At 72.4% G+C, this 48,150-nt stretch carries 42 protein-coding genes (1 of these 42 only partly in view); 31 read left to right on the forward strand and 11 right to left on the reverse strand.

What is annotated here, in order from left to right; all coding sequences use genetic code 11:
* A protein-coding gene (lon, locus tag ABZT18_RS12065) for an endopeptidase La (RefSeq protein ID WP_354994091.1) crosses the window boundary here: on the forward strand, positions 1 to 1,650 show its 3' portion. 681 nt of this gene lie to the left of the window's left edge; 1,650 of the gene's 2,331 nt are visible here — the last part of the coding sequence; the start codon falls outside the window, past its left edge; the stop codon is at positions 1,648 to 1,650.
* A gap of 132 nt (positions 1,651 to 1,782) precedes the next feature.
* On the forward strand, positions 1,783 to 2,187 hold the full coding sequence (locus ABZT18_RS12070; RefSeq protein WP_355251248.1) for a DoxX family protein: 405 nt from the start codon (positions 1,783 to 1,785) through the stop codon (positions 2,185 to 2,187).
* Positions 2,188 to 2,235: 48 nt separating this feature from the next.
* Here ABZT18_RS12070 and ABZT18_RS12075 read toward each other — a convergent pair whose 3' ends face one another.
* Positions 2,236 to 3,969 carry a DEAD/DEAH box helicase gene (locus tag ABZT18_RS12075; protein ID WP_355251251.1) on the reverse strand — a complete coding sequence of 578 codons (1,734 nt, stop codon included), beginning with the start codon at positions 3,967 to 3,969 and terminating at the stop codon, positions 2,236 to 2,238.
* Positions 3,970 to 4,154: 185 nt separating this feature from the next.
* Complete coding sequence (locus ABZT18_RS12080) at positions 4,155 to 5,027, reverse strand: hypothetical protein (RefSeq protein WP_355251254.1); 873 nt, start codon at positions 5,025 to 5,027, stop codon at positions 4,155 to 4,157.
* Between the two features lie 131 nt (positions 5,028 to 5,158).
* On the opposite strand from ABZT18_RS12080, the gene ABZT18_RS12085 reads away from it, so the two are divergent.
* Together ABZT18_RS12085 and ABZT18_RS12090 are read left to right on the forward strand one after the other, a co-directional pair.
* Complete coding sequence (locus ABZT18_RS12085) at positions 5,159 to 6,313, forward strand: histidine kinase (RefSeq protein WP_354994087.1); 1,155 nt, start codon at positions 5,159 to 5,161, stop codon at positions 6,311 to 6,313.
* A complete protein-coding gene (locus tag ABZT18_RS12090; protein ID WP_354994086.1) occupies positions 6,310 to 6,915 on the forward strand; it encodes a response regulator transcription factor in 606 nt (201 codons plus the stop codon). Before ABZT18_RS12085 ends, ABZT18_RS12090 begins: the two co-directional genes overlap by 4 nt.
* Before the next feature lie 56 nt (positions 6,916 to 6,971).
* Here the strand turns inward: ABZT18_RS12090 and ABZT18_RS12095 are convergent, their stop codons facing one another.
* Complete coding sequence (locus ABZT18_RS12095) at positions 6,972 to 7,928, reverse strand: SMP-30/gluconolactonase/LRE family protein (protein ID WP_355251257.1); 957 nt, start codon at positions 7,926 to 7,928, stop codon at positions 6,972 to 6,974.
* Between the two features lie 109 nt (positions 7,929 to 8,037).
* Between ABZT18_RS12095 and ABZT18_RS12100 the strand changes: the two genes are divergently transcribed.
* Together ABZT18_RS12100 and ABZT18_RS12105 are read left to right on the forward strand one after the other, a co-directional pair.
* Positions 8,038 to 8,493 carry an Lrp/AsnC family transcriptional regulator gene (locus ABZT18_RS12100; protein WP_354994084.1) on the forward strand — a complete coding sequence of 152 codons (456 nt, stop codon included), beginning with the start codon at positions 8,038 to 8,040 and terminating at the stop codon, positions 8,491 to 8,493.
* A 21-nt stretch (positions 8,494 to 8,514) separates the two neighbouring features.
* The gene (locus tag ABZT18_RS12105; protein ID WP_355251260.1) at positions 8,515 to 9,036 is read left to right on the forward strand and encodes a 2'-5' RNA ligase family protein; all 522 of its coding nucleotides are present in this window, start codon (positions 8,515 to 8,517) and stop codon (positions 9,034 to 9,036) included.
* A gap of 169 nt (positions 9,037 to 9,205) precedes the next feature.
* On the opposite strand, the gene ABZT18_RS12110 is transcribed toward ABZT18_RS12105, so the two are convergent.
* Together ABZT18_RS12110 and ABZT18_RS12115 are read right to left on the reverse strand one after the other, a co-directional pair.
* Positions 9,206 to 10,039 (reverse strand): hypothetical protein, encoded by an 834-nt coding sequence (locus ABZT18_RS12110; protein WP_355251263.1) that lies wholly within the window; start codon positions 10,037 to 10,039, stop codon positions 9,206 to 9,208.
* Positions 10,040 to 10,437: 398 nt separating this feature from the next.
* Positions 10,438 to 12,663: a family 43 glycosylhydrolase gene (locus tag ABZT18_RS12115; protein WP_355251266.1), complete on the reverse strand. Its 2,226-nt coding sequence runs from the start codon at positions 12,661 to 12,663 to the stop codon at positions 10,438 to 10,440.
* Between the two features lie 152 nt (positions 12,664 to 12,815).
* Here ABZT18_RS12115 and ABZT18_RS12120 point away from each other — a divergent pair, with 152 nt between their 5' ends.
* The 7 genes from ABZT18_RS12120 (at position 12,816) to ABZT18_RS12150 (ending at position 19,697) form a co-directional block, all read left to right on the forward strand.
* Positions 12,816 to 13,559 carry a winged helix-turn-helix domain-containing protein gene (locus ABZT18_RS12120; RefSeq protein ID WP_355251269.1) on the forward strand — a complete coding sequence of 248 codons (744 nt, stop codon included), beginning with the start codon at positions 12,816 to 12,818 and terminating at the stop codon, positions 13,557 to 13,559.
* Positions 13,560 to 13,807: 248 nt separating this feature from the next.
* Complete coding sequence (locus tag ABZT18_RS12125; RefSeq protein WP_355251272.1) at positions 13,808 to 14,755, forward strand: cytochrome P450; 948 nt, start codon at positions 13,808 to 13,810, stop codon at positions 14,753 to 14,755.
* Complete coding sequence (locus tag ABZT18_RS12130; protein ID WP_354994078.1) at positions 14,752 to 15,549, forward strand: isocitrate lyase/phosphoenolpyruvate mutase family protein; 798 nt, start codon at positions 14,752 to 14,754, stop codon at positions 15,547 to 15,549. Before ABZT18_RS12125 ends, ABZT18_RS12130 begins: the two co-directional genes overlap by 4 nt.
* Positions 15,550 to 15,705: 156 nt before the next feature.
* Positions 15,706 to 16,674, forward strand: a complete 969-nt coding sequence (locus ABZT18_RS12135) for a DUF5715 family protein (protein ID WP_354994077.1) — start codon at positions 15,706 to 15,708, stop codon at positions 16,672 to 16,674.
* A gap of 4 nt (positions 16,675 to 16,678) precedes the next feature.
* Positions 16,679 to 18,268: an asparagine synthase-related protein gene (locus ABZT18_RS12140; RefSeq protein ID WP_354994076.1), complete on the forward strand. Its 1,590-nt coding sequence runs from the start codon at positions 16,679 to 16,681 to the stop codon at positions 18,266 to 18,268.
* Between the two features lie 59 nt (positions 18,269 to 18,327).
* Positions 18,328 to 19,152, forward strand: coding sequence for a MerR family transcriptional regulator (locus tag ABZT18_RS12145; protein ID WP_354994075.1), 825 nt, complete (start codon positions 18,328 to 18,330; stop codon positions 19,150 to 19,152).
* Positions 19,153 to 19,220: 68 nt separating this feature from the next.
* Positions 19,221 to 19,697 carry a DUF1203 domain-containing protein gene (locus ABZT18_RS12150; protein ID WP_354994074.1) on the forward strand — a complete coding sequence of 159 codons (477 nt, stop codon included), beginning with the start codon at positions 19,221 to 19,223 and terminating at the stop codon, positions 19,695 to 19,697.
* A gap of 34 nt (positions 19,698 to 19,731) precedes the next feature.
* Here the strand turns inward: ABZT18_RS12150 and ABZT18_RS12155 are convergent, their stop codons facing one another.
* Both ABZT18_RS12155 and ABZT18_RS12160 read right to left on the reverse strand, forming a co-directional pair.
* A complete protein-coding gene (locus tag ABZT18_RS12155; protein WP_355251275.1) occupies positions 19,732 to 20,961 on the reverse strand; it encodes an SLC13 family permease in 1,230 nt (409 codons plus the stop codon).
* Between the two features lie 248 nt (positions 20,962 to 21,209).
* Entirely contained in the window at positions 21,210 to 22,655 is a 1,446-nt protein-coding gene (locus ABZT18_RS12160; protein ID WP_354994072.1) for a hypothetical protein, read from the reverse strand.
* Between the two features lie 138 nt (positions 22,656 to 22,793).
* Here ABZT18_RS12160 and ABZT18_RS12165 point away from each other — a divergent pair, with 138 nt between their 5' ends.
* The 4 genes from ABZT18_RS12165 to ABZT18_RS12180 all read left to right on the forward strand — a co-directional run bounded on the left by ABZT18_RS12165 (position 22,794) and on the right by ABZT18_RS12180 (position 28,016).
* Entirely contained in the window at positions 22,794 to 23,492 is a 699-nt protein-coding gene (locus tag ABZT18_RS12165) for a DUF305 domain-containing protein (RefSeq protein WP_354994071.1), read from the forward strand.
* Between the two features lie 26 nt (positions 23,493 to 23,518).
* Positions 23,519 to 24,733, forward strand: a complete 1,215-nt coding sequence (locus tag ABZT18_RS12170) for a histidine kinase (RefSeq protein WP_355251278.1) — start codon at positions 23,519 to 23,521, stop codon at positions 24,731 to 24,733.
* Positions 24,730 to 25,395, forward strand: a complete 666-nt coding sequence (locus tag ABZT18_RS12175) for a response regulator transcription factor (RefSeq protein WP_354994069.1) — start codon at positions 24,730 to 24,732, stop codon at positions 25,393 to 25,395. Before ABZT18_RS12170 ends, ABZT18_RS12175 begins: the two co-directional genes overlap by 4 nt.
* 146 nt (positions 25,396 to 25,541) lie before the next feature.
* Positions 25,542 to 28,016, forward strand: a complete 2,475-nt coding sequence (locus tag ABZT18_RS12180; RefSeq protein ID WP_355251281.1) for an FtsX-like permease family protein — start codon at positions 25,542 to 25,544, stop codon at positions 28,014 to 28,016.
* Between the two features lie 96 nt (positions 28,017 to 28,112).
* Here ABZT18_RS12180 and ABZT18_RS12185 read toward each other — a convergent pair whose 3' ends face one another.
* Together ABZT18_RS12185 and ABZT18_RS12190 are read right to left on the reverse strand one after the other, a co-directional pair.
* Complete coding sequence (locus tag ABZT18_RS12185; protein WP_354994067.1) at positions 28,113 to 29,375, reverse strand: nucleotide sugar dehydrogenase; 1,263 nt, start codon at positions 29,373 to 29,375, stop codon at positions 28,113 to 28,115.
* Positions 29,376 to 29,497: 122 nt separating this feature from the next.
* The gene (locus ABZT18_RS12190; protein WP_355251284.1) at positions 29,498 to 30,865 is read right to left on the reverse strand and encodes a serine/threonine-protein kinase; all 1,368 of its coding nucleotides are present in this window, start codon (positions 30,863 to 30,865) and stop codon (positions 29,498 to 29,500) included.
* Between the two features lie 540 nt (positions 30,866 to 31,405).
* Between ABZT18_RS12190 and ABZT18_RS12195 the strand changes: the two genes are divergently transcribed.
* From ABZT18_RS12195 to ABZT18_RS12240, 10 genes are all read left to right on the forward strand, one after another.
* Positions 31,406 to 32,035 (forward strand): RNA polymerase sigma factor, encoded by a 630-nt coding sequence (locus ABZT18_RS12195; RefSeq protein WP_354997872.1) that lies wholly within the window; start codon positions 31,406 to 31,408, stop codon positions 32,033 to 32,035.
* A gap of 16 nt (positions 32,036 to 32,051) precedes the next feature.
* Positions 32,052 to 32,837, forward strand: coding sequence for a hypothetical protein (locus tag ABZT18_RS12200; RefSeq protein ID WP_355251286.1), 786 nt, complete (start codon positions 32,052 to 32,054; stop codon positions 32,835 to 32,837).
* Positions 32,838 to 32,994: 157 nt separating this feature from the next.
* Entirely contained in the window at positions 32,995 to 34,230 is a 1,236-nt protein-coding gene (egtA, locus tag ABZT18_RS12205) for an ergothioneine biosynthesis glutamate--cysteine ligase EgtA (protein ID WP_355251289.1), read from the forward strand.
* Between the two features lie 199 nt (positions 34,231 to 34,429).
* The gene (egtB, locus tag ABZT18_RS12210) at positions 34,430 to 35,758 is read left to right on the forward strand and encodes an ergothioneine biosynthesis protein EgtB (RefSeq protein ID WP_355251304.1); all 1,329 of its coding nucleotides are present in this window, start codon (positions 34,430 to 34,432) and stop codon (positions 35,756 to 35,758) included.
* Positions 35,759 to 35,798: 40 nt separating this feature from the next.
* Complete coding sequence (gene egtC, locus ABZT18_RS12215) at positions 35,799 to 36,590, forward strand: ergothioneine biosynthesis protein EgtC (RefSeq protein ID WP_354997875.1); 792 nt, start codon at positions 35,799 to 35,801, stop codon at positions 36,588 to 36,590.
* 4 nt (positions 36,591 to 36,594) lie between these two features.
* Positions 36,595 to 37,560 carry an L-histidine N(alpha)-methyltransferase gene (egtD, locus tag ABZT18_RS12220; RefSeq protein WP_354997876.1) on the forward strand — a complete coding sequence of 322 codons (966 nt, stop codon included), beginning with the start codon at positions 36,595 to 36,597 and terminating at the stop codon, positions 37,558 to 37,560.
* A gap of 218 nt (positions 37,561 to 37,778) precedes the next feature.
* Positions 37,779 to 38,366, forward strand: coding sequence for a TMEM165/GDT1 family protein (locus ABZT18_RS12225; protein ID WP_354997877.1), 588 nt, complete (start codon positions 37,779 to 37,781; stop codon positions 38,364 to 38,366).
* 39 nt (positions 38,367 to 38,405) lie between these two features.
* Positions 38,406 to 38,768 (forward strand): DUF1622 domain-containing protein, encoded by a 363-nt coding sequence (locus tag ABZT18_RS12230; RefSeq protein ID WP_354997878.1) that lies wholly within the window; start codon positions 38,406 to 38,408, stop codon positions 38,766 to 38,768.
* A complete protein-coding gene (locus ABZT18_RS12235) occupies positions 38,768 to 39,097 on the forward strand; it encodes a hypothetical protein (protein WP_355251292.1) in 330 nt (109 codons plus the stop codon). Before ABZT18_RS12230 ends, ABZT18_RS12235 begins: the two co-directional genes overlap by 1 nt.
* Positions 39,094 to 39,291 (forward strand): hypothetical protein, encoded by a 198-nt coding sequence (locus ABZT18_RS12240; protein ID WP_354997880.1) that lies wholly within the window; start codon positions 39,094 to 39,096, stop codon positions 39,289 to 39,291. Before ABZT18_RS12235 ends, ABZT18_RS12240 begins: the two co-directional genes overlap by 4 nt.
* 66 nt (positions 39,292 to 39,357) lie before the next feature.
* Here ABZT18_RS12240 and nhaA read toward each other — a convergent pair whose 3' ends face one another.
* Positions 39,358 to 40,722 carry a Na+/H+ antiporter NhaA gene (gene nhaA, locus ABZT18_RS12245; protein ID WP_355251295.1) on the reverse strand — a complete coding sequence of 455 codons (1,365 nt, stop codon included), beginning with the start codon at positions 40,720 to 40,722 and terminating at the stop codon, positions 39,358 to 39,360.
* A 337-nt stretch (positions 40,723 to 41,059) separates the two neighbouring features.
* Between nhaA and ABZT18_RS12250 the strand changes: the two genes are divergently transcribed.
* Positions 41,060 to 42,523 (forward strand): polysaccharide biosynthesis tyrosine autokinase, encoded by a 1,464-nt coding sequence (locus ABZT18_RS12250; protein ID WP_354997882.1) that lies wholly within the window; start codon positions 41,060 to 41,062, stop codon positions 42,521 to 42,523.
* Here ABZT18_RS12250 and ABZT18_RS12255 read toward each other — a convergent pair.
* Entirely contained in the window at positions 42,504 to 43,058 is a 555-nt protein-coding gene (locus ABZT18_RS12255) for a low molecular weight phosphatase family protein (protein WP_355251298.1), read from the reverse strand. The genes ABZT18_RS12250 and ABZT18_RS12255 overlap by 20 nt on opposite strands.
* Positions 43,059 to 43,226: 168 nt before the next feature.
* On the opposite strand from ABZT18_RS12255, the gene ABZT18_RS12260 reads away from it, so the two are divergent.
* From ABZT18_RS12260 to ABZT18_RS12270, 3 genes are all read left to right on the forward strand, one after another.
* A complete protein-coding gene (locus tag ABZT18_RS12260; protein WP_354997884.1) occupies positions 43,227 to 44,474 on the forward strand; it encodes a glycosyltransferase family 4 protein in 1,248 nt (415 codons plus the stop codon).
* A 100-nt stretch (positions 44,475 to 44,574) separates the two neighbouring features.
* On the forward strand, positions 44,575 to 46,359 hold the full coding sequence (locus ABZT18_RS12265) for a DUF4012 domain-containing protein (RefSeq protein WP_354997885.1): 1,785 nt from the start codon (positions 44,575 to 44,577) through the stop codon (positions 46,357 to 46,359).
* A gap of 13 nt (positions 46,360 to 46,372) precedes the next feature.
* Positions 46,373 to 47,005, forward strand: coding sequence for a hypothetical protein (locus ABZT18_RS12270; protein ID WP_354997886.1), 633 nt, complete (start codon positions 46,373 to 46,375; stop codon positions 47,003 to 47,005).
* The last annotated feature ends 1,145 nt before the right edge of the window (positions 47,006 to 48,150 follow it).

Below are 48,150 nucleotides of genomic sequence, written 5' to 3' on the forward strand. Positions count from 1 at the left end.
GAGCCGGACGGCTCGGCCGACTACCGGACCCGGGTCGAGTCCGCCGAGCTGCCGGAGAAGGTCCGCGAGGCGGCCCTGCGCGAGGTCGGCAAGCTGGAGCGGGCCAGTGACGCCTCCCCGGAGGCGGGCTGGATCCGCACCTGGCTGGACACCGTGCTCGAGATGCCGTGGGGCACGCGTACCCAGGACAACACCGACCTGGCCGCGGCCCGGGCGGTGCTCGACGCCGACCACGCCGGCCTGGCCGACGTGAAGGATCGCATCCTGGAGTACCTGGCCGTGCGCAACCGGCGTGCCGAGCGCAACCTCGGCGTGGTCGGCGGTCGCGGTTCCGGCGCGGTCCTCGCCCTCGCCGGTCCTCCCGGAGTGGGCAAGACCAGCCTCGGCGAGTCCGTGGCTCGGGCGCTCGGGCGCAATTTCGTCCGGGTCTCGCTCGGCGGCGTCCGCGACGAGGCGGAGATCCGCGGTCACCGGCGCACCTACGTGGGCGCGCTGCCCGGCCGGATCGTCCGCGCGCTGCGCGAGGCCGGCTCGATGAACCCTGTCGTGCTCCTCGACGAGGTGGACAAGCTGGCCGCCGGCTACGCCGGCGACCCGGCCGCCGCCCTGCTGGAGGTGCTCGACCCGGCCCAGAACCACACCTTCCGGGATCACTACCTGGAGGTCGACCTCGACCTGTCCGACGTGCTCTTCCTGGCCACCGCCAACGTGGTGGAGTCCATCCCCAGCCCGCTGCTGGACCGGATGGAGCTGGTCACCCTGGACGGATACACCGAGGACGAGAAGGTCTCCATCGCCCGGGACCACCTGCTGCCCCGGCAGCGGGAGCGAGCTGGCCTCACCGCCGACGAGGTCAGCATCGCCGACGAGGCTCTCGCGCTGATCGCGGGGGAGTACACCCGGGAGGCCGGCGTCCGGCAGCTGGAGCGTGGCCTGGCCAAGATCCTGCGCAAGGTGGCGGTGGCGCTGGCGACCGACCCGTCGCCGGTACGCGTCGACACCAGCAACCTCACGGGCTACCTGGGGCGGCCGAAGTTCACCCCGGAATCGGCCGAGCGCACCGCGGTGCCCGGCGTGGCCACCGGCCTGGCGGTCACGGGCGCCGGTGGGGACGTTCTCTTCATCGAGGCGACCAGCATGGAGGGCGAGCCGGGGCTGACCCTGACCGGCCAGCTCGGTGACGTGATGAAGGAGTCGGCGCACATCGCGCTGTCGTACCTGCGCTCCAACGGGCGTCGACTCGGCATCGACCCGAACGCCCTGGCGGGACGGAGGATCCACCTGCACGTTCCGGCGGGCGCGGTGCCCAAGGACGGCCCGAGTGCCGGCATCACGATGGTGACGGCCCTGGCGTCGCTGGTCACTGGCCGCCCGGTCCGCCCCGAGTTCGGGATGACCGGCGAGGTGACGCTCTCCGGTCGGGTCCTGCCGATCGGTGGGGTGAAGCAGAAGCTGCTCGCCGCGCACCGGGCCGGCCTCACCGAGGTGATCATCCCGGCGCGCAACGAGCCCGACCTGGACGACCTGCCGACCGAGGTGCGCGAGGCGCTGACCGTGCACACCCTGGCCGACGTGGCCGACGTGCTCGCCCTGGCGCTGCGCCCGGCCGACGTCGAGGCGCTGGACCCTCCTGCGCTCGCCGCCGCCTGACGCTCCGACCAGAAGGACCCCCGCCGTCTTACCGACGGCGGGGGTCCTTCTGGTACGCGCAGAGGGGTCTACTGTCTCGCTTGAACTTTCAACTACCTCTCCGCCGCGAGGCGGCCCCCTGGAGGAACCCCCGTGAACGTGGTGCTCTGGATCATCCAGATCCTGCTCGCTGTCGTCTTTGCCGGCGCCGGCGTGGCCAAGCTGACCCAGCCCAAGGAGAAGCTGCGCGACATGATGCGGTGGGTGGACCCGGTCCCGCCGACCCAGGTCAAGGCGCTCGGCGCCGTCGAGCTGCTGGCCGCCATCGGGCTGGTGCTGCCCCCGCTCACCGGCATCGCCACCGTGCTCACCCCCCTCGCCGCCGTCGGCCTGGTCATCGTCATGATCGGCGGCATTCTGGTGCACCTGCGCGACATGAAGAAGCAGGACAGCGAGGAGCGGCGTCGGGCGGAAATCCAGGGCGCGATCACCTGTGCGGTGCTGCTCGTCCTCGCCGCCGTGGTGGCGTGGGGCCGCTTCGGCCCGTACTCCTTCTGATCCGCAGCGCCGGCGACCGTCCTACCCCGACGGTCGCCGGCGGCGTGCTCAGCGCTCGTCGCCCCCGCGGTCCCGGCGCACGGTGGCCTTGCGGCCCTTGATCGTGCTGGAGCGCAACCCGGAGATCACCTCGTCGGCCACCCCCTGCGGCACCTCCACCAGCGAGAACCGGTCGGCGATCTCGATCGAGCCGATGTCCCGGCCGCGGATTCCGGTCTCCCCGGTGATCGCGCCGACCAGATCCTGCGGGCGCACCCCGGCGCGCCGGCCCAGGCCGACGAAGACCTGGACGGTGTTGCCGCCGCCGGAACGCGGCCGGCCCCCGCCGCGGCGATCGCCGCCGCGGCCGCCATCCTCCGGTCGACCCTCGCGCGGGCCGCGCACCGGCACCTGCGGGATCTCCTCATCGTCGTCGGAGCCGGGCGAGGCCACCTCGTGCGCGAGCTTCACCGCGGCGAGGGCGACCTCCATCAGATCGAACTCGTCGGTCAGCGTCTCCACGATCACCCGGAACGGGTCGAGGTCGTCCTCCAGCAGGCTCTCCCGCAGCGCCGCCTGGGTCAGCTCCAACCGGCGGGTCCGCATGTCCGCCACCGTGGGGATCTTGTCTATCGTGATCCGCTGGCCGGTCACCCGCTCGATGGTCTTGAGCATCCGGTGCTCTCGCGGCTCGGCGAGGGTGATCGCCACGCCCTCGCGGCCGGCCCGGCCCACCCGGCCGATGCGGTGCACGTACGACTCCGGCGCCGACGGCACGTCGTAGTTGACCACGTGGGTGAGCTGCTCGATGTCCAGCCCGCGGGCCGCCACGTCGGTGGCCACCAGCAGGTCGGCGGTGCCCGCCCGCAGCCGGCCCATCACCCGGTCGCGCTGCTCCTGGCTCATGCCGCCGTGCAGCGCCTCGGAGCGGTAGCCCCGGCCGTTCATCGTCTCGGTCAGCCGGTCGACCTCCTCCCGGCTGCGGCAGAACACGATCGCGGCGGTGGGGGACTCCACGTCCAGCACCCGACCCAGCGCGGCCGGCTTGTGCGCCCGCGTCACGATGTAGGCGCTCTGCCGCACCCGGGGCGCCTCACCCGCGACCGTCTGCTCACGGCCGATCTCGATCCGGACCGGCTCGCGCAGGTGCTGCCGGGCCATCCCGTCGATCCGGGACGGCATGGTGGCCGAGAAGAGCACCGTCTGGCGCTGCGCGGGGGCGTGCTCCAGGATCGCCTCGATGTCCTCGGCGAAGCCCATGTCGAGCATCTCGTCGGCCTCGTCGAGCACCACCGTGGCCAGCCCGCCCAGGCGCAGAGTGCCCCGGGCGATGTGATCGAGGGCACGCCCGGGGGTGGCCACCACCACGTCGACGCCGCTGTCCAGTGCCCGCAGCTGCCGCCCGATCGGCTGCCCACCGTAGATCGGCAGCACCCGCGCGCCCAGGTCCTTGCCATAGCGGTGGAACGCCTCGGAGACCTGCACCGCCAGCTCCCGGGTCGGCACCAGCACCAGCGCCACCGGGTCGCCGCCCTGGCGGTGTGCCGTCATGAGGTTCAGCAGCGGCAGCGCGAACGCCGCCGTCTTGCCGGTGCCGGTGGCCGCCTGACCCAGCAGGTCCCGACCTTCCAGCAGCGGCGGGATCGCCTCCCGCTGGATGGGGGTCGGCTCCTCGTACCCGAGGGCGGCCAGCGCGCCCAGCAGCTCGGCGCGCAGCCCGAGCTCGGTGAAGGCGTTCACCTCGTCGGTGCCGGCGGGGGTGGCGTCGGTCGGTGCGTCGTGCTGTACAGGTGCGGAACTCATGTGCCAAGCCTTTCATCATGCCGGGACGACCGCTGCGCCGACCGGCACAAGAGTGTGCCGCGCCCCATGCCGCGCCGGTTCACGTTGTGCGCAACCGCAGCGAAAATGGTGCCTCCACGACGCCTGAGACACCACTTTCCCTGTTCTTACGGATCTTGCCAACCGGGCACGGCGGGTGGTCTGGGTCAGGCGTCGGTGGTCAGGATTGCCAGGATCATGATTCCCGCGAGTGCCGCGTCGAGCACGCCGCACCACTCCGCGTACCCGCGCGGCACCACCCGGCCGATGCGGTGGTGGACCAGGTCCCAGCCGGCATGCGCCAGCCAACCGAACGCCACCAGCCACTCGGCCGTCCGCCCGCCGGCAGCGACCGCGACCAGCGTCAGGGCAACCCAACCGACCAGGCCGGCCAGTTGGGTGGCGAGCACCCCCGGCCCGTGCAGCGTGCCGCGGACCACGCCGATCACCAGATAGCCGCCGGCGAGCACCAGCATCGTCCACGGGCTGAGCACGCCCGGGTCGACCCACATGTCGACCGTCATCAGCAGCGCCAGCCCGGTCGGCCAGCGGCGGGCGAGCGCCACCACGACCGGGTGCCAGCGCACCGGCGCCGGAGTCTCGTGCCGGTGCCGCACCGCCACCAGCACCATCGCGGGAATCATCAGCAGATGACCACCGAGCAGTAGCGCGTCACCATCAAGCAGGCCGGCCCAGAACGGCACGAGCAGCAGCAGGAACGGAACGTACATCGCCGCCGCCATCTCGCCGACCGCCGGCCACCGGTGCGCCCGGTAACGCATCCACACCGTCATCCCGACTGTCATGTTCGTGGCCATCACCAGCGCGGCCACATCCGGGCGGCCCAGTGACCCGGCGAGCCCCGACACGCCGCCGACCGTGTCCCACACCGGGCCGAGGAGCAGCATCCCGGCGATCATCGCGAGCGCCATCTCGCCGAGGTGCCACAGCAGTCGCCGCCTGTCGCCGCCGGGCGGTGCCGACCGCGGCGCATGCGACGGTACGACCATGGTGTCCGCGTACATCCGTGTCTTCTCCATGCCGTTGACCCTGCCGGCGTTCCGGCGCGGTCGGCAGGCTCGTCCGTCACTGGAATCCTGTGCGGACCGCACGGTCCAACCGTGACGTTCGCAGGGGTGGACCGGGCGCGGGGCGGTCCTAGGATCGGTGCGTGGCGAGCGAGGCGGTGATCCCCCGGGCGGACCGCCGGCTGCACCGGGCCCGCCAGGCGACGCTGCTGTCGCTGGCCGTCGGCGTCTGGGCGAGCGTCCTGCTACCGGCGGTCGGCCTGACCCGCGAGCCCGACCCGGGCCGGGTGGCGCTCGGCGCGGTCGGCATCCTCGCCTTCGTGATCGCCCAGACCGTTGTGCTGTACGCGGCCGTGACGCCATGGCTCGACCCCCGTTGGCGGCGGCGCGCTCAGCTGGGCCTGGCCGGGGTGGCGGTGCTGACCGTTCCGCTGGTGGGGCCGGTGGCGGCTGGCAGTTGGCCGACCTGGGCCTGGCTCGGTGCGGCACTGATCGGTATGGCGCCACTGCTGGTGCGACTGCGGGCCGCGCTGGCGTTGGCGGCCGGCGTCCTGCTGGTGGCGGTGGCGGTCGCCTGGTGGACCGGTGGCTCCGTCGGGCGCCACCTCGTTGTCACCGGGGGGATCGGGATCGCCGTCGCCGTCGTCAACGGGTTCCAGATCTGGTTCTGGGACCTGCTCGTGGAGGCCCGGCAGGGTCAGGCAGCCCAGGCCAGGCTGGCCGCCGCCGAGGAGCGGCTGCGCTTCGCCCGCGACGTGCACGACGTGCTGGGGCACAGCCTCACGGTCATCGCGTTGAAGGCCGAACTCGCCGCCCGGCTCGCCCCGGTCGACCCGGAACGGGCCGGGCGGGAAGCCGCCGAGGTGCAACGGTTGGCCGCGTCCGCGCTGACCGAGGTGCGGGAGACCGTGCACGGCTACCGAGCCGTCGACCTCGACGAACAGCTCGCCGCGGTCGTGGGGGTGCTGCGCTCCTGCGGGGTGCGGTGCACGGTCCCGCCGCCGCCGGTGGATCTGCCGCAACCCGTCGCCACCGAGTTGGCGGCGGTGCTGCGCGAGGCGAGCACCAACGTGCTGCGGCACAGCCGGGCCGACTGGTGCCGGATCCGCATCGACCGGGAGGACGACGTGGCCAGGATGACAGTCGCCAACGATGGCGCCGCCGACCGTGGCCCGGACGCGCACAGCCACGGCCTGCGCGGATTGGCCGACCGGCTCGCCGCTGCCGGGGGCGAGCTGCGGGTACGCCGCGAGGATGCGGTGTTCATCCTTGAGGCCACCGTGCCGGTGCCGTCGTGATCCGCGTCCTGCTCGCCGACGACGAGGACCTGATCCGGGTCGCCGTGGCCGCGCTGCTTGGCCTGGAGCCGGACATCGAAGTGGTGGCACACGCCGCCGACGGCCCGACGGCGGTCACCGCGGCACTGGCGCACCGCCCGGACGTGGCGGTGGTGGACCTGGAGATGCCCGGCCTGGACGGCATCGCGGTAGCCGCCGAGCTGACCCGGGCCCGGCCCGAATGCGCGGTGGTCGTGCTGACCGGGCACGGCCGTCCCGGGCACCTGCGCCAGGCGCTGACCGCCGGCGCCCGAGGGTTCCTGCCCAAGGGTGCGCCGGGTGGTGCGCTCGCCGACGTGATCCGCCGGGTGCACGCCGGTGGCCGGTACGTCGACCCGTCGCTGGCCGCTGACGCGCTGACCCTGCCCCCGTGCCCGCTGACCCCTCGGGAGCTGGAGACGCTGCGGCTGGCCGAGTTCGGGGCCCCGGTCGCGGTGATCGCCCGCCGGGTGCACCTGTCCACCGGCACCGTGCGCAACCACCTCTCGGCCGCCGTGCAGAAGCTCGGCGCGGCCGACCGGGCCGGGGCGGCACGCACCGCCCGGGACAACGGCTGGCTCTGACCCTGCGGTGATCATGAAGTTAGCGACGTCGGTGCCGGCGTGTCGTGACGCTAACTTCATGATCGAGACGCTGACCTGTCGCGCGCGTCGTCTTTGTTGGTGGGGTCGGGGTAGCGGGCGCCGTTGAAGGTGACTCGCAGTGCGTACACGGAGTTGCCGGCGGTGATGAACAGGTGGTTCCGTTTCGGGCCGCCGAAGGTGAGGTTGGCGACCGGTTCGGGCAGCAGAAGTTTGCCGATGAGGGTGCCGTCGGGGTCGAAGCAGTGCACACCGTCCCAGGCAGCGGCCCACAGACGCCCGGCGTCGTCGACACGGATGCCGTCGAAGCGGCCGAAATCGCATTCGGCGAAGACCTTCCCGCCGGTCAAGGTGCCGTCGGCGGTGACGTCGAAAACGCGGATGTGGCTGGGTTCCTGTCGGGTGTCGACGACGTAGAGCTGCTGCTCGTCGCCGGAGAAGGCCAGGCCGTTGGGGCGGCAGAAATCGTCGGCGACGACGCGTAGGTCGCCGATGGCCGGGTCGAGACGGAACACGTAGCAGCCACCGTCGAACTCGTTGTCGCCCCTGTTGCCCTCGTAATCGGAGTCGATGCCGTAGCTCGGATCGGTGAACCAGATCGTGCCGTCGGCGCGTACCACGACGTCGTTGGGGCTGTTGAGCCGCCGACCCTCGTAGCGGTCGGCGAGCACGGTGATCGTGCCGTCGTGCTCGGTGCGGGTGACTCGCCGGTTGCCCTGCTCGCACGTGACGAGCCGACCCTGGCGGTCCACCGTGTTGCCGTTGGCGTAACCCGAGGCGTAGCGGAAGACGCCGACCGCACCGGTGACCTCGTCCCAGCGCAACAGCCGGTCGTTGGGGATGTCGCTCCACACCAGGTACCGGCCGGCTGGAAAGTAGGCCGGACCTTCGGTCTTGCGTGCGCCCGTGTGCAGCCGTTCGGCGACAAAGTCGCCGTCGAGGTAACGGAACCGCTCGTCGAGCAGGTGGAACTGTGCGGGAACCGTTGCAACCATCGCTGCGCCTCCTGGATCTCGTGGACCATGTTCGGCTAGATCCTACGTAAACCGAACCTGATAAGGTCAACAAGCGCATAGGGCAGATTACATTTCGAGGAGCGGCTGCGTGGTAGATGACATCGACCGAGCGTTGCTGACGTGCCTCCAGCACGACGCCACGCAGTCCTACGCGGCACTGGGAAAGGCGGTGGGTCTGTCCGCCGGCTCGGCGCACGAGCGGGTGCGCAAGCTGCGCGAACGCGGGGTGATCCGCCGAACCACCATCGACGTCGACCCGGCCGCGGTGGAGCGCGGCGTCTCGGCCTTCGTGATGGTCGATGGCAACACGTGGATGGGTGACACACGGGAAGCGCTCTCGGCAATACCCGGCATCCAGGAAGCACACATCATCGCCGGCGCGGCTTCGCTGCTGGTGAAGATTCGCACCGCCACCACCGAGGACCTACAGGCGGCGCTACGCAGCATCTTCGACATCGGCGGAGTAACCGGCACCCAGACCATCGTCGTGCTCGAGACATTCTTCGAACGTCCGGTGAGCGTGCTCGACCGGACCGAGCCGTAGCCGTCGGGATAGCGTGCGGAGGTGCGCACGGTCGAGGTGATCTGTTCGGCGGAGTTGGACGACGCGGTCCGGGCCGCCTGGGACCGGCTGGCCGCGGCCGGGCTGCCCAGCCTGGCCCGCAACACCCATCCGACCAACCGGCCGCACCTGACCCTCGCCGCGGTGGACGAGTTCCCGCCCGGCGCCGAGCACCGTCTGGCTGGCCTGTTCGACGCCGCGCTGCCGGTGCCGGTCACGCTCGACCGCATCGTGGTTCTCGACGGCAGCGCGCCGTTGGTCTGGCTCGTCCGACCCACGCCGGCGCTGACCGCGCTGCACGCCGCCGCCTGGGACGTCCTCGCCCATGCCACCGGACACCGTCCGTGGCACGCGCCGGGCGCGTGGGTGCCGCACCTGAGCCTGGCGCTGCGGTTCCGCAACGCGGACCTGCGGCTCGCCAGGGCCGTCGCCGGCGGTCAGCGACCGATGGGCGCGTTCGTCGCGGCTCGAAGCTACGACGGCACGGACCGGTCCGTGACGCCGCTGATCCACCAGCAACGCTGATCTCCCGCGACCGTCCCGTTCGGAGACTCATCGGGTGGGGCCGCCGGAGGAATTTCTCCGTCACGCGGAGGCCCTCGGTTGGCGTCCTCCGCAGCTGACCGCTCAGCGACTCGCGGGGATCGCTGGGAGCCGGGCTACTGAGCCGTTCAGCGGCCATCGGCTGCCGCCGCTACAGGTCGTCGTCCTCGGAGCGCGGCAGGTGGGTCCAGTGCGCAACGGTGGCGTCGTCCGGGACCGGCGCATTCGGACCTGCGCAGGCTTCGGCTTGCCGGACGCGGTGGACGACGTCCGCCGGCCCGTCGGCGGCGAGCAGGTGCAGTACGCCGGGCCAGTCGGTCAGGCCGTACGGGCTCACAATGCGGCTGGCGCCGTTGCTGAGCAGCGCAACGCTGCTCACGTCCTGAAGGGGCCGGCTGCCGGTCACCGCCTCGTACGCCGCCTGCGGGTCGTCCTTGGCGAGCCAGTAGCCGCCCGGCTGGTTTCGCCGAGCCCGCAGCGCCTCGGCGCAGGAGTCCCGGATGCGGTCGTACTCCGGTGTTCCCCGGGCAACGCCATCCAGGGGCGCCGAGCAGATGCGTCTGGCGGTGACCTCACGCTCGTCCGTGATGACCTGCGGGCCGTCGCTGGCCTGGTCGTCGAGGACGAGGAAGGAGTCCGCCAACAGGAGGTGCTCCAGGCTGCCCCGGTGGGCGCGGACCACCAGAACGGTCGCCTGCGGGCTGCTCGGGTTCGTGATGTCGCAGGTGCCCCGATGGTCGGCTGCTGTCTCGTCGATCGCGGTGGCGAGGATCGCCGCGAGGTCTCGCCCGTCGGCACGTGACAGCTTGCCGAGCAGCACGCCGCCGAGACGGTGCGTGTACCAGGCGACACCGTGGGAGCAGATCGACCCGCTTCCCGGGATGCCGGCGCCGTCCAGCAGCACGGCGGCGCCGGGAACAGCGCCGAAGAAGTCCTCGTTCGGCTGGCCGGCCCGACCAGCGCTGGTCGCCATGCTGACGCGCACGCGGTGGCTCCTCCGTGAGGCATCATGGTGGCCATGAACGCTCCGCACCCGGATCGGGTCACCATCGCGACCTATGAGAACACACCCGGCTGTCCGCAGCCGATGGCTGCCGTCCGCGCTTGACTGCGTGACCGGGGCATCGACTGGATGCCCTTCGGGTCGAGCGACATCTCCTGGGACCTGGCCTGTGGCGTCGGCCCGGACGGGCGCTGGCACGGCTGGGTGGACGTCGGCATCGAGGCGGCTGTTCTGCGGCGCCTCGGCCTGCATCCCGATCAGCCGACCGCGACGCTCACCGCGCCGAGCCCGCCCGGCTGGTGGCACGCCGCCGCGGAACGGCACGCGGGGAAGGGCCCCCGTCGAACGCCACGCGTTGACGGAAGGCCCTTCCGGACGACTCAGCGGTAGAAGCGCAGGTAGTCGAACTCGGCGGTGACCGGCGGCTCGGCGCCGCCGTGCGCGACCAGCCCGATCCGGGGGGTGGTGTTGGCCGGGAAGGTCCACACCGCACCCCACGTCCAGGTACGCCCGTCCCGGCTGGAGCCGGCCCGGAACTCGTGCTCCCCGCTGGCCGGGTCGACGTGGTGCGCGAGCCGCAGCCAGGTGGTGGTGGCCGGGGCGCCGACGATGCTGCCGCCGTAGACCGGTTGGCCGGCGAAGGGCACCTCGTAGCCGTACTCGACCTGCCGGGTGTTCCAGATCGCCACCTGGGTCAGCCGGGCGAACCGGTCGTCGTCCACGTAGGCGACCAGGCCGGCCTGCTGGTAGTTGCGGACGGTCTCCTCGCCCAGGTCCAGCGTCACCTTCGTTTCGACGACGTAGTTGCCGCTCGGCGCGTCGCGCAGCAGCACGCCCGCCGTGTTGCCCGTGCCGGTCAGGTCGGCGGCCTGCACCGGCCAGCGCAGCGCGCCGCCGGCGACGGCGGCCGCCGGGTCCTCGCGTACCCACCACCAGTCGCCGTCCAGCCCGTCGCTGAACTCGTCGGAGTACGCCCGCAGCGGCGCCCCGGCCCGGGGCTCGGGCACCGCCCGCTTCGCCGGCTGGAACAGCCGGGCCACGCTGACGTTGTCGAACTCGGCCTGGCCACCGGCGGCGGTCAGCCCGGGTCGACCCCCGATCGGACGGTCCAGTCGCAGCGACACCACGGCGAGCTGGTCGCCGAGGCGGGCCGGGCTCAGCTCGGCGACGAGCTGCTGCCCGCGTACCTCGATCGCCAGGTTGTGCGGGTCGGCCAGGTCGAGCCCGACGGGCAGCGGCGCGGTGGCCCGGCGACGGCCGTCGCTGGCGACGAGCTGGCCGCCAGCCGCCTCGATCCGGACCTGGACCCGGTCGCCCAGGGTGAGCCCGGCGCTGGCCGCGCCGGTCAGCCGCAGGTCGGCCTCCGCGCGCACGTCCCCGCCCACGGTGGTACGGCTGGTCAGCGCGCCGTTGCCGGTGAGCCGGCCGTCGGCGACCCGCCACTCGCCGGCGTCGCGTCGCCAGCCGGTCAACCCGGCGGTGTCGAACCGGTCATCGACCCGGCCGGTCGTCACCGGCGCGGGCCGGGCGCCCTCGGACGGGCCGGCGCCGGCGTTCACCGTCGGCCAGCCGTCGATCCAGTCCAGCCGGTCCAGCAGCATCGGGCGCTCGTTGATGCCGAACGGCTCGTCCAGGTACGGGTCGGCGCGGTCGATCGCGTGGTAGACGATCCAGTCCTGACCGGACAGGTCGGTGAGGAAACCGTTGTGGCCGGTGCCGATCCACTGGTTGCCGTTCTGGGTGAGCACCGGCGTGCCACCGGCCCGGGACGCGGTCAGCGCGACGCCGTCGCGGTCGGTGAACGGGCCGCGTGGGCTGCGCGCACGTCCGACCTGGACGGAGTAGCCGGTTGCCGGTCCGGCGCAGCAGTTCGCGGTGGAGGCGAACAGGTAGTACCAGCCGTCGTGGCGCAGCACGTAGCTGCCCTCGAACTTGTTGTCGATCGCCACCTGCGTCGGTGCGCCCACGGCGGTCAGCCCGTCGGGGCTGAGCTCGGTGACCGAGATGCCGCCGTAGTAGCTGCCGTAGTAGAGGTAGCTGCGGCCGTCGACGTCGGTGAACTGGCTGGGGTCGATGGTCCACAGGTAGCCGCCACCACCGCCGGGACGGGGGGCGACGACCGGTTCGGCGGCGAAGGTCCACGGCCCGGTCGGGGTGGGGGCGGTGGCGGCGCCGATGGCGTAGTCGCTGCCCTCGGTGGAGACGGTGGTGTCGGTGACCGTCACGTACATGACCCAGCGGTCGCCGAGGCGGCGCACGTCAGGTGCCCAGAAGGCCGCCCCGGACGCTGCGTACGGCGGGCGCTGGTCGGGGCCGAACGCGTCCCCGACGTACGTCCAGTCGACCAGGTCGGCCGAGCGGGCGGTGGGCACCCGGTGGAACTCGTGCTCGCCCTCGCGCAGGGGGTCGGTGGTGCCGTAGGCGTACCAGAAGCCGTCGTCGCCGCGGACGATGACCGGGTCGGCGAACGTGTCGCCCACGCCGACCGAGATCGGATTGCGGTAGCGGGACGGACCGTCGGAGCCGGCGGCGGGTAGGGGCGCGGTCGCGGCCAGGATCAGACCGAGCGCGGCGGCGAGCGCGCCGCCGCGGCGAAGGTGTCGCATGTGGACCTGCCTCGGGGGAGTGGGCGGTGTGTGCCCTAGTTCTTACAACGATGGATACAACGTTGTAAAGAGGTGCGCACCCGCCGTGTGGGCCGGCACGCACACCGGACCCGGCCGTTCGGCGCGCTGATGGTCGGGGCGATGATGGGGCCATGAGTGGTGGCACCGAGGGGCAGGGCATGGCCGAGTTGGCCGCTCTGCTGGCCGATGGCACGCGGGCCGGGATCTGCCTCGCGCTGCTCGACGGCCGGGCCTGGACGGCCGGGGAGTTGGCCCGCCGTGCCGGAGTCGCGCCGTCGACGGCCAGCGACCATCTCACCCGGTTGGTCCGGGGCGGGTTGCTGGTCGAGGAGCGGCAGGGGCGGCACCGCTACCTGCGGCTGGCCGGGCCGTCGGTGGCCCAGCTGATCGAGCACCTGGCCGGACACGCCCCGACCCCATCCGCGCCGACCGGCTCGCTGCGCGCGGCGACCACCAGCGCCGCCTTGACCTACGCCCGGACCTGCTACGACCACCTCGCCGGGCGGCTGGGCGTGCTGATGTACGACGCGCTCCTGGCCGACGGACGGCTGGACCGGTCCAGCGGGTTGGCGCTGACCGCCGACGGGTGGGCGTGGGCGACGGAGCTGGGCGTACCGGTGGACGTGCTGCGCGCCGCTCGACGCCCGGTGGTTCGCGACTGCCTGGACTGGACCGAGCGCCGCCCGCACCTGGCCGGAGCACTCGGCGCGGCGCTCTGCCGTCGCTTCACCGACCTGGCCTGGATCACCCAGGGCAGTGGCCGCGCGGTCCGTCTCACCCCGGCCGGCCGCGCCGCCCTGGCCGAAACCCTGGACGTTCCCGAAAGCACCCTCGCCCCCGTCTCACCCCCGGCGCCCACCAGCGGCCGAGCCTGACGCAGGGCCGCCGGCCAGAGGCAGGCGGTACAACATCCTGGATCGAGTGGCCTCCGGCACCGCCGGAGGCCACTCGATCCACGATCGAGCACGATCTTGAGGGCGTGGCGGGGCGGGATTGTTCGGTGGGGGGCGAAGGGTTCGGCTTCTACGGTTGGGCGGTGACTCACCGATGGCCTGCCATTGCTCCCGCTGCGGAAACGCCCGAATGCGGCCCGCCCTCGTTCGCGCCTGGGCGCGGTTGGTGGGTGACGCGGCACGCTGACGTGCGGGCGGCGCTGACCGACCCGGCCTTCCGGGTGCCGGCCGTCGACAGCGGTCCGCCCGGCACGCTCGCCTGGCTGCGCGCCTCGGTCAGCCGGTTCAGTCCGCCGCAGCGGCACGCCGAGCGCCGGGCGATGGTGGTGACCGCGCTGGCCGAGCTGGACCCGGACGAGCTGCGACACGAGGCCGCCCGACTGACCGTCGCCGTCCTGGACCGGGCCGGTGACCGTCTCGACGTGATGCGTGAACTGGCCCGGCCGGTGCCGCTGCGGGTGCTGGCCGGCCGCCTCGGTCTCGCCGATCCGGCAGCCGCCGGGACGGCGGTCGCGGTCGTCGCCGCGGCGTACCACCCGGGGGTTGACCAGGCGCTGGCCCGGCGGGCCGACCGGGCGGTGTCCACGCTGCTGGCGCTCGCGCCGCCGGCCGCACCGGAGGTACGGGCGAACCTGATCGGTCTGCTGGTCCAGGCATGCGATGCGACCGCCGGCCTGATCGGCGCCGCCGCCCACCACCTGCTGCCCCCGCCCGACCACCGACCACCGGTCGCGGCGGGGACGGCCGAGGTGTTGGCCGAGGTGCTGCGGCTCGACCCGCCGGTACGGGCGACCCGCCGAGTCACCACCGCCGCGGTGCACGTGGGCGGGCAGGATCTGCCGTCGGGTAGCCCGGTGCTGCTGCGGTTCGACGCGGCCAACCGCGACCCGCGGGTGTTCGCCGAGCCGGCGATGTTCCGACCGGGTCGGCACGATGCTGGGCTGCTCACCTTCGGGGCGGGAGAGCGCGGCTGCCCCGGTGACCGGCACGCCCTGGCCCTCGCCGGCGGGGTGCTCGACGTGCTGCGCGAACGTTGTCGGCGCATCCGGGCCGACCTACGCCACGAGCCGCACCCGACCCTGCGCGTTCCGACGAGCGTGGAAGTGAGCGTCCGATGACCGACCACCGTGCGGAGTTCCGCGCCCTGCACCACGCCGGGCGACCCCTGCTGCTGCCGAACGCCTGGGACCACGCCTCTGCGGCGGCGCTGGCCGCGCGCGGTCACCCGGCGATCGGCACGACCAGTCTCGGGGTCGCCGCGGCTGCCGGCCGGCCCGATGGCACCGGGGCCACCGCCGCGGAGACCCTGGCCCTGGCCCGTCGGCTCGCCAAGCTGCCGGTGCTGCTCAGCGTCGACATCGAAGCCGGGTTCAGCGATGATCCGGCGGCGGTCGCCGGGTACGTGGCGGAGTTGGCCGGGCTCGGCGTGGTCGGGATCAACCTGGAGGACGGGCGGGCCGACGGCACTCTCGCCGACCCCGAGGGCACCGCCGACAAGATCGCCGCGGTGAAGGCGGCGGTGCCGGGTCTGTTCGTCAACGCCCGGACCGACACCTGGTGGCTCGGGGTGGATGACCCGCTGCCGCAGACTCTCGCTCGTGCCCGCGCCTACCGGGCCGCCGGCGCCGATGGGATATTCGTGCCCGGCATCGTCGACCTGGCCACGCTGCACATGCTCACCGAGCGGATCGACGCGCCGGTGAACGCGCTGTACCAGCCGGGCGGGCCGGGGCTGGCCGAGCTGGGTGGCGCCGGGGTCGCCCGGGTCAGCACCGGCTCCCTGCTGTTCCGGGCAGCGCTGGCCGCCGCGCTCGCCGCCGCCGACGGGGTACGCGCTGGCGGCCTCGCGGCGCCGGAGGGGCTGCCGTCGTACGCCGAGGTGCAGGGCCTCGTGCCGGCGGACGGCGACTGACGGGCCGCACCCCCGCCGCCGATCGAGCGCACCCAACCGGACGGCTCGCTCCCTTCGGGGTAGATAGGAGGATTGTTCGGTCTATTCCGGTCCCGATGATTACGGTGTGTTCTAGGGCGAGCCACCCAGTGCCGTGATCGGAGAGAGGGACCCGTCATGCGAGTGCCCAGCCGTAGCTCGGGACAGCAACCCGGTTCGCCCGTGTCGCCCACCGCCCCGGCCCGCCGCCGGCCCTCCGGCGCGCCGCCCCGCCGCCTTCCCGCCGCCGCGCCCGACCTGGCCGCCTACCGGGTCGCCGTCGCCGAGCTGCTGGTCGAGGTCGGCGCCCTGGCTGACGCGGCGAGCACCCGGGCTCGGCAGGTGCTCATCGACGAGCGGTTGCGGGAGCCAGCGCTCGCCGCAGTCCTCGACGCCACCCCGCAGGGGCTGATCGGCGCGCGCGAGACGCTGCTGTTGGAGATGGCCCGCTACCAGCCGAACGAGCGAACGTCGGCGCGGGACCTCACCGCGCTGGTCCGGATCTACCTGCTTTCCCGCATCGACGTGCTGTGGTGGCAGGACGCCCCGACCTTCGTCACCGACGACCAGGTCAACGGCAGCGCCGACCTGGTCGACCTGGAGTGGCTGCGCCGCCGCGACCTGCTGCGCTTCCGCTATCAGGAGCAGCCCGCCACCATCCTGGGCCGGGCCGCGCGTGGGCTCCGTCGCCGTCTGCAACCGGACTCCACCCCGCGCACCGCCGGGCTGCTGTTCCGCCGCGCCCGGCGCGAGGTGGTGGCGCTGCTCAACGACCTCGGACGTGAGTTCGCCGCTGCCGCGCCTCCGGCCACCCCACCACTCTGGGTGACCAGCCTGGTCCGCAGTGCCGAGCACCAGTACCGGCTGCGCCGCCTGGGCTACGCCGCGATGCTGCCCAGCGGGCACTGCCTCGGCTATTCGGTCGACGTCGAGCTGGCCTGGTTCGAGCGTTTCGGTGCGCGGGACACGCTGGCCGAGCTGCTGCTGGCCCGGCAGGAGACCGGGGAGCTGAACGTGATCGACGAGGGGCAGGCCTGGCACCTGTGTCTCGCGCCCACCGCCCGGCGTCGCCTACGCCGGGCGTACGAGGCCGAGATGGGGGTCTGAGCCGATGTGCGGCATCGCGTTGAGCATCGGCCCCGAAGCCGACCCGGCGACCTTCCGGCGGATGCTCGCCGTCCTGGCGCCCCGCGGCGAGGTGACCGAGACCCGGTCCGAGAACGGGCTGCTCGCCGGCACCCGCCGGCTGCGCGTCGTCGACCGGGACCGTGCGGTACAGCCGTGGACCTCGACCGACGAGCGCTGGCTGCTCTGCTTCAACGGCGAGATCTTCAACTACCGGGAGCTGCGCGCGCAGCTGACCCGCCTGGGGCAGGCGTTCCGTACCGAGAGTGACACCGAGGTGCTGCTCGCCGCGTTCCAGCAGTGGGGCGAGGCGGCGGTGACCCGGCTACGCGGTGAGTACGCCTTCGCGGTCGTCGAGCGGGCCACCGGCCGGGCGTACCTGGCCCGCGACCCGCTCGGGGTCAAGCCGCTGTACTGGTCCCGCCGGCCCGGCTGCCTGCACCTCGCCTCCGAGGTCAAGGCGCTCGTCGGGCATGGCGCTCCGATCGCCGAGGTGCCGCCCGGGCACCACGGTTGGGCGGATGCGGACGGACACGTGCGACTGAGCCCGTACGTGGACCTGCTCACCATCGGTGAGGGCCTGCCGGTCATCGACGACCCGGACGAGGCGGCGCTGCTCGTCCGTGCCGCGCTGAGCGACGCGATCCGAATGCGGGTGGAGACCGACCTGACCGTCGGGGTGGTGCTCTCCGGCGGGTTGGACAGCTCGCTGACCCTGCGGCAGGTGCGGGACATCCACCCGGACTGCGTGGCGGTGACGGTCGGCGTGGCGGACAGCCCCGACGTGGCGTACGCCCGGCGGCTCGCCGCCGATCTCGACGTGCCGCACGTGGTGGTCGAGCTGCGCCCGCGCGACATCCGGCTCGCCGACGTGCGCGAGGCGATCCGGATCTCCGAGCTGACCGAGTACGGCGACATCATCAACGCGGTCGTCTCGGTGCCGATCTTCCGGCGACTGCGTGACCTGGGCATCAAGGTGGTGCTCACCGGCGACGGCTCCGACGAGCTGTTCGGCGGGTACCCGATGTATCACCAGGTCGGCCCGAGCGCGGCCCGTCGACTGTTCCTGCACCGGATCCGCAACCTGTGCCGTACGGAGTTGCAGCGGGTCGACCGGGCCGCCATGGGGCACGGGGTGGAGGCCCGGGTGCCGTTCCTCGACCTCAGCGTGGTGGAGCTGGCGATGCGGCTGCCACTGGATCTGAAGCTGCGCCACGGGCAGGAGAAGTGGATCGTCCGGCGGGCGTTCGCCGACGTGCTGCCCGACTACATCCTGCGCCGCGCGAAGAACCCGATGTCGTACTCGTCGGGCCTGCACGAGCGGGTCCGGTTGTACAAGCCGCTCTTCGCCCGGCTGCACCGCTCGTTCGGCTACGACCTGCAGGAGCCGGTCCGCCGGGACTTCGACACCGTGCTGACCCGGTGTGGCAACGACCTGGACCTGGCCCTCGCCGACGGGCAGACCCGGCCCGACTACACGGTCCTGGAGCACGCCCGCGATCTGGTTGGCGCGGCGAAGTGGAACGCCGCGCCGATGGTCCGCCGGTTGGTCGGCCCGCGTCCGGCCCGCCGTTGAACGACCCCGCGGACCACGCTTGACTCTGACACGGTGTCAGGGACGAGCGTGGGGGGACCATGTTCACCATCGGAGACTTCGCCAGACTGGGCCGGGTGTCGGTCCGGATGCTGCGCCACTACGACAGCATCGGCCTGCTGCGCCCGGCCAGCGTCGACCCGCACACCGGTTACCGCTTCTACCGGGCCGACCAGCTACGCCGGCTCAACCGGGTGATCGCTCTCAAAGACCTGGGTCTCACCCTTGAGCAGGTGCGCGCGATCGTCGATGACGCCGTCGACGTCGCCGAGCTGCGCGGGATGCTGCGGCTACGCCGCTCCGAGTTGGCGGCCCGCCTGTCCGCGGACACCGCCCGGTTGGCGGCCGTCGAGGCGAGGCTCCGAACGATCGAGTCGGAGGGAACGATGACAACCCAGGACGTCGTACTCAAGGAGATCTCGCCGGTCCGCGTCGCGGAGCTGACGGCCGTCGCGCCCAGTTACCAGACCGAGGACATCGGCCCGGTGATCCAGCCGCTCTACCCGGAGCTGTTCCGTCGGCTGGACGCCGCCGGCATCCGCCCGGCCGGGCCCACCATCGCCTGGTACGAGGCAGCCGACGGCGAGGCGGTCGTCGTGCACGCCGGGGTCACCGTCGCGGCGGTCGAGGCGTCAGCGGCCGGGGAGGTCGCCGTGGTCGACCTGCCCGCGGTGACCACCGCCGCGACGATCATCCATCACGGTGCCATGGACGACGTCGAACAGAGCATGCAGGCGCTCGCCCGGTGGATCGAGGAGAACGGCTACCGCACCGACGGCTTCGCCCGTGAGGTGTACCTGGACTACTGCCCGGACACCCCGGAGAAGGGCGTCACCGAACTCCAGCTCGCCGTGTACCGCGGCTGATCGGCCCCGCCCAGCGCCAGGTCCGATCGCCGCCAGTATTCGCGCCGTCGTCGGGCCAGGCTGGACGTATGACGAACAGCACCACGTTCCGCGTCCTCGCCCTGCCGGCCGAGGCGCTCGACACCATCCGCCGCACCGGCCGCGACGCCGACGACCACCCCGCCGAGGCGCTCGCGGCTGGTGGCGGGGAACCGCTGCGCTGCTGCCTGCGCGATGCCGAGGCGGGGGAGGCGCTGCTGCTCTTCGGCTACCCGCCCCCGGTCGCCTCCGGCCCGTACCGGGAGATCGGCCCGGTCTTCGCGCACGCCACCGCGTGCCCGGGCCCGGACGCGCCGAGCGTCCACCCGCCGGCCTGGCGGGGGCGACCCCAGGTGCTGCGGGCGTACAACCGCCAGGGCCGGATCCACGGCGGCCGGCTGCACGACGGCACGGACCCGGAGGCGGTGATCGCGGAGCTGTTCGGTGACCCGGCGGTGCACCAACTGCACAGCCGCAACGTGGTGTACGGCTGCTTCATGTTCGCCGTGGAGCGGGCCGACGGGTGACGCCAGCCGGCACGATCGATCGGGCGGTCGGCGCTCAGCTCACCAGCAGCAGCGCGCCGACCGCGGCGAGCGTGCCGGTGACCGCGAGCAGGGTGCTGGTCAGCACGAACCGGGTCACCGGCACCGCCACCCCGGCCGCCCGGCACCGCTCGAACCACAGCAGGGTGGCCAGCGACGCCCAGGGGGCGGCCAGTGGGCCGACGTTGGCGCCGATCAGCAGGGCCAGCAGGCGGGTCTCGTCGCCGATCGGCAGCACCGACTCGCCGGCCAGGTAGGCCGGCAGATTGTTCACCCCGTTGGCCAGCAGCGCGCCCGTCCCACCGGCGCGCAGCGCCCCGGCCGCGCCGCCGTCGGCGCCGAGCAGGCCGGCGACCAGGTCGTCCAGCCCGTACCGGCCGAGGGTCTGCACCACCAGGAACAGGCCGGTGACGAAGAGCAGCAGCCGGAGCGGCACCAGACCCGGGCGCAACGTGGCGGGGGAACGGACGACGAAGCCGAGCAGCACCAGCGCGACCGCGACGGTGGAGGCGACCCCGATCTCCACTCCGGCGACGATGCCGGCGACGAAGAGCAGGCAACCGGCCAGCGCCGTGCGGTGCAGCACCGGATCGGCGGGCACGTGTCGGGCCGGCGGAACGAAGCGTCCGCCGGCCGGCCGGTCCCGCCGCCACCAGACGAACCAGAGCAGTACCATGGTGACCGCCACGGCGGCGAGCTGCGGCAGCGCCATCCGGGCCGCGTACGCCAGGGGGGCCAACCCGACCCGGTCGGCGGCCAGCAGGTTGGTCAGGTTGGACACCGGCAGCAGGAGGCTGGCGGTGTTCGCCAGCCAGACCGTGGTGACCGCGAGCGGGCCGGCCGGGACGTGCAGGGTGCGGGCCAGCGCGAGCAGCACCGGGGTGAGCAGCACCGCGGTGGTGTCGAGGTTGAGCACGAGGGTGGTCAGCGTGGCGAGGCTGCCGCAGAGCAGGAACAGGGCCGCCCAGCTGCCCCGGGAGGCGATGGCCAGCCGGCTGGCCAGCACGTCGAAGACCCCGGCCACGGCGGTCAGCTCGGCCAGCACGATCACGGTGCCGAGGAACAGCAGCAGCGGCAGGACGCGGTGCAGGGTGTCGGTGGTCTCGGCGCGGGGCAGCAGCCCGCTCAGTGCGCAGGCCGCCCCGGCGACCGCGAGGACGACCGCCACCAGGTCGAGCGGGTGGGGACGCCATCGTGCGGTCGGCTCGGGTGGGGAGGGCGGGGCGTCGGCGGCGGCAAGCTTCACGTCTGACCACGTTGGCACGGTGGCCGGCCCGCCGCCCGCGCTGGCCCGGTCGTGGTGACCAGTCTCCCATCAGCGCGCGGACGTGTGCGTGCGGCCGGCTGAGGTGGCCCGGTTCCGGAAACCGGACAGGCCGCACCGGTGTGGTGCAGAGCCGTCGATCAACCCCATGGCGTCCGGGCCCGGCCCCCGAGGATCGGGGACCGGGCCCGGCGTCGCGCGCGGTGCCTACGAGATCGGTGCTCGGGTGCCTACCAGCTCAGGTAGCTGGGCTGGGTCTGCACGTTGAGCTCCTTGTAGCGGGTCAGGTTCGCCGTCCAGGTGCGCCAGTCGTTCAGCTCCAGGACGTCCAGGCCCTTCACCATGTCGTTCGAGTAGATGTGGCCGTTGTAGTAGTACGCGGACCAGGTGCCACCGCCGACGAACGTGTCGGTCGAGAGCGGACCGCGCTCCCAGAAGGCGATCTCCTTCGGGTTGGCCGAGTCGGTGAAGTCCCAGACCGAGATGCCGCCCTGGTACCACGCCTGGACCATGATGTCCTTACCGAGCACCGGGATCAGCGAGCCGTTGTGGGCCACGCAGTTCTCGGTGTCGGCGTTGTTGCGGGGGATCTTGTAGTAGCTGCGGAAGTTCATCGCCCGAGCGTCACCGCGGCCGGTGATGTCGTAGATGGCGTCCGCGCCCCGGTTGGGTCCGATGGCCTCGTTGCAGGTCGCCGCCCCGCCGCCGCCCAGCTCGTCGGTGAAGATCACCTTGGTGCCGGCGTTGTTGAAGGTGGCCGAGTGCCAGAACGCGAAGTTGACCGTGTCCCGGACTCGGTTGATGACCCGGGGTGCCTCGCGGTTCTTGATGTCGAGCAGGATGCCGTCACCCATGCACGCGCCGGCGGCCAGGTCCTTGGCCGGGTAGACGGTGATGTCGTGGCAGCCGGTCGTCGCCGACCCGGTTCCACTGCCCGGGAAACCGCCGTCCGGGAAGAGGTTCGGGGCGGCGATCACGGCGGCGTCGGTCGGCTTCTTCAGCGGCACCTTGATGATGGAGATGGAGTCGTGCGGCGGCTGGCAGTCCGGGAACTCGGCCCGCGGGCTGTACGACGAGACGTACAGGTAGATGGCCTTGCGGTCCTTGCCCGGCACCAGCGTGTGGGTGTGCGAGCCGCAGGCCGTCTCGACGGACTTGATGTACCGCGGGTTGGCCTTGTCCTTGATGTCGAAGACCTTGATGCCCTCCCAGGACCCCTTCACGTCCGCCCCCTGCGTGGTGCTGTTGCAGGAGTCGTCGCTGCGCGACGAGTCGGTGGAGAGGAAGAGCAGGTCGCCGTGGACCGAGATGTCGTTCTGCGACCCCGGGCAGAGCACCCGGGCCTTGACCGTCGGCGCGCTCGGTCGTGAGATGTCGTAGATGACGAAGCCGTTGTAGTTGCCGGCGAAGGCGTACTTGCCCTGGAAGGCGATGTCGCTGTTGGTCGCGTCCAGTGGGGCGACCTTGGGCAGGTTGGCGATCTGCCGCAGGTTGGGGCTACTCACGATCTCGTCGACGCCGGGGATCGTGTTGGTGGGCGCGGCGGCGGGGGCCGCCTGTGGCACCACCTGGGCGTTGCTCGCCGGGGCGACGAGGACGCTGGCGACGAGGAGACCGGTCGTGGCGAGCGCCATGATGCGCAGTTGTCGTAACCGTGGCATGTGGAGTCTGATCATCGGCGAGGCCCTTCGCAAGGGGGAGATGATGGTCGACACGTTACCGTCCGGAGAAGAACGTCGATGTGACCTGGCTCACATCAAAGTGTCTTCTTCAATGGATAACATCGCGATGACCTCGACCCCAGGGAGTGGCCCATGACCAATCGGCGTGCACGAACCCTGGCGATCGTCACACTGGCGCTCGTGCTGCCACTGGTGGCCTTCATCGTGGTCCGCGCCGGGGGCGACGCCGGAACGGGCGCCGCGCGGCCGGTCTCCGCGCCCGCCGTAACGCCGACGGTCAGCCCCGTACCCACCGACCTGACCGTCATCGCGCCCGGCCGCCCGGGTGAGTCGGCGTCCACCCGCGCGGCCCACGAGGTCCGCGATGCCGGCCCGGCGCCGCACAACTCGTTGGACGTCTGGTTCGTGCGGATGATGATCCCGCACCACGCGCAGGCCCTGGCCATGGCGGAGCTCGCCCCCGACCGGGCAGCCGACCCCGACATCCGGGCCCTCGCCGATCGCATCCGGGCCAGCCAGGGACCGGAGATGGGCATGATGCGTGGCTGGCTGCAGACCCGCGGTCTGCCGGCGGAGGTCCAGGGGCACGATCACGGCACCATGCGCGGCATGCAGTCACCCGAGGCGATGCGTCAGCTCGCCGCGACCCGCGGCGCGGACTTCGACCGGCTCTTCGTCCGGATGATGACCGAGCACCACGAGGGTGCCATCGAGATGGCCACCAACCTGCTCACGGTCGGCTCCGACCTGACGCTCAACGAGTTCGCCAACTCGGTCGCCACCGAGCAGACCGTCGAGATCGACCGCCTGCGTGAGGTCCTCGGCGACTGAGCCGGGCCTTCCTGCACGTACGCTGGGTGACCGTGAGACGCACGATGTTCGGCCGCCCGCTACGCGGCGTCGCCTTCGACGTGGGCGTCTCCGCCCTGGTGGTGCTCGTCTCCCTGGCCGCGGCGGTGAACCAGCCGGGCGGTTGGGCGGCCACGCTGGTCGGCGCGGGGATGGCCGTGGCCCTGCTGTTCCGCCGGTCCCACCCGAGCGCGGTGACCGTTGCGGTCGCGGCGCTCGCCCTGATCCAGGTGATCGCCGAGTGGGGCCCGCTCATCTACGACGTGGCCGTCCTGATCGCGCTCTACAGCGTGGTGAAGTACGGCAGGCGGCTGCGCGACGGCGTACTGGCCGGCGCGGTCGCCGCCGTTGGCGTGCTGCTCGCCGCCGCGCAGACTCCGGGCGTCGTCAGCTGGTGGGTGACCGCGTTGTGGTACGCGCTGGTCACCGGCGCGGTGTGGTTGGTCGCGCTGAACGTGCGGACCCGCCGCCTCTATGTGCTCAGCCTGGAAGAACGGGCCACGACCCTGGAACGCGAGCGGGAGGCCGAATCCCGCGCGGCGGTCGCCGAGGAGCGCACCCGGATCGCCCGTGAGCTGCACGACGTGGTGGCCCACAGCATGGCGGTGATGATCGTCCAGGCGGACGGCGCCCGGTTCATGCTCGACCGTGACCCCGAGCAGGCCCGCACCGCCGTGAAGGTGGTCGCGGACACCGGCCGGCAGGCACTGGAGGAGATGCGTCGGCTGGTCGGCGTCCTGCGCGACGCCGGCCCCGCCGTCGGGGCCGACGGGCTCGTGGTGGCCGCCGACCCGGAACACCGGCGCCTGGCCCTGGCCGAGTTGCCCGACCTGCTGGCCCGGTTCGGCGAGGCGGGGCTGCGCATCCGCAGCACCGTCACCGGTGAACCGCCGGCCCTGCCCCCGGGGTTGGAGCTGACCGTCTACCGGGTGGTGCAGGAGGCGCTGACCAACGCGCTCAAGCACGCCGGCGTCGGTGCCGGCGTCGAGGTCGTCCTGGCGTACACGGCCGAGGCCGTCGTGGTCCGGGTGGTCGACGATGGTCGGGGCCGCCCGCTGGTCAGCCCAACGCCGTCCGGAGGTCACGGTCTGCTCGGTATGCGGGAGCGGGTGACGGTGTACGACGGCAGCCTGACCGCCGGCACCCGGCCGGCCGGTGGCTGGCAGGTCGAGGTCCGGCTACCACTACCGTCGGATCCGGCAACGGAGGTGATCGCGGCATGACGGTCCGAGTGGTGATCGTGGACGACCAGGCACTGATCCGCGCCGGGTTCCGGATGGTGCTGGACTCCCAGCCCGACCTGGAGGTGGTCGGGGAGGCGATCGACGGCGCGGACGCCCTGCGGGTGCTCGCCCGCACCGAGGCCGACGTCGTCGTGATGGACATCCGGATGCCGACCATGGACGGGGTGGAGGCGACACGGCGGCTCTGCGCCGACCGGCCCACGGGTCCGCCCCGGGTGCTGGTGCTGACCACCTTCGACACCGAGGCGGACGCGTTCGCCGCCCTGCAGGCCGGGGCGAGCGGCTTCCTGCTCAAGAACGTCCCGCCGGAGGAACTGCTGGCCGCGATCCGGGTGGTGGCACAGGGCGACTCGGTGGTGGCCCCGTCGATCACCCGGCGGCTGCTGGACCGGTTCGCCGGGCAGTTCGGCGCCACCCCGAGCACCGACCCTCGGCTCGCGCAGCTCACCGAACGGGAGCGGGAGGTGCTGCTGCTGGTCGCACAGGGGCTGTCCAATTCGGAGATCGCCGCCCGGGTGCACGTCGCCGAGGCGACGGTGAAGACCCACGTCGGGCGGATCCTGGCGAAGCTCCAGCTGCGTGACCGGGTCCAGGCCGTTGTGCTGGCGTACGAGAGTGGGCTGGTCACACCCGGCGGATGACGCCGCGTACGACCTGGGTCGTACCGGCCGGCGGGCGCACCGCGACCCGGGACGCACGCAGGTCGAGCGCGCAGGTGGAGATCAACGGACCAGCGCCGGCCATAGCGTCGAGGGGTCCGATCCGCCACCGGCACCGGGAGCCCCGCATGATCCGCCTGACCCTGCGTTCGCTGCGCGCCGAGGCGCTGCGCATGCTGCTCTCCGCGCTGGCCGTCGTGCTCGGTGTCGCGTTCGTCGCCGGCACCATGATCTTCGTCGACGGGATGCGCGCCGGGGCGTACGAGCGGGCCGGCACCTTCGACCGGCACACCGATCTGGGTGTCTACTCGGCCGGCCGCGAGGTGTTGCCCCCGGCCCTGGTCGACCGGGTGCGTGCGGTCGACGGGGTGGCCGCCGCGGCTGGTGAGCTCACCAACACCGCCGGGATCGTCGGCGCCGACGGTCGGCCGGTGCTCGGCTTCACCATGCTCGTCGCCATCCCCACCGAGGACGCCCTGCGCTCGTACGACGTGGTCGCCGGCCGGTTGCCCGACCGAGCCGGGGAGGTGGTGCTCGACGCGCCGACGGTGGCCGAGGAGGGCTTCGCCCTGGGCGCTGCGGTTCGCATCGGCGGCACCGGCGGCGCGGCCCGCCCGTACACCCTGGTTGGTACCGTCGACGTGGCTGGCACCGCCCGCGACGTCGGCGGTCCGTTCGTCGGCCTGGTCGGGTCGGACGCGCTGGCTCTCAGCGGTGAGCGGGGCTTTGGCCGCATCATGGTGGCGGCTCGGCCGGGCGCCTCCGTCACGGCGCTGGCCGAGCGGGTGCGCGCCGTGGCTGGCACCGAAGCCACCGTGAAGAGTCGCCAGCAGATCCTCGACGAGGCCGTCGAGGACGCGGTCCGCAATGTGGACCAGTTCCGGATGCTGCTGTTGATCTTCGTGGGGGTAGCCGTGGTGGTGGCCGGCTTCGTGATCGCCAACACCTTCGCGATCGTGCTGGCGCAGCGCACCCGGCGGACCGCGCTGTTACGCCTGATCGGCGCCACTCGGGGGCAGGTCTTCCGGGCCGCCCTGCTGGAGTCCGCGGTGCTGGGGCTGGCCGCCTCCGCACTCGGGGTGCTGCTCGGCGTGGCCCTCGCCGGCGGACTGCGGCTGCTGATGCCCCGGCTCGACGTACCGGTCACCGGTGGGCTGACCGTGACCGGTTCAACCGTGGTGACCGGCCTGCTGCTGGGCACCGCGCTCACCGTGTGCGCCGCCCTGCTGCCGGCGTGGCGGGGGACACGGGTCGCCCCGGTGGCCGCGCTCACCGACGCCGCGGTGCAGCCCAGCCAGGGCGCTGGTCGGGTGCGGCTGACCTTCGGCGCGGTGGTGCTGGCCGTCGGTGTCGCCGCGCTGGCCGGGGCCGCCAGCGCCGGTCAGTTGCTGCTGGTGGCGGTCGGCGGAGTGCTGGCCTTCTTCGGAATCGTGCTGTTCGGGCCGGTGCTCGTCCCGGCGCTGGCCCGGGTGTTCGGCTGGCCGGCACGCCACCTGCTCGGGGCGACCGGTGAGCTGGCGGTGGCCAACACGGTCCGCAACCCGCGTCGGGTCGCCGCGACCGCCACCGCCCTGGTGATCGGGATCGGACTGGTGTCGGCGTTCATGGTTGGCGCGCGCAGCACCAAGGACGGCATCGAACGCAGCGTGGATGCCCAGATCGGGACGGACTTCGTGGTCAGCGGAATCGGTCAGGACCTGCCCGCCGCGCTCGCCGCTGAGCTCGCCGCCCGCCCCGAATTGGGTGTGGTGCACGAGCAGCGCAACACGGTCGTGGCCGACGTCGAGGTCCGCGCGGCCCACCCGGCGCTGGTCGGGCGGACGCTCAGCGGCGTGCTGGCCGGCGACGCCGCCCGGGTCGGGCCGGGGCAGGTGCTGGTGCACCGGGAGTTGGCGCAGGCACGCGGCTGGCACGTCGGCTCCCCGGTGACCGTCCGGGGGCGGTCGTACCGGGTGGCCGCCGTGGTCACCGACGACACGCCCGGCAACGGTGCGCCCGCAGGTCACGTCATCGACATGGTCGACGCGGACTTCGCGGCGCTCTTCCCCGGTCAGCGAGGTTTCCTGGCCGAGATCGACCCCGCCGCCGGGGTGAGCGCCCAGCAGGCCCGGGACGCGATCGAAGCGGTGCTGGGCCGCTACCCGACGGTGAATCTGATGGACCAGGGTGCGTACAAGAAGATGCTCACCGGCACGGTGGACATGCTGCTCGCCTTCGTCACCGCGCTGCTCGGCCTGGCCGTGGTGATCGCCCTGGTCGGCGTGGCGAACACGCTGAGCCTGTCGGTGGTCGAGCGGACCAGGGAGAACGCCGTACTGCGGGCGGTCGGGCTCACCCGAGGGCGGATGCGCGCGGTGCTCGCCGTCGAGGCGGTGCTGATGGCGCTGGTTGGCGCGGTGCTCGGGGTCGGGCTCGGCGCTGGCGTCAGCGCGTCCGCGATGGCCCTGCTGGCCCGCCTCGGCGGCGACTTCCACGTGGTGCTGCCGCTCGGCCAACTCTTACTGATCCTCGGCGTCGCGGTGCTGGCCGCCCTGTTCGCCTCGGTGGTGCCGGCACGCCGGGCGCTGTCCCGCCCCATCGTCGAGGCGCTCGCCGACCAGTAACGGACGCTGTTCCGACCGGGCAGCTGTCGCGGACGGACATCCGCCGGCCGGCCCCGCCGTCTTCCCCGGCGGCGGGACCGGCCAGCGGTGCCGGGTCTACAGGCGCTCGACCATCGGGCCGACGCACCGGTTGCGGGTGTCGAAGACGTAGCGGGCGTGCTGGACCACGAGCTCGTAATCGAAGCTGTCGTGGTCGGTGACCACCACCACCGCGTCGGCGGCGCGCACCTCCCGCTCGGTGAGCCCGACCACGGTGACCCCGGCCGGGATCTGGTGCGCCTCCGCGTACGGCTCGACCGCGTGGACCTCGGCACCGAGAGCCTGCAGCCGGCGGGCCACGTCGACCGCGGGGGAATCCCGCATGTCGCCGGTGTTCTTCTTGTACGCCAGACCGAGTAGCAGCAGGCGGGCACCGCTGACGGCCCGGCCGTCCCGGTTCAACCCCGCCATGATCCGCTGCGCGACGTGCTCGGGCATCTCGTGGTTGATGTCGTTGGCCAGCTCGATGAACCGGAACTGCCGGCCGAGGCGGCGCTTGACCTGCCACGACAGGTAGCACGGGTCGATCGGCAGGCAGTGCCCCCCGACACCGGGGCCGGGCCGGAACGGCAGGAAGCCGAACGGCTTGGTCTCCGCGGCGTCGATCGCCTGCCAGACGTCAATGTCCAGATGGTGCGAGAGCATGGTCAGCTCGTTGATCAGCGCGATGTTGACCTGGCGGAAGGTGTTCTCGATCAGCTTGGTCAGCTCGGCGACACGGGTGGAGTCCACCGGCACGGTGCGTTCCACGAGGCGCTGGTAGAACCCGTCCACCCGGGCCAGCGACGCCGGGTCCACGCCGGAGACCACCTTCGGGGTGTTCTCCAGCCGCCACGTCGAGTTGCCCGGGTCGATCCGCTCGGGGCTGTAGCCGAGGTGGAAGTCGCCGGGGCTGCTCAGCCCGCTGGCCGATTCCAGCAGCGGGCGCAACAGCTCCTCGGTGGTGCCGGGGTATGTGGTCGATTCCAGGATCACCGTGCAACCCGGGCGTACGTACCGGCCGATGCCGACGCCGGCCTGCTCGACGAAGCTCAGGTCGGGGGTCCCGTCGCGCAGCGGGGTCGGCACGGTGATGACGCAGATGTCGAAGCCCTCGGCATCGGTGTACTCCGTGCTGGGGTGGTACCGGCCGCTGCCCAACGCCCGGCCCAGCCGGTCGGTCGGGATGTCCTCGACGAACGACTCGCCGGAGGCCAGACGCTTCACCCGGTCGGCGTCGACGTCAAGGCCGACCACGTCCAGCCCCGCCTCGACGGCACGCATGGCCAGCGGCAGTCCGACGTATCCCTGACCGATCACGACCAGCTTTTCAGCGCTCACCCAGGCTCCCGCAGCAGATGGTGGAAATGACCTGCTGGGAGCCTAGAGGCGTCTTCGGTGCCGTAAGTCCGTTTTGGGGATCTCGGTGCTGGTGGGACTGCTCGGAGGGGACGCCGATCGGCTCAAAGGCCCTCCGGTAGCTCCGGAACGGTCGGCGGGCTCGTGGTGGGGGGCGGACCGGACGGGGTCGCCGGTGGCTCGGTCGTCGGCGGCGCGCTGGACGGCGACGTGGGGACCGTCGGCGTCGGCGTTGGCGGGCTGGTTGTCTGGCTGGGCTTCGTGCTCGGCGTGGCGGAGACCGAGGCCGCCGGGGAGTCGTCGGGGGCGGGCGGCGGCCGATCGGGCCGGCCCGGGTCGACGGTGGCGATCTGCTCGTTCGCCGCAGGCAGCTCCAGCTGGCCGGTCGGCGCCACCGTCGGCGAGGTGGTCGGCAGGTTGACCGCCGGATCCTCGCCGGCATCGCGCGTCGCGCCCAGCGCCGCGCCGAGCCCGACCAACGCGACCAGCACGGCGGCCGCCGCGCCGACCAGGGGGCCCCGCCGTCGCCGCCGCCGACGCTCCGCCCCACTCGCCACCGCCGCGCCGGCCGGCGCGGCGGTGCGGGTGCCCGGACCGGCGTCGCGCAGCGCGACAGGCGTCGCCATCGCCGTCGGCGGCTCGCCGTCGGTGACCGCGGTCCGGGCAGCCTCCGCCATCGCCGCACCGCTGGTGAACCTGTCGAGCGGATCCTTGGCCAGGGCCCGCGACACCAGGGCGCGGACCGCCTCCGGGATGTCGTGCGGCAGCTCCGGCGGCTCGTCGTCCAGGTGTCGGACGGCGACCTGGAGCGGGTTGTCGCCGGTGAACGGCGGACTGCCGGTGAGGCAGCAGTAGGTGACCGCGCCCAGGGCGTAGATGTCGGTGGCACCGCTGACCGGTCGGCCGGCGGCCTGCTCGGGGGCCATGTAGAGGGCGGTGCCCGGCACCGCGTTGGCGCTGGTGATGCTGGTGATGTCGAGGGAACGGGCCACGCCGAAGTCCACCAGGACGACCGTGCCGTCCTCGTGCACCAACAGGTTGCTGGGCTTGACGTCGCGGTGCACGATGCCGCCGCGGTGCGCCGCGTTCAGTGCCGCGGCCGCCTGGGCCACCATCGACATCGTCTCGGCCACGTCGAGCCGGCCGGCCGTCTCGATCCGCTTGGACAACGGCTCGCCGGCGACGAACTCCATGACGAGGTAGTCCGCCCGACCGCCGTCGGGCAGGTCGTCCGCGCCGCAGTCGAAGACCTGCACGATGCCGGGGTGCCGCAGCGCCGCCATGATCCGGGCCTCAGCCCGGAACCGGGCGATGAAGTCGGGGTCGGAGACCAGGGCGGGCAGCAGAACCTTGACCGCTACCTGCCGGCCGAGGATCAGGTCGGAGGCACGCCAGACGTCGCCCATACCGCCCGTGGCGACACGTTCGTCCAAGCGGTAACGACCGCTGAGCACGACCTCCGATGACAACACCGCAATACCGTACCTAGACAGCCGCGTCGCGGCGCGCCGCGGCTGGTCGGCCGGGCGGCTGGTACGGACTGGCCCGTCCGGCCTGACCTCTGTGGACGTTGCGATCTCTGTGACGACGCGACAACCTGGCGTAATGAAATCCGACATATTTCGGCGTACGGATGCTTGAAAGTGGCAACCGACCGCCTTATGACGCCGTTGGCGTCCCCGGGCCCCAGACCGTTACGGCCACACGCCGTCCCACAGGGTTGAAAATTGTCACTCTTCCGTGACACGGTGCCGACTTGTCGGGTTGCTGGTCCGCTCCTAGCGTTAGCCCGGCTCGGGCCCGCCCGGCGACCTCGGTGGGCAGCGCGCCGAGCCGACCGTCCCGGCGCTGGCCCAGACGCCCCGCTTCGGCCACCTCGGTCGCGGGGCGCGATGAGATCGGCGGGGGGCGGTGCGGGTGCGGGAGCTGGTCGGGCGGACGATTCGTACCGCGTGGTCCACCTCAGCGCGGCTGATCGGGCTGACTCGCGTCGGGCGATCCACGGGCCGCGGATGACCGGCGAGCTGTCGGGGGCGGTCAGCGCAGCACAGGCCGGGGACGAGGAGGCGTTCCGCGTCCTCTACCGCAACCTCCAGCCGGGTCTGCTGCGGTACCTGACCGTCCTTGTCGGCGCGGACGCCGAGGACGTCGCTTCCGAGACCTGGCTGCAGATCTCCCGCGACCTGCCCAGCTTCACCGGCGGCGAGTTCCGTGCCTGGACCATCACCATCGCCCGCAACCGGGCGATGGACCACCTGCGCCGGTTGCGTCGTCGGCCGTCCCTGCCGGTCCCGGTGCACGCGCTCGTCGACCTGGCCAGCGACGCGGACACCGCCGAGGGGGCCACCGAGACGATCGGCACCGAGACCGCCCTGGCACTGATCGCCACCCTGCCTCCCCGCGAGGCCGAAGCAGTGCTGCTGAGGGCCGTGATAGGTCTGGACGCCGAATCCGCCGGGCGGGTGTTGGGCCGCCGGGCCGGTGCCGTCCGGACTGCCGCTCACCGAGGTTTGCGACGGCTCGCAGCCCTGCTGGAGCGGCAGACCCCGGCCTGGCCGTCAGAGGTCGAGGGGGTGCCGCCGGCCCGCACGGGCAGCGGCCCGTCCCTGCGGGCGCCGCACGTCGAGCCGGCGGACGGCTGACGTGAGGGGATTCCCGATGAACCCGTTCCGGCGGGCCGACCATGCCGAAACCGAACGCCTGCTCGACTCGGCCCGCGCCAACGCGGACACCGCGCCGGATCCGGCCCGCCCCCCCACGCCCACCGAGGCGGACGCGACGTCGCTTCAGGTGCACGCGTCTGCCCCGGTCGTACCCCCAGCCGAGCCGGTGTCCGGGTTGCTTGCCGCAGCCGCCGGCCCGATCCGGCCGGGGGAGTTGGCCGGCGAGGAGGCCGCGCTGGCCGCGTTCCGGGCCGCCCGGGCCAACCCGGCGCCGTCCGTGCCACACCGGCCGCACCGTCGTCGCCTGACCACGGGCGCGGTGGCCTGGATCGGCGCGTTGGCGGCCACCGCCACGGCGGGCGCCGCCTTCGCCGCGGTCACCCGGGACCAGGCACCGGAGCCGGTTCCCCCGGCACCGTCCAGCACGTCACCGACCCCCGACCAGAGCATGCCCCCGTCCGGTGGGCGCACCGTCGAGCCCAGCCGATCGGCGTCACCCGGTACACCGTCGCCCGCCAGGCCGTCGCTCACCGTGACACCGTCGGCCCCCACCGCGACCGGCGGCCAGTTGCACGGCCTGTGCCGCGCCTGGCAGGCCAAGAAGCCCGCACAACGGGAGAAGGCGCTGCGCACGCCGGCCTTCGGAAGGCTGGTGACTGCCGCAGGCAGTGCCGCCGATGTCGAGGCGTACTGCCAGCGGCTGGTGCCCACGATGAAGCCGTCCGAATCGGCGAAGGCCACGCCGTCGCACCCGCGGACGGGCCGCCCCACCCCGGAGTGAGTGGCCGGCGGCTGGGGCGGTTCAGTTCCGCCCTGCATCGGAAATTCGTCTGTTAGACAGAGGTTGGTGGCGCCGCGCACGCCCCCGACGGTGTCGGTGGGTGGGTTTACGGTGGCACAGTGTCCCGAAGCCGGCGCACGGAGAGGGGGCCCCACCGATGGTCACGTCGCCTGAGTTGGACCGCAGCGCCATCCTGCGCGAGTCCGCCGCCGCAGGGCGGCACCTCGCCCGGATCTGCTTCAAGACCGGCCCACCGACACACACTGGCGTCGAACTTGAATGGACCGTGCACGACGCCGCCGATCCCGCCCGCCCCGTCGACCCGACGCGGCTGCGGGCGGCGCTGGGGCGGCACAGCCCCGCCACGCTGGATGCCACCAGCCCGGTCGAGCCGCTGCGACACGGCAGCATGGTGACCCTGGAGCCGGGCGGCCAGTTGGAGATCTCCACCCCGCCCCGTCCCTCGGTCACCGCGTTGATCCAGGCCACCGAGGCCGACATCGCCCAGGTCACCGACCTGCTGGCCGCCGCCGGGCTGATCCTCGGCCGCAGCGGCATCGACCCACACCGACGGCCCCGCCCGGTGCTGGAAACTCCCCGCTACCGCGCGATGCGGGGTGCCTTCGACCGGCGCGGTCCGGCTGGCCGAACCATGATGTACAGCACCGCGGGCCTGCAGGTCTGCCTCGACGCCGGTGAGCCGGACCAGGTCGCTGACCGCTGGGCCACGGCCCACGCCGTCGGGCCGCCGCTGCTCGCGGCGTTCGCCTCCGCCCCCCGACACGCCGGGCGGCGCACCGGCTGGGCCTCCGCCCGGATGGCCGCCTGGCTGGCCATCGACCCGGCCCGCACCCGCCCGGTCTGGATGCCCGGCCGCGTCGACGAGGACCCGACCACCACCTGGATCCGGTACGTGCTCGCCGCGCCGCTGCTCTGCCTGCGCCGGCACGGCCCGGACTGGACGGCCCCGCCCGGCGTGACCTTTGCCGACTGGCTCGACGGCGCGCTGCCCCAACCGCCCACCACCGATGACCTCGACTACCACGTCAGCACCCTCTTTCCGCCGGTGCGGCCGCGCGGCTATCTGGAGCTGCGTTACCTGGACGCCCAGCCCGACCGGGACTGGCGGCTCCCGCTGGCGGTGCTGACCGCCCTCTTCGCCGACCCGGGCACGGTGCGCGGGGCGTACACGATCGCCGCGCCGGTCGCGCACCGCTGGTCGGCCGCCGCCCGGCACGGGCTGGCCGACCCGGCGCTGGCCGCCGCCGCGACGGCCCTGCTCGACCTGGCCCTGACCACCCTGCCCCGGCTGAGCCTGCCGGCCGGCACCCACGACGAGATCCAGCGAGGCGTACGACGGCGGCTGGCCGCCGCGAAGAGGGGAGACCGGTGAGTGCGAGGAGTGAGCCGGGGTTGCGAGCCCCGCAGTCGCGAGCGCAGGCGGTTCGGTGAGTGCGAGGAGTGAGCCGGGGTTGCGAGCCCCGCAGTCGCGAACGAAGGGTGGCGCGGTGAGTGCGAGGAGTGAGCCGGGGTTGCGAGCCCCGCAGTCGCGAACGAAGGGTGGCGCGGTGAGTGCGAGGAGTGAGCCGGGGTTGCGAGCGGGACACGCCGACGGGGAGAGACTGCGCGACCGGATCGCGGTGGAGCTGGCACGGGCCCGCTCCCGTACCACGTTGCTGACCGAGGTGGTCGACGACGCCGACCTGATGCGTCAGCACTCACCGTTGATGTCGCCGCTCGTCTGGGACCTTGCCCACGTGGGCAACCAGGAGGAGCTCTGGCTGGTCCGCGACGTCGGGGGCCGCGAGCCGGTCCGGTGCGACATCGACGAGCTGTACGACGCGTTCAAGCAGCCGCGCCGGGACCGCCCGTCGCTGCCCCTGCTACCGCCAGCCGAGGCGCGCGCCTATCTGGACACCGTCCGGGACAAGGTGCACGACCTGCTCGAAGCGGTGGCCTTCACCGAGCGGCCGTTGGTCGCCGACGGGTTCGCCTTCGGCATGATCGTGCAGCACGAGCAGCAGCACGACGAGACCATGCTCGCCACCCACCAGCTGCGCTCCGGGCCGGCGGTGCTGCACGCCCCGTCGCCGCCGGAGCCGTCGGCCCGGGTCGGCGGGGAGGTGCTGATCCCAGCCGGTGAGTTCACCATGGGCACCGACACCGACCCGTGGGCTCTGGACAACGAACGCCCCGCGCACCGCGTCGACCTCCCGGCGTACGTCATCGACGCCGCCCCGGTCACCAACGGCCAGTACGCAGCCTTCATCGCCGACGGCGGCTACACCGATCAGCGCTGGTGGAGCCCGGTCGGCTGGGCACACCGGCTTCGGGAGCAGCTCAGCGCGCCGATGCACTGGCACCGTGACGGCGACGACTGGTCATATCAGCGCTTCGGCCGGTGGGGCCGGGTCCGCGCCGACGAGCCGGTGGTGCACGTGTGCTGGTACGAGGCGCAGGCGTACGCGGCGTGGGCGGGCAAGCGGCTGCCGACCGAGGCGGAGTGGGAGAAGGCGGCCCGTTGGGACCCGGCAACCGGGCGGTCCCGCCGTTATCCCTGGGGCGACGACGACCCGACCGAGGCACACGCCAACCTTGACCAACGCCACCTGCGGCCGGCGCCGGTGGGCGCGTACCCGGCGGGTGCCTCGCCGTTGGGTGTGCACCAGCTCATCGGTGACGTCTGGGAATGGACGTCGAGCACGTTCACCGGGCATCCCGGCTTCACCGCGTTTCCCTACCGCGAATACTCGGAGGTCTTCTTCGGCGACGACCACCGGGTGCTGCGCGGTGGCTCGTTCGGCACCGACCGTTCCGCCTGCCGGGGCACCTTCCGCAACTGGGATTATCCGATCCGCCGGCAGATCTTCAGTGGTTTCCGCTGCGCGCGTGACGCCCGACCGGACGAGTCGCACCGGTGAGCCGCCGCGCGACCGGCGGCCGGGTGCGCGAGGTGCGCTGATGTGTCGGCATGTGGCCTACCTGGGGCCGCCGGTCACCCTGGCCGAGGTTCTGTTCGACCCTCCGTACTCGCTGGTGCGGCAGTCCTGGGCGCCTCGCGACATGCGCGGCGGCGGCACCATCAACGCCGACGGGTTCGGCGTCGGTTGGTACCCGGGCGAGGGTGAGCCGGTGCGTTACCGACGGGCGCAGCCGATCTGGAGCGACCCGACCATCGCCCAGCTCGCGACGGTGACCCGCACCAGCGCGGTGCTGGCGGCGGTGCGCTCGGCCACCGTCGGGATGGCGGTGCTCGACGGCGCCGCCGCGCCGTTCGCCGAGGGGCGGTGGCTGTTCAGCCACAACGGCGTGGTCCGCGGCTGGCCGGACGCCGTGGTGCCGCTCGCCGCCGGCCTGCCGGTGCGTGACCTGCTCACCCTGGATGCCGCCACCGACTCGGCGTTGCTCTGGGCGCTGGTGCGGCACCGGCTGCGCGCTGGCGAGGACCCGGCCGAGGCGGTCGGGCGGACGGTGGCCGATGTCGCCGCGGCCGCCCCCGGCTCGCGGCTCAACCTGCTGCTCACCGACGGGCACCAGGCGGTGGCCAGCGTTGCCGGGCACGCATTGTCGGTGCGCGAGGCGCCGGGCTCGGTGGTGCTCGCCTCCGAGCCGCACGACGACGATCCCGGGTGGCGGGCGGTGCCCGAGGGGCATCTGGTCATCGCCACGGCGGGCGAGGTGCGCGTACGTCCACTGCCGAGCCGGAGCGCCGCACCGGTCGGGCAGGCAACGGTTGATCGAGCTGAGAGGTGAACCGATGACCGCGGAACCGCTGGAGATCTACCTCGAAGAGCGTGACCTGGAGCGCGGCCTGCGCGACGACGTCCGGACCGGTCTGAGCGCCGGGCAGAAGTGGCTGCCGCCGAAGTGGTTCTACGACGCCCGGGGCAGCGAGCTGTTCGAGGAGATCACCCGCCTTCCCGAGTACTACCCGACCCGGGCCGAGCGGGCCGTGCTGGCCGTGCGCGCCCCCGACATCGCGGCGCTGACCGGGGCCAAGACCCTGATCGAGCTGGGCTCCGGCTCGTCGGAGAAGACTCGGCTGCTGCTGGACGCCTTCACCCGTCGTGGAGGGCTGGGCACGTTCGTCCCGCTCGACGTGTCGGTCAGCGCGCTGCTCGGGTCCACCGCCCAGATCGCCGCCGACTACCCGAGCCTGCGGGTCCGGGGCATCGTGGGTGACTTCACCCGGCAACTGGACCGGCTGCCCACCGGCGGCCGACGGCTGGTGGTGTTCCTCGGCGGCACCATCGGCAACCTGATGCCCGCCGAGCGGGCCGAGTTCCTGACGGCGATGCGCGAGGCGCTGGAGGTCGGCGATTGGCTGCTGCTCGGCACCGACCTGGTGAAGGATCCGTCGGTGATCGTGCCCGCGTACGACGACGCCGCCGGGGTGACCGCCGAGTTCAACCGCAATGTGCTGCACGTGATCAATCGGGAGCTGGACGCTGATTTCGACCCGGCGGCGTTCGAGCATGTCGCCCTCTGGGACTCGACGCACGAGTGGGTCGAGATGCGGTTGCGGGCGACCCGGCCGATGCGGGTGCGAGTGCTGGACATGGCCGTGGACTTCGCGGCGGGGGAGGAGCTGCGTACGGAGGTCTCGGCGAAGTTCCGCCCGGAGGTGATCGCCGCGGAGCTGGGCGCGGCGGGCTTCGCGACGACGGAATTCTGGACCGACCCGGACGGCCTCTTCGGGGTCACGCTGGCGCGGGCACGGTGAGCCTGTTCACCCACCCCGAACTGGCCGCCCGGTGATCGGATAGGCTGATCGCGCGAAGGGGAGTAGCCCCCAATGTCGTGGTCGACATACTGGTGCGATTTCGCATCCGGCCACGCGGCCCCGGTTTCTCAGGGGCGGGCGAGACCTTCGACTCAGGCTGTTGCAGCCGGGTCGAGGGCGCCCCTGTACCTCCTCCCGGTGTGAGCGGGAAGGACGTCATGGAGGGATTTTTCGCCGCGCTGGTCGTCAGCTTCGGCGTCATCTTCGTCGCCGAGCTGGGGGACAAGTCCCAGCTGATGGCGCTGACCTTCGCCACGCGGTTCAAGCCGATCCCGGTGCTGATCGGCATCACGGTCGCCACGGCGGTGGTGCACCTGGCGTCGGTCGCCATCGGCGTGGGTCTCGGGGCGGTGTTGCCGACCGAGTGGATCTCCCTGGTGGCCGGCGTGGCGTTCCTCGGCTTCGGCGCGTGGACGCTGCGCGGGGACAAGCTCACCGAGGAGGAGAAGCGCAAGGCGGAGAAGACCAGCAAGACCGCGATCGTGGCGGTGTCGGTGGCGTTCTTCCTGGCCGAGCTGGGCGACAAGACGATGCTCGCCACGATCACGCTCGCCACCAAGTACGGCTGGTTCGGCACCTGGCTCGGCTCCACCCTCGGAATGGTGGCCGCGGACGCGCTGGCCATCCTGGTCGGCCGGATGCTCGGTCGCCGGCTGCCGGAGAAGGCCATCAAGTACGGTGCCGCGATCCTCTTCGCCATCTCCGGTCTCTGGCTGATCCTGGAGGCGGTGAACGAGCTGACCTGAGTGCCGACTAGCTGCCCCGAGGGCGGGTAACGGCCCGGGGTGGGGCTGGCCGAGCTGTTGCGCCACGGTGACCAGGTGCTGGTTGCCGTGGTGGAGGTGGCCGGCGCACTGGTGATCTTCGTCGGCGCGGTCTGGGCGGCGGTGCGGTTCGTGGTCGAAGGGCTGCGACACCGCACCGCCGCCGTTTTCACTCCGATCCGGCTCTCGCTGGGCCGGTTTCTGACCCTCGGCCTCGAATTCCAGTTGGCGGCCGACGTGCTGCGGACCGCGGTGTCCCCGTCGTTCGACCAGATCGGCCAACTGGCCGCCATCGCCACGATCCGGACGGCGTTGAACTACTTCCTGGGCCGGGAGATCCGTCAGGAGCAGCGGCAGGTCGCCGAGGGAGAGCGTCGGACGTGATGGAAGCTCTGGTCACGGCGGTAACGGCGCTGGCCCTGGTCACCGGTGTGGTCATCGTGCTCAGCAGCGGGGCCCTCCGGATCGCCGTCCGGGTGCTGCTGGACCTGCTGACCGCGGCGGGCCTGCTCCGCCTCGTCGGCGACCCGGGCTGGAACGGCCTGGCCGGGGCGGCGGCGATCATCACCCTGCGTCAACTGCTCGGGGCCGCACTGAGCGCCCCACCCCCGTGGTCCGGGCGACAATCCCCGGCGCCCTGCGCCGGGGACGACCACCACCTACCGTTGGCGGTGAGAGGCGAAACCGGGGAAAGCGGGAGGATAACCACATGAGGCGGCACGACGAACCGAACGAGTACGGCTTCGCCGGCGAGGGCACCGCTCCGGAGCCGCCGCCCGCGGACAAGCCTGACGAGCAGGACCGCGCCGAAGCGGTGGCGGTGCCGGGCGACGACCTCACCGCGCCGACGGCCGAGGCGCTGGTCGAGGAGACCGAGGAGCTGCCGCCCGCCGAGCGTCGCCACTGACCGGAAGCCCACGGCACGGCCCGGGGTGGAGCGCGACCACCGCGCCGACCCCGCGCGGCCGCCCGCTCAGCGGTCGGCTGGCCGCTGGTAGACGTCGGGCACGCCGTCGCCGTCCACGTCCAGCCGCTCCCGCTCCGCCACCCGGCGGTACGCCGCGTTACGGCGCACGAGCACCGTGGCCGCCAGCCCGGCGGAGATTACCGACCCGAGCAGCACGGCTGCCTTGACCCGGTCGTCGGCCGTGCTGCCGGCGCCGAACGCCAGGTCGCCGATGAGCAGCGACACGGTGAACCCGACGCCAGCCAGTAGGGCGATCCCGAGCAGGTCCGACCAGGTGATGTCCTCGTCCAGTTCGGCGCGGGTGAACCGGGCCAGCAGGTACGTCGAGCCGAAGATGCCGATGCTCTTGCCGAGCACCAGGCCGGCGACGATCGCGATCACCACCGGGTCGGTGAGCAGGGCGCCCAGGTCGGTGCCGCGCAGGGTGACCCCGGCGGCGAACAGGGCGAAGATCGGCACCGCGAGGCCGGCCGACACGGGCCGCCAACGGTGCTCCAGGCGCGCGGCGAGCCCGCCCTCGTCCGCCCCCGCACCGCTCACGGCCGGCTGGCCGGCACCCGCCGCTCGGCGGCGGGCCAGCACCGGGACCGTGAAGCCGAGCAGGACGCCGGCGACCGTGGCGTGCACACCCGAGGCGTGCACCAGGGCCCAGGCGGTGATCGCGAGTGGGACCAGCGCCCACCACCAGCTACGTCCGCGCTGGACCAGCAGCGCGAAGAGCCCGATCGGGGCCAGCGCGGCGAGCAGCGGAACGGGATGGAAGTCGGCGGTGTAGAAGACCGCGATGATGGTGATCGCGAACAGGTCGTCGACCACGGCGAGGGTGAGCAGGAAGGCTCGCAGACCCTGGGGCAGGTGCGAGCTGACCACCGCGAGCACGGCCAACGCGAAGGCGATGTCGGTGGCGGTCGGGATGGCCCAGCCGCGCAGCCCTTCCCCGCCCGCGGTCAGCACGACCGCCACGTAGATCAGCGCCGGCAGCAGCATCCCGCCGAGGGCGGCCACCACGGGCAGCGCGGCCCTGCGCGGGTCGCGTAGTTCACCGGCGACGAACTCCCGCTTGAGCTCCAGACCCACCACGAAGAAGAAGATGGCCAGCAGGCCGTCCGCCGCCCACGTGGCCACGTTCAGGTCGAGATGCCACCGCGCGCCGCCGGGCCAGGGCACCCAGCCGCCGAGCCGGGTGTACGAGTCGGACCAGGGAGAGTTGGCCCAGATCAGCGCGGTCACGGCACCGAGCAGCAACAGCGCGCCACCGACGGTCTCGGTGCGCAGCACGTCGGCCAGGTGCCGGGCCTCGGGCCAGGAGGATCGGGAGAACAGGCGAACCTTCGGCCGGCGCTGCTCGGATGGTGGGGTGCGGGGCGTCATGGGCGGGGCTCACCTCGGGAAACAGGACGGCAGGAATCCACTTGCCGACCAGACTTCCCGGCACACCGCTGCTGACCCTATCCGGCTTCGCCCTCGGCGGCGACCGCTGGGCCGATTGGGCGCCCTGCGGTCCCCCGGGGACTTTTCCCCGTTCTCGCCGCTGCCGAATGGGCGTTTGTCGGGTTGGTCATGCGAGCGCACATCTCGCCGCCGGAAAATACATAACTCCGGACATAAGCCGTATGAGCGGCTTTAATAGTTTCACGAGTTTAGAGACGACCTTGGGGGTTTTCGTGAAGTTCTTTGGCGTAACCGGACCGACACGGAGGCGCTCCTGATGGACCTGCTCCGCCAATTGCGCCACGTGCGTCGCCACTGGTGGGTCGCGCTGGTCACGGTCATGGTGGCTCTGGGCGTCTCGGCGTTCCTGACCGTACGGGCCCAACCCCGGTACGTCGCCTCGGTGACCTTCTTCGTCACCACCCCCAACTCGGGCGTCAGCGACGCCTACCAGGGTGGTCTCTTCCTTCAGCAGCGCGTCAAGTCGTACGCCGACCTGCTCAGCAGCGACCGGCTGGCGCAGAGCGTGGTGGCCGAGACCCCGATGGGTCTCACCGCGGACGAGGTGCAGCGCCGGGTGAGCACGTCCACCGAGACCGGCACCGTTCTGCTGCGGGCGTCGGTCACCGACACCGACCAGACCCGGGCGTTGCGGGTGACGGAGACCCTCGCCGCGAAGTTCGTCGAACTCGTGCAGAGGGTCGAGACACCACCCGAGGGCAAGACGCCGATCAAGATCGAAGTAGTCAGTGGCCCACGGGTGAGCGCCAGCCCCGTCTCGCCGCAGCCGGTCCGCAACCTCACCCTCGGTGGCCTGGTCGGTCTGCTCCTCGGTGTCGGTCTGGCCATCCTGCGCGGCGTCGCCGACGTTCGGCTACGCGACGCCGCAGGTCTGCAACGGGCCACCGGCAGCCCACTGCTCGGTGAGATTCCGTTCGAGGCCAACGCCCGCACCGCGCCGCTGATCGTGGGCGACGCCGCGACCTCGGCGCGCGCCGAGGCGGTTCGCAAGCTGCGTACCAACCTGCGCTTCGTGGATGTCCACGAGCCGGCCCGGGTCATCGCCGTGACCAGCGCGCTGCAGGGCGAGGGCAAGACCACGCTCTCCTGCAACCTGGCCATCGCGCTGGCCGAGGCGGGTTGGCGGGTGCTGTTGGTCGACGCGGACCTGCGCCGCCCCAAGGTCGACGACTACCTGGGCCTGGACGCCGGTGTCGGCCTCACCGACGTGCTGGTCGGCGACGTGCAGGTCGGCGACGTCGTGCAGCGCTGGGGGGACAAGTCGCTGCTGGTGCTGCCCAGCGGCTCCGCCCCCCCGAACCCGAGCGAACTGCTCGGTTCCAAGGCGATGTCGGACCTGCTGCTGTCGCTGCGCGAGTCGGCGGACATCGTCATCATCGACACCGCGCCGCTGCTCGCGGTGACCGACGGCGTGGTCGTGGCCGTGCAGGCCGACGGTGCGCTGCTGGTGACCCAGCAGGGTCGTACCTCGCGGACCCAGGTGGCCGCGGCAGCCCGCGCACTGCACTCGGTCTCGGTCCGGCTGCTCGGCTGCGTGCTGAACATGGCCAAGGTCGCCAAGGCCGAGGCGTACCAGTACGAGGCCTACCGGGTGGTCGCCTCGACGCCCAAGGCGTCGGTGCCGACCGACCGGGCCACGTCCGGTCGACACAGCGACAGCACCACCGGGGTCAACGGCGTCGCCGACCACACCCAGGAGCTCACCCGGCTGCCCCGATGAGCGCGGCGAGGGGTCGCAGCGACCGTTCGATCTCCTCGGCGCAGCGTCGGAAGTCGGCCGCGGTGCCGCCGATCGGGTCCCGAAGGTCGTCCGCGTCCGGGGCGGCGGGTTGCAGCCGGCCCCGGGCCTGGGCGGCGGCGGCGATCGCCGCCCGCAGCGGGTCGGCGGCCGACCCGGTGGGCGGTTCGGCCGCCGCGGCGAGCCGGCCGAACTGGTGCAGCGTGAACGTCCGGTGCAGCGCTCCCGGCGCCAGCGCGGTGCAGACCGAGCGCTGGCGTCGGGTCGCGGTCAGGACGAGCGTCGCGTCGACCAGGTGCTCGGGGCGCAACCCCCGGGTCCGGAACACCGCCGGGTCCGCGCCGTTCTCGGTGACGACCTCCATGGCGTACGGGTGCATGGCCATCCCGTCGATCGCGTCGGTGCCGGCGCTCGCCACGGTGACGGGCCGTTCGGCCAGCAACCGGCGGGCCAGGTACTCGGCCATCGGCGACCGGCACAGGTTGGCGTGGCAGACGAACAACACGCGATCAGCCATCGGTGCCCCTCTCATCGGTGCGGACACGGGTGCCCGCACCGTGAGGGCGGTGCATCGACGCCGGTGGCCGCGCAGGGAGGGGTTGTCGGAATCGTACGCGGGCCCGACGCCAGTCGGTCATGGTGCCGCGCCGGCCGACGCCGATCCATGCTGGACGGGGGCGAACAGGTGAGGATCGGCATCCTGTCGTACCACTTTCCGCCCGAGCCGGCGTTCATCCCCGGGAGCCTCGCCGAGGAGTTGGCCGCGCGTGGGCACGAGGTCCGGGTGCTGACCGGATTTCCGGACTACCCGGGCGGGCACGTCTATCCCGGCTGGCGGCAGCGTTGGCACCACGAGACGCACAGCGAACGGCTGACCGTCCGGCGGGTGCCCCGGTACCTCGGGGATGCCGCGTCCACCGGAGCCCGCATGGCCAGCTATCTCTCCTTCGCCGGCAGCGCGACGCTGACCGCGCGCCGGTTCCTTGGCGACGTGGACGCGCTCTACGTCTTTCAACTGCCGGCCACGACGTTTGCCGCTGCCGGGGTGCTCCGGCTGCTCGGGCAGGTGCCGGCGGTGCTGCATGTGCAGGACGTCTGGACCCGTGACGGCGCCGAGGAGGCGGGCGAGGGGCGCTGGGCGGCGCGGATGGGCAGCGCGATGACCCGGATCTACCGGGCCGCAGCGCGGATCGCGGTCGCGGCGCCGTCGATGCGGGATCTGGTGGTCGCCGCGGGCGCCGACCCGGCCCGGGTACGGCTGGTGCTGAATTGGACCGACGAGCGGATCTTCCACCCGGCGACGCCCAGCGCGGCGGCCCGGCAGTTGGTCCGCCGCGACGGTCGGTGCGTGGTGATGCACGCCGGGACCATCGGCGCGCGGCAGGGGCTGGAGACCGCGGTCCGGGCGGCCGCGGCGCTGGACCGGACGATGGATCTGGTCCTGGTCGGCTCCGGAGCGGCGGAGCGGCGGGTGCGGGGGCTCGCCGCCGAGCTGGGCGCGGACAACGTCCGCTTCCTGGAGCGACGCTCTCCGGTCGACATGCCCGAGCTGTATGCCGCAGCCGACTACCAGCTGGTCATGTTGCGCGACCTTCCGGAGCTGCGCGGGATGGTGCCGGGCAAGCTCCAGGCCGCGCTCTCCTGTGCCGCACCGGTGGTCGCCTCAGCCGGTGGGGACACGGCCGAGCTGGTCGAACGGGCCAGGGCAGGGCTGTCCTGCCCGCCGGAGGACTGGGCGACGCTGGCCGACCGGTTCTGGCTGGCCGCCACCATCCCCCCGCCGACACGCACCGAAATGGGTCGCCGGGGGCGGGAGGCGTACCTGCGGGAGATGTCGCTGCCAGCCGGGGTGGACCGGATCGAGCGGCTGCTGCACGAGGCGGCGGGTCGTGTCCCTGAGGCCGCCGCCGATCCGCGAGGAAACCTCGCGTAACGGACGAGAAATGCCATAACGGTACGAGCTTCGTTGGTACGTGTGAGGAACGTCAGGGATATCGGACCTTCTGTCCGATTCCCGGAAACAGGAGTGTGGTGTGACGGAAAGCGAACGGCCGACCCGGCGGCGAAGCCGGTCCCGGCGCCGTCGGCGTGCCCGACTGCGACGGGCACTCCTCGGTGCCCTGGTTGTCGGCTCGCTGCTGCTGGCGACCGGCGGGTGGATCGGCTTCCGGGGCTGGCAGGCGCGTGCTCACCTGCTCAACGCCGCAGGCCTGGCCCGGGAGTTGAGCGCCCAGGTGGTCGGTGGGGACACCGACCGTGCCCTGCGGACCCTCGCCGCTCTTCAGGAGCAGTCCGGCGCGGCCCGTGCCGCGACCGCCGACCCTGGCTGGCGGCTCGCTCGGCGTACCCCGATCGCCGGCGATGACGCCGACGCGGTCCGACGGATCGCCGTGGCCATCGACGAACTGGCCCGACAGGCGTTTCCGGCCCTGCTGCGGACCGACCTGACCAGCCTCGTGCCCACCGAGGGTCGGCTGGACCTGGCCCGGCTCACCGCTGTCTCGGCTGAGCTGACCCAGGTGCACGAGTCGGTGCAGCGTACGCGCCGGGACCTGGCGGCAGTGCCGGCCGACAACCTGGTCAGCCAGATCCGTCAGGCGCTGACCGACCTGCGGGGCGAGATCGACCGACTGGCCAGCCTCACCACCGCCGCCGATCAGGGAGCCCGCCTGCTGCCGCCGCTGCTCGGCGCGAACGGCCCGCGACGGTACCTGCTGGTCTCGCAGAACCTCGCCGAGTTGCGCGCCACCGGCGGCATGTTCGGCGCGTACGCGATGATCGAGGCCGAGAACGGCAAGGTGAAGATGGGCAAGCAGGGCAGCAGTGCCTCGCTCGGCCGGTTCACCCCGGCGCTGAAGCTGCCCGCCGAGACCCGCGCACTCTGGACCGACCTGCCCGGCATCTATCCCGCCGACGTCAATCTGTCCCCGCACTTCCCGACCGCCGCCGCGTTGTACCGCGAGATGTTCCGCCGCAAGACGGGCACCACGGTCGACGGCGTGCTCGCCGTCGACCCGGTGGTGCTGTCCTACCTGCTCAAGGCGACCGGGCCGGTGATGGTGCCCGGTGGTGTCCCGCTGGCCAGCGAGAAGGTCGTGCAAACCCTGCTCAACGACAGCTATCAGCGGCTGAACATCACGCAGCAGGACGAGTTCTTCGCGGCGTCGGCCGCTGCGGTCTTCGACGCCTTCTTCAAGAAGAATGTCAACCCGAAGGTGTTGTTGTCCGCATTTGACCGTGCTATCACTGAACGCCGGATATTGTTCTGGAGTGCCCGATCTGAGGAACAACGGACATTCGGCGACAGCCGGATGGCCGGGACGCTTCCGGAAAAGGACACCGTGCCGACGGTCGGCGTGTTCCTCAACGACGGCAGCGGCGCGAAGCTCGGCTACTACCTGCGGCCGACGGCGAACCTGACGGTGGGCGAATGCCAGCCCGACGGCCGCCGTGAGCTCCGGCTGCGGGTAACTCTGCGCTCGACGGCGCCGAAGTCCGGTCTCAGTGAGTCGGTCCTCGGCCTCGGCATGGCGGGGGACCCGTACACCATGCGCACTTTGGTGTCGATCTTCAGCCCGGCGGGCGGGAGTGTGCTTGACGCTCGTCTCGACGGCACGGAGATCGCAATGGGCAGCGGTACCGAACGTCGCCGCCAGGTCGCCACGGTCAACGTCGAGGCGAGCCCGGGCGCCGAACGGACGTTGGAGGTCGCCCTGTTGACCGCCAAGACCGGCGTCGGACAGGCCGAGCTGTGGCTGACCCCCACCGCCAGCCCTTGGACCACCCAAGTTCATTCCGCACCAAGCTGTGACCAGTAGGAGGGAACCAACTATGCGGCTATCCCGCATCATTATGGCGCTCACGGTCGGCCTGGCCGTGGTGGCCGTGCCGACCGCGGCGGGGGCGGCACAGCCGCAGCCGCAGCCGTCGCCGACGATCACGGACACGCCTCAACCACCGCCATACGTGCCCGCGCCCCCGTTGCTGACCGTCAACCGGCCCACGATCTTCCTGGGCGAGACGGTCATTCTGACCGGCACCAACTTCGGTCCGAACGAGACCGTCGACATCGTCGTGACGGTCACACCGCTGGCAGCCCCGGCTGCCGGCCAGGCGCCGGCCCGCCGCAGCGACGGCAGCACCGTGGCCATGGCCCCGGTGGCCTACCAGGCGAGCGCGCCCCTGAGCTTCACGGCGTTCACCAACGCCCAGGGTCGCTTTACCAAGAGCTACAAGCCGTCGGTGACGGGTCTGCTGACCTTCACCGCCACGGGCCGGGAGTCCGGCCGGACCGCCAGCACGGAGCTGCGGGTGCTGCACAAGAAGCAGCCCCTGCCCGTCACGGGTGACAGCCTCGGCACGCCCATGAAGCTCGGTGGTGGCCTGGTCGGCGCCGGCGCGATCATGCTGCTGCTGACCCTGGCCTGGCGTCGCCGCCAGCGCCTCGGCGGTGCTGCGCACTAACCCGCACCACACCGGGCAGCGCCCGGATCGCACGGAAGCTGGCGCCCGTCGGAGCACTCCGACGGGCGCCAGCCCGTCTTGGGGAATGTCCGCCCTTTCACGGGCATCTCCCTCAAAAGACGTCCCACAGTCACGAAGCCGCACATTCAGGCGGCATGGATCGCCCACGCGTCCCGGCCCCCCGGGGCCCCGGCCCCCCGGGGGTGGGTCAGGCCCCAGCGCGGCCTTTTGTCTATTTTGTTCGCTGCGACGAGGACGACGGGTTCAAGATCGACTCAATATCGCCGACATGGGGGTATCACGCGCTCCGGATACCCCCATGTCGGCGATGTCGAGTGGATCATTCCGGTCGGGGCGGCCTGAAAGTCCAGCCCCGCAGATGCCTGGGTAATTTGTCCGGATCGGGGCAGTCGGGGTGTGACCGGCTGCACCCGTGACCCGGAATCATGGTGGGCCCGGGGTCGTTACATACCCTGACGATCGCAGCACCACCGGCCGCCACCCCGCCCCCGGGGTTGGAGCGCCGCCCGGGTTGGAACGCCGCCCCAGGGTTGGAGCGTTGGCCCCTCGGGGTTGGAATGCCCGGCCCGGAGCGTTGCGGTCCCCACGAACGGCCGCCCGGCCACGGCCTCCACGAGGGTGCCGATGGATGGGCCATCCCCGGGAATGACCCCGGCCCCCCGGTCGTTACGGTTACCTACGAACGGCCGCTCGACCACCGCCTCCACGAGGGTGCCGATGGATGGGCCACCCCCGGAATGACCCCCGGCCCCCCGGTCGTTACACCTGAACCCGGCGCCACGAGCCCTGCGCCCGTAGGCCGCCGACCCCGGCGCCACAGGCCGCCCCCGGCCGAAGGCGCCGACCCCCAAAACCTTTCCCCCTTGTATGTGCAGCGCCCGGACGAGGTGCTCACACCCCGCACGCCGTTCCCCCCTTGGCGGCTGGGTGTCCTTACCCCCGAAGGAGCTAACCCTCATGAACACGATCATTCGTAAGAGCGTGCTGTCTGTTGCGGGTCTCGCGTTCGCCGGTGGTGTCTTCGCCGGCCCGATCGCCGCCCACGCCAACCCGGTCGACAGCAAGCCGGTCGCGGTCGCGGTGCAGAGCGCCAAGCCGCAGGGCGATCAGTCCCGGATCACCCT

This window comes from Micromonospora sp. NPDC005291, from assembly GCF_040607415.1.
In the GTDB taxonomy this organism is placed as follows: domain Bacteria; phylum Actinomycetota; class Actinomycetes; order Mycobacteriales; family Micromonosporaceae; genus Micromonospora.

What these genes read in the sequence shown, in the direction of transcription:
- ABZT18_RS12075 (WP_355251251.1), bottom strand. Translation starts at nt 3,969, where the DNA reads ATGAGTTCCGCACCTGTACAGCACGACGCACCGACCGACGCCACCCCC.
- ABZT18_RS12080 (WP_355251254.1), bottom strand. Translation starts at nt 5,027, where the DNA reads ATGGAGAAGACACGGATGTACGCGGACACCATGGTCGTACCGTCGCAT.
- ABZT18_RS12095 (WP_355251257.1), bottom strand. Translation starts at nt 7,928, where the DNA reads ATGGTTGCAACGGTTCCCGCACAGTTCCACCTGCTCGACGAGCGGTTC.
- ABZT18_RS12115 (WP_355251266.1), bottom strand. Translation starts at nt 12,663, where the DNA reads ATGCGACACCTTCGCCGCGGCGGCGCGCTCGCCGCCGCGCTCGGTCTG.
- ABZT18_RS12120 (WP_355251269.1), top strand. Translation starts at nt 12,816, where the DNA reads ATGAGTGGTGGCACCGAGGGGCAGGGCATGGCCGAGTTGGCCGCTCTG.
- ABZT18_RS12130 (WP_354994078.1), top strand. Translation starts at nt 14,752, where the DNA reads ATGACCGACCACCGTGCGGAGTTCCGCGCCCTGCACCACGCCGGGCGA.
- ABZT18_RS12135 (WP_354994077.1), top strand. Translation starts at nt 15,706, where the DNA reads ATGCGAGTGCCCAGCCGTAGCTCGGGACAGCAACCCGGTTCGCCCGTG.
- ABZT18_RS12140 (WP_354994076.1), top strand. Translation starts at nt 16,679, where the DNA reads ATGTGCGGCATCGCGTTGAGCATCGGCCCCGAAGCCGACCCGGCGACC.
- ABZT18_RS12145 (WP_354994075.1), top strand. Translation starts at nt 18,328, where the DNA reads ATGTTCACCATCGGAGACTTCGCCAGACTGGGCCGGGTGTCGGTCCGG.
- ABZT18_RS12150 (WP_354994074.1), top strand. Translation starts at nt 19,221, where the DNA reads ATGACGAACAGCACCACGTTCCGCGTCCTCGCCCTGCCGGCCGAGGCG.
- ABZT18_RS12160 (WP_354994072.1), bottom strand. Translation starts at nt 22,655, where the DNA reads ATGATCAGACTCCACATGCCACGGTTACGACAACTGCGCATCATGGCG.
- ABZT18_RS12165 (WP_354994071.1), top strand. Translation starts at nt 22,794, where the DNA reads ATGACCAATCGGCGTGCACGAACCCTGGCGATCGTCACACTGGCGCTC.
- ABZT18_RS12175 (WP_354994069.1), top strand. Translation starts at nt 24,730, where the DNA reads ATGACGGTCCGAGTGGTGATCGTGGACGACCAGGCACTGATCCGCGCC.
- ABZT18_RS12180 (WP_355251281.1), top strand. Translation starts at nt 25,542, where the DNA reads ATGATCCGCCTGACCCTGCGTTCGCTGCGCGCCGAGGCGCTGCGCATG.
- ABZT18_RS12195 (WP_354997872.1), top strand. Translation starts at nt 31,406, where the DNA reads ATGACCGGCGAGCTGTCGGGGGCGGTCAGCGCAGCACAGGCCGGGGAC.
- ABZT18_RS12200 (WP_355251286.1), top strand. Translation starts at nt 32,052, where the DNA reads ATGAACCCGTTCCGGCGGGCCGACCATGCCGAAACCGAACGCCTGCTC.
- egtA (WP_355251289.1), top strand. Translation starts at nt 32,995, where the DNA reads ATGGTCACGTCGCCTGAGTTGGACCGCAGCGCCATCCTGCGCGAGTCC.
- egtC (WP_354997875.1), top strand. Translation starts at nt 35,799, where the DNA reads ATGTGTCGGCATGTGGCCTACCTGGGGCCGCCGGTCACCCTGGCCGAG.
- egtD (WP_354997876.1), top strand. Translation starts at nt 36,595, where the DNA reads ATGACCGCGGAACCGCTGGAGATCTACCTCGAAGAGCGTGACCTGGAG.
- ABZT18_RS12225 (WP_354997877.1), top strand. Translation starts at nt 37,779, where the DNA reads ATGGAGGGATTTTTCGCCGCGCTGGTCGTCAGCTTCGGCGTCATCTTC.
- ABZT18_RS12235 (WP_355251292.1), top strand. Translation starts at nt 38,768, where the DNA reads ATGGAAGCTCTGGTCACGGCGGTAACGGCGCTGGCCCTGGTCACCGGT.
- ABZT18_RS12240 (WP_354997880.1), top strand. Translation starts at nt 39,094, where the DNA reads ATGAGGCGGCACGACGAACCGAACGAGTACGGCTTCGCCGGCGAGGGC.
- nhaA (WP_355251295.1), bottom strand. Translation starts at nt 40,722, where the DNA reads ATGACGCCCCGCACCCCACCATCCGAGCAGCGCCGGCCGAAGGTTCGC.
- ABZT18_RS12250 (WP_354997882.1), top strand. Translation starts at nt 41,060, where the DNA reads ATGGACCTGCTCCGCCAATTGCGCCACGTGCGTCGCCACTGGTGGGTC.
- ABZT18_RS12255 (WP_355251298.1), bottom strand. Translation starts at nt 43,058, where the DNA reads ATGGCTGATCGCGTGTTGTTCGTCTGCCACGCCAACCTGTGCCGGTCG.
- ABZT18_RS12270 (WP_354997886.1), top strand. Translation starts at nt 46,373, where the DNA reads ATGCGGCTATCCCGCATCATTATGGCGCTCACGGTCGGCCTGGCCGTG.